The organism is Lentzea indica, assembly GCF_012184385.1.
GTDB classification, from domain to species: domain Bacteria; phylum Actinomycetota; class Actinomycetes; order Mycobacteriales; family Pseudonocardiaceae; genus Lentzea; species Lentzea indica.
In genome coordinates, this window is sequence record NZ_VSRL01000040.1 from 1 (window position 1) to 53,085 (window position 53,085).

A 53,085-nucleotide genomic window follows, 5' to 3' on the forward strand; every position below is an offset into this window, starting at 1 on the left:
TGACCCGCTGATCACAAGAGAGCAGGAACGACCATGTCCACCACGCACGAACTGCTGCGCCGGAGCGTCTCGGACCCGCGACGCCGCGTCCTGCTGACCCGGGGCCACGTTCACGATCATGCCGCGATCGCCTGTGGTGCACGATCACCGCAGATCAGCGGCTAGTGCAGAGTCCTTGCTGCCCCGCAGGTCCTGCAGCACCACGATTACCGGCTGCTGCGGACCCCTCGGCCTGCGCCGCGGCTGCTGTCAACGGTGGCGCAGCGATCGCAGGTGTGATCAACACAGCGACGAGGATCAACGAGTTGGCCGAGCGCTGACTCAGGGGCATCCGCTCCACATCCGGTGCGGTGTCAGAGGAACCCGAGCGCGACGGCTCGTTTGGGCCTACTCGGCCTGTCCGTGCCCGTCCGCGCGGTGTGGGTGTGGAACCATCGGCCATTCTGGGTGGGCCGTTGGATGCCAGTGCTGGATTCGATCAGGCCGGGAACACAACTCTTCACCCCATGTCAAAAGTGTTGTCCAGTCGAACATCGCATTTCTTCCTGCCGAAGCAGTGGGCGTCGATGCGCCGCGCCGAGCATCTGGAGCGCGAAACCGGCAGGCATGTCATCCACCTGGAGAAGGGAGACTTCCAGGGAGAGGAGTTCCGGCCGGCGCCGCACATCCTGGAAGCGTGCGCGAAGGCGTTGCGCGACGGTCACGTGCGGTACGTGCCCGGTCCGGGACTGCCGGAGCTGCGCGACGCCATCGCCGAGGAGGTCACGGGCCGGGGCAGGCCGACCAGGAGAGAAGAGGTCCTGGTCACGATGGGCGCGAAGCACGCGTTGGCGCAGAGCCTGCTCACGCTCGTCGACCAGGGCGACGAGGTGATCTTCTCGAACCCCGGCTACCCGCCGGACGAGTTCTGGATCACCTACGCCGGTGGGGTGGTGAGGTACGCGCCGCTGCTGGAGCCGGACTTCCGGTTCGACCTCGACGCGCTCGCGAGGCTGATGACGGCGAAGACGAAGCTGCTGATCATCAACACGCCGCAGCGGCCGAACGGCATGGTCGTCGGGGAGCTGGAAAAGATCGCCGCTTTGTGCATGGAACGCGACGTGATGGTGATCTCCGATGAGATCTTCAGCCACATGGTGTACCCGCCCGCCGTGCACAGGACGATCGCCGCGGTGGACGGCATGGCGAAACGGGCCGTGCTGGTCGACACGTTCAGCAAGACCTACATCATGACCGGATTCCGGATCGGCTGGTGCGTCGCCAACGCCGACCTGATCAAGACCATGGACATCTTCCAGCAGAACTCGGTCACGAACGTGCCGGCGTTCGTGCAGATGGCCGCGCTCGCCGCGTTGACGGGGCCCCAGGACCATGTGCTCGCCACGCGCGCACGGCTGCGGCCAAGCGGGACAAGGTGGTCGCGGCGCTCAACGCGTTGCCCGGCGTCACGTGCCCGACGCCGGAAGGATCGTTCTACGTGTTCCCCGACATCCGCGGCACCGGCATGACCGCCCAGCAGTTCACCGACCACCTGATCGACCACTACTCGGTGGGCGTCGTGGCGGGAACGGCGTTTGGCAGTCTCGGTGAAGGACACGTGCGGATCACCTACGCGCTGCCGGACGACCTGCTCGGCGCAGGGTTGGAGCGGATCAGCCGGGCAGTGAACGACCTGTGACCTTCGGCGGTAAAACCGTGCTCGTGACCGGTGCGGGCGGCGGCATCGGTGCCGAGTACGTCAGCGCCTTCACCGCGCACGGGGCGGCCGTCGTGGCACTGGACCTGCCGGAGTTCGACGTCACCTCCGAACGGGACTGGCAGCTGGCGGTGACGAAAGCGGGCTCGGTGGACGTGCTGGTCAACAACGCCGCGGTGTACGGCGACATCGGGCGCAAGCGGCCGTTGACCGAACTCACCGTCTCCGACTGGGACCGGGTGCTGACGGTCAACGTGCGCGGCACCTGGCAGGGCATCAAGGCCGTGGTGCCCGCGCTCACCGAGGGCGGCAGCATCGTCAACATCTCGTCGGTGGCGGGCCGGATCGGCGCACCGGGCTTCGCGCATTACGTCGCCTCGAAGAGCGCGATCGAAGGGCTGACGCGCGCGGCGGCGCGGGAGCTCGGTCCGCTGGGGATCCGGGTGAACACCGTCGCACCGGGGTTGGTCAGCACTGACGCCACCCGCGGCTTGAACACCCCCGACTACATCGCGGCGGCAGCGCGGGGCCGGTCGCTGCGACGCGAGATGACACCGCACGACCTGGTGGGCGCGGTGTTGTGGCTGGCCTCGCCAGCCTCGGCGTTCGTCACCGGACAGACCCTGATCGTCGACGGCGGGCAGGTGTTCACGTGACCGTGCGGCCGATCAACCCAACCACACTCGAACCACTCGAGACCGTTGAGTCCACGACGATCGAGCAGCTGGACGTGGCGGCGTCCCGTGCCGAGGCCGCACTCGCGGGAGCGTGGCCGGTCGACGCCAGGCGACGCGCGCGAGTGCTGCTCGACTGGGCGCCCGCGCTCGAGGCACACACCGCCGAGATCGTGCACGCGCTGGTCACCGAGACCGGCAAGCCGATCACGGAGGCACGTGTCGAAGTGCGCGCGTCCGTGGACGCCCTGCGCTACAACGCGGGCCTCGCCGCACACCTCGGCGGCCACGCGGGCACGCTGCCGGACGGGACGGTGTCGCACCTGGTGCGCGAACCCGTCGGGGTGACGACCTTCATCGTGCCGTGGAACTGGCCCGTGCTCCTGCTGTTGCGTGACCTCGCTCCCGCGTTCGCCGCCGGGGTGACCGCGTTGGTCAAGCCCGCGCCGCAGACGACACTCGTCACCGACTTGGTGCTGTCGCTGGGTTTCCAGGCCGGATTGCCCACTGACGTCGCCCACCTGATCGTCGGGCACGCCGACGTGGGACAGGTCGCGGTCGAGCATCCGCTCGTGCGTGCCGTGGCGTTCACCGGCTCCTCGACGACCGGAGCGGAGATCCTGCGGGCGTGCGCGACGGGCTTCAAGCGGCCGCTGCTGGAGATGGGCGGCAAGGGCGCGGTGGTCATCTGCGCGGATGCCGATGTCGACCTCGCCGTGAGCGCGGCGGTCCAGGCCGCGGTGGTCACGTCGGGCCAGATGTGCATGGCGTGCACCAGAATTCTCGTCGACCGATCGCTGTACCAGCCGGTGCTGGCGAAGGTGCGGGCGGAACTGGAGACCTTGCGGGTCGGCGACCCCGCCGACCCGCGCACCCGGCTCGGGCCACTCATCTCCCCGGCCGAGGGCGAACGCGTCGAGCGATATCTCGGCAGGTCGTGTCGTCTGCCCGGATTCGCCGGCTATTTCATGCGCCCGGTAGTGGTGACCGATGTGGATGTCGGCTCGCCGATCGTGCAGGAGGAGTTGTTCGGCCCGGTCGTGACCGTCGAGCCGTTCATCGACGAGGCGGACGCGGTGCGGCTGGCGAACGCGACGCCGTTCGGTCTGGCGACCGGTGTCTGGACCCGCGACATCGGCCGCGCGTGGCGACTGGCACGGGCGATCCAGGCGGGCACGGTCTGGGTGAACGGCTACAACCACTCCTATCCCGAGGTGCCCAGCGGTGGGTTCAAGTCGTCCGGACTGGGGCGCACCCGTGGCGTGGCCGGGGTGGAGCAGTTCACCGAGCTGAAGCACGTGCACTTCTCCGTGGGGCCACAGGCCAACCGACAGGGAATGGGGTACACACCCGTACCCCTCCTTCGCGATGATCGTCCAGAATGGACAGAACTGGTGGCATGGCGGCCGAGAGGACTAGCATTGCCATCGGAATGGTCGTGCTGTTCCGGACTCACGTCTCGAGGGTGGTGCACGAACGTCCGATAACGAACCTCCGCCAGGTCCGCTGATCGGCCGCGATCACGAGATCGGCCGGTTGCGCGGTCTGCTGGCCGCGCTGAAGACAGGCCGCGGAAGTGTCGTGTGGATCGAAGGCGAGCCCGGCGTGGGGAAGTCCGCGCTGATCGCCGCGGTGCTCACGGAGGCCGCCGAGGCCGGCTGCCGGACAGCCCTCGCGGTCGGCGACCAGCTCGTCCAGGGTCTTCCGGTGCGTGCGCTGCTCGACGGTCTCGACCGTGCCGGCGACGTGGCGGAGCTGGACCCGGACGCCGGTGCCGGGACGGCGGTGGGCGGCGATCCGGTTCCCGTCGCGGTGGAGCGGTTGCTGTCGCTGGTGGATCGCTGGTGTGCGCGGGCACCGGTCGTGCTGGCTTTCGACGACCTGCAGTGGGCTGACGAGGCGAGCCTCCTCGCCTGGCGTCAACTCGGCGAGATCGCGGATCAAAACCAGCTGTTGCTCGTCAGCGCCTGCCGGCCGGTGCCGGTGCGGCCGGTGATCGCACGTCTGCGCAGAACCACGTTGCAGCGTCGTGCCGCGCACCTGCCTTTGGGACCGCTCGACCCCACCGCGGTCGTTGCCCTGACCGCGCTGCTGACCGGAGGCCAGCCGGGGCCGAGACTGCGCGCGGTCGCGACGCAGGCCGGCGGAAATCCGCTGTACGTTCGCGAGCTGGTCGACGCCGTGCTGCGGGACGGGCTGCTGCGGATCGCCCGTGGAAGCGCGGAACTGGTGCCCGACGGCGAGTTCGCCGGGGTGTCACCGGCCGGCGCGATCACCGCCCGGATGGACTTTCTCACCCCTGAGGCGACGAACACCCTCCGGATTGCCGCGGTGCTCGGTCACGACTTCTCCGTGTCGGACCTCGCCACCGTCACCGGACGACAGGCCAGTGAGCTGTTGCCGGTGGTGGACGAAGCGATAGCGGCGGGCGTACTGGCCGAGGACGACGACCGGCTGGTCTTCCGTCACGGTCTGATCCGCACCGCCCTGTACGAGGCCGCGCCCGTCAGCGCTCGGCTGGCGATGCACCGGCAGGCGGCGCAGGCGCTCGCGGAGGCGGGGCTGCCCGTCGACCGCGTGGCGGGCCACCTGCTGTTGTCACCGGAGTCCTTCGACGGGTGGGTCCTGGACTGGCTGGTCGATCACGCGGTCGAACTCGCCCACCGCGTGCCGCAGGCCGCCGCGGAGCTGTTGCACGTCGCCGTCGAAAGGTGCGGCGGTGAACCCCGGCAGGCCAAGTTGCTGCACGGGCTGGCCACCACGCTGCTGTTGCTGAACCAGTTGCACGACGCCGAACGGGTCGCCAGGCAAGCTCTTGCGCAGGCCGCGGAACCCGAGGCGATGGCGGAAATCGCGTGGGTTCTCGGCCGGACACTCGCCCGGCTGCGCCGCCACACCGAAGCGTTGCTGGCCTGCGAGCAGGTCGCGGCACAACCCCGGATACCGGCGGTGTGGCGGGCCAGGCTGGATGCGTGCCGCGCCTACGCGCTGGCGATCTCGGAACATGGCGTGGCGGCGAAAGCGGCGGCCGAGCGAGCCCTGACGGAGGGCCAGCGACTGGCCGACGGGACGACCATCGGGTACGCCGCGCTGTCGTTGTACATGCTGCTCGACTACGCGAGCGGCCTCGTGTGTGTGGAGCACGCACTCGCCGACATCGGTGAGGCGCCGGAGACGATGGATCTGCGCGTGCCGCTCTTGGTGAACCGCAGCACGTGTCTCGACGAACTTGGCCGTCACGACGAAGCCGAGGTGGTCTTGGGAGAAGCGCTGGCGCTGGCTCAGCGACGGGTCACCTGGCGGTTGGCGACCGTGCGTTGTGCGGCTGGCTGGCAGTCTCTCGACATCGGCCGCTGGGACGACGCGAAGGCGGAGTTCGAGTCGCTGGCCGAGGAACTCGACGAGTACGTGCGCTGGGTGCTTATCGGTGGCTTGGCGTTCATCGCCTGCCACCGCGACGAGAAGGCTCTCACGGTGGAACTGCTGGCCGCCGCGGACCGCATGCCCCAGCCGACCGGCTACCTGCTCGGAGTCACCAGCCACCTGCGGATGGCACGTGCGGTCGACGCCGAACAACGCCGCGACATCGCGCAGGCCGCGAAGATCTTCAGCGGGACGGTCGGCATCGACGACGGTGTCCGTTACTACGACAGGCATCTCTGGTTGCCCGATGTCGTCCGGCTCGCCCTCGCGAGCGGCGATGCCGATCTCGCACACGCTGCGGTAGCGGCCGCCGAGGCCGATGTCGCCGCGGAGCCGCTGCCGAAGCGGCACCTGGCCGCCCGCCGGGCCAGAGCCGTGCTCGACGGCGACATCGCGCGCCTGATCGAGGTGGCCGACGACTACCGCGTCGCGGGACGACCGCTCGAGCTGGGCCAGGCGTGCGAGGAGGCAGCGGTCCTGCTGGCCAGGGCGGGAGAGCGGGCATTGGCTCGTGCCCGGTTGACCGACGCGGTGTCGGCCTACCTCGAACTCGGTGCCGCGTGGGATGTTCGCCGTGCCGACGGTCGGCTGAGACAGCAGGGAGTGCGGCGCGGCCGCGGGCGATCCGGCGTCGCCCCGCAACCGGGTGGGAGGCGTTGACCCCGACCGAGGAACGAGTCGCCGAGCTCGTGACCGAGGGACTTTCCAACCCGGACATCGCCGCCGAGATGTTCCTGTCCCGGCGCACCGTGCAGACCCACGTGTCCAATGCGCTCGCGAAACTCGGTGTCGCGTCGAGAACCGAGATCGCCCGCGAAGCGGCTCGGCGCAACCCTCGATGAGGCTCGTCCGGGGCGCGAACTGAGACGGCGCGCAACGCAATAACTCGGCGAGGTGGCGGATACGAACATCCTCGGCGTTCACGAAGCTCCAGGTCTACCGACAGCGTGGTCGGCCATCGGTTGGTGTGGCCGTCGAGGAGCGTGGATGTCCGGTTCGTGGTCCCGCGGGCACGAGCGCGTACGGGACGAGGCGTTCATCCGCACGCTCTACCAGGAACACGGCCGCTGGCTCATGGCCTATGCGGCACGCGCTACCGGCGACCGCTGGCTGGCAGAGGACCTGGTGCAGGAGACGTTCCTGCGCGCCTGGCGACATCCGGAGTCGTTCACCGGGAACACCGAGCCACATGGCTGGCTGTACACCGTCCTGCGCAACCTGATCTTCGACCGCGCCCGCTCGCGTGCAGTGCGTCCGGCGGAGATCCCAACGGCCAGTGACTCGCCCTTCACCACGCCGGTGCAGCCGAGCCACGCACAGACCTCAGTGGACTCGATAGTGGTGTACCAAGCGGTGAGCCGGCTGTCCGAAGACCACCGCCGGGTGCTCTACGAGCTCTATTTCCAAGGAAGAACCAGCGCCGAGGCAGCTGCCGTGCTCGGTGTTCCGGAGGGAACGGTCAAGTCCCGAACCCACTCCGCACTGCGTGTTCTCCGCAGGTTGGTCGTCGAGGGGCGGACGGATTGACGGAGCCCCATCCGCTCGCCCGCGTTCGGTGACCGATCAGCGCACGCGACGACCGCTCAGCGCGGAGACCAATCCGGCCGCCGGGTGTCCCCGTTGTTCTGTCCATTCGCAACGCCGAAACCCGGAGCAGGAGAAAGTGGAGCAGGACAACAGAATCACTGTCGGCATCGCTGATGACGAGACCTTGATCCGAGCCGGAGTGCGGGACGTGTTGCAACGCACCGAGGATGTCGTGGTGGTCGGGGAGGCTCGGGACGGCGCTGCTGCCGTTGAACTCGCCAGAAGGTGTCGGCCGCGGGTGCTGCTACTGGACGCGGACGTGCTGGGATTGGACGTGCTTGCGGTCATCCGCCTCGTGCGTCGCGACGTCCCCGTCACCGAGATCATCATGCTGGGCACGTCGGCGACGAGCGACCTGACCGTTCCAGCTTTGCGCGCCGGCGCGGCGGGCTTCCTGCGGAAGAGCTCGCTGCCGGATGATTTCGTCTGCGCGGTGCGGAGTGTCGCCGCCGGTCGTGTAACGCTGTGCCCGGCCGCCACGCGCGATCTGATCGATCAACTGCTCGCGACCGGGACGGAACCGCCGCAACGCGCGTGCGACCGGGTAGGCACGCTCACCGAACGCGAACGTGAAGTGTTGATCCACGTCGCCCATGGCATGTCCAACGCCGCTATCGCCCGCGCCCTTTGGCTGAGCCAGAGCTCCGTCAAGGCCCACGTCAGCCGTATTCTCATCAAACTTCGCTGCGACAGCCGTCTCCTTGCCGCGCTGATGGCATACGACGCCGGACTGATCAATCGCCCGTGAGGCTCGTCCGCGCCTTCCGCGGCAATGGTGCCCGCCAGGGCGTCCAGGCTCATCACGGGCCAGGACATCGGTGGGATTGATGTTCTTCCGGTGTCCGATCTGGATGGTGGTGCGCTGCACAGGCCGAATGCGGGAGGCCGAGTGAGGCAGTCAGCGAGCGCGGTCGACTTCGCGCCGGCGTCCGACACCGGGCCTGGCGGCAGCGTCGAGGTGTTCGGTGCCGAGGCGCAGGCGAAGGCCCGCGCGGAGTTCATCCAGGCGGCAGGTAGCAAGATTTCGGTGCTCGCGGAGTACGACTACGTCAAGGGCGGCGTAGTGGTGCGTGTCCAAGCAGCTGACCCGGGACGTGACCAAGGAGTACGAGACCGCGCTCACTGAGGTCCTCGGCTGACAACGCCGTTCGCGCAACGGCCTGCCGAACGACAAGAAGTCCTGCCCACCGGCGAACCGATGAGCAGGCCTTCACCATCCACGAGGTAGCGACAGCACTTGGTCGCCGTGCAGGACCACCTGCGGTGCCTTCGACTCGGCGGCATGGCCACCTTGGCTGCGCAGCATCACGAGGAACATGTCGGACAGTTCGCGGTAGACCTGTACGTCGCCGTCGTCCGGTTGTGGAATGCCGCTGAGGTTCTGAGCGAGTTGGATCTTCTCGGCGTCACTTCGCATCGGGATCACCCGCTGATTGCCGATAGAGGTTCGCGAGCAGTGACGTCACGACGTCGACAGGGTGGATGTGGAGTGTGTCTGCGCGCGCCGAGGCCACAAGTACGACACGGTCACCTGAACGAAGTCCGAGCAATTTCCGGTTTGCCGCTGGAACGAAGACGTTGCCGCGTGAGTCGATACGGAATCTGCCCGCACGGGAGCGGTACAACTGGGCGCCGTGACGAGCTTGATGGACGTCGTGGCGGTCGCCAGGCCGCCAGCCCAACGCGGTGAACAGGGCGTGATCGCCGACCCGGCCAGAGTGATCGAGTCTTGAGACGGCCATCTGCAGGCGGCAGTGCTCGGTGCTTAGCCTGAGGGGTGCCAGAACTCTGCACTCACCAGCTGAACTGCGGTGATGGGTGTGTGCTGTCGCCTGACGGCATGATCGTGAATGTGGCGCTGCGACTGTTGTACTTCGTCTTCGTTCGGCTTGTCGGTTGGCTGGTTCTGCTCGGCCGGTCGTCGGCGGTCAAAGACGTGGAGTTGCTCGTTCTGCGGCACGAGGTCGCCGTGTTGCGCCGTACCCATGGTCGCCCGCGGTTGGATTGGGCTGATCGTGCGGTGCTGACCGCGTTGGTGCGGCGCCTACCGAACTGGTTGCGGGATCATCGCTTGGTGACGCCGGGCACCGTGCTGCGGTGGCATCGGCGCCTAGTGGCGAAGAAGTGGACCTACCCGAACCGGACCGGACGCCGTCCGGTCGACGGCACCGTCGTGGCGTTGATCGAGCGGATGGCGCGGGAGAATGCCGGCTGGGGTTACCGCCGTATCCAAGGTGAGTTGCTTAAGCTCGGCCACCGGGTAGCCGCGTCGACCGTCCGTCGTGTGCGCAGGCGTCTGCGGATACCGCCCTCGCCGACTCGGGACACCGACACGTCGTGGCAGCGGTTTCTGCGTGCTCAAGCGGTGAGCATGCTGGCGTGCGACTTCTTCCACGTCGACTGCGCGGTCACTTTGAAGCGGGTGTACGTGTTCTTCGTGATTGAGGTCGGCACCCGCTATGTCCACATCCTCGGCACCACGACGAACCCCGACGGGCTGTGGACTACCCAGCAGGCTCGCAACTTCCTTATGAGGCTCGATGATCGGGCCAGCGACTTTCGATTCCTGGTTCGTGACCGGGCTGGCCAGTTCGCGGCGTCGTTCGATGCCGTTCTCGCTGACGCCGGGATCGACGTCGTGAAGATCCCGCCGCGGTGTCCGCGAGCCAACTGCTATGCCGAACGGTTCGTCGGCACCGTCAGACGAGAGCTCACTGACCGGCTGCTCGTCATCAACGAGCATCACCTGAAGTCGGTACTGAACCGCTATCTGTCCCAGTACAACCACTGTCGGCCACACAGAGCGCGCCACCACACGCCACCGCGATCAGACCACCCGATCCCAGAGCCGGGCTGCAAGTCCATACGGCGCCGGCCAGTCCTAGGCGGCTTGATCAACGGGTACGAACCTGCAGCAGCCTGAAGCGCACGTCAGACCGTTGGGCGTAGTTTTGGCACCCCACAGGTTCTCGCAGGCCGTCATGGCGGTGATGCTTCAGACGCCCGCGCTCTCAGCCACCTTCGAACGCCGGCGGCCCGGCGTCCACCAGTTGAGGTCGCCGAGCACCGCCATCGTGGCCGGGACGAGCAGGCAGCGGACGACCGTCGCGTCCACGGCGATCGCGACCGCTAGGCCGACGCCGAACATCTTGATCGTCGGGTCGTTGTTGGGCACGAACGCGAGGAAGACCCCGATCATGATCGCCGCCGCCGCGGTGATCACCCGGCCGGTGCCGATCAGTCCCTCGCGGACCGAGCGCAGGTTGTCCCCCGTCGAGTTCCAGCGTCGTTGGACGTCGCTCAGCAGGAACACCTCGTAGTCCATCGACAGGCCGAACAACAGCGCGAAGAGCATGAGCGGCACGAAGCTCGGAATCGGCACCGGACCGGAGAGGCCGATCCACGTCACACCCCATCCCCAGGTGAACACCGCCGTCAGCGCACCGTAGGCCGCGCCGATGGAGAGGAGGTCCATCACCGCCGCCTTGATGGCCAGCAGCGGCGCCCGGAAGGACAGCAGCAGCACCGCGACCGACAACAGCAGTACGACACCGATGACGAGCGGCAGCTTGTCGGTGACCCGTTCGGCGAGGTCCGCCCTGGCGGCCGTGTTACCGCCGACGTGCACGGTCATGCCCGGCACGGACTGGCTCCGCAGGCGATGGACGAGGTCCGCCGTCGCCGGGTCGCCGCCCGAGGTCGAGGCGATCACCTGGACCGTGACGACCCGCCCGTCCTCCTCCGACGGGGTAGCCGGCCCGACGGCGGCCACTCCCGGCTGGACTCGCACCATCGCCACGAGCGGGGACACGCGGGGATCGCCGGCATCGGCGACCGGCTCCGGCAACCGGCCGAGCACGGTGAGCGGCGTACCGGCGCCGGGACCGAACGCCGCCGAGACGGCGTCGTTCGCCTGACGGACGGCGGTGACCTCCGGCGAGGATCCGGCGTCGAGCTGACCGAGTCGCAGATCGGCGGCCGGTGCGGCGAGCAGTGCCAGCAGCACGACCGCGAACCCGCCTGCCAGCCAGGGCTTTCGCGTCACGCGGTCAGCCTGGCGTGCCCAGAAGCCGCCGGAGCTGTCCAAACCGTCGACGGAGCGCTACACCCAGCGCTCACGCCGGGTGATCGCGCTGGCCCGGCACCACGCGCGGTTCAGCGAGCGGATCGGCACCGAGCACCTGCTGCTCGGTTTGCTCGACGAGTCGGGCGGGCTGGCGGCCAAGACCATCGCGAAGCTCGAGTCCGGCGACGGCAGCACGCGCATCGCCGTGCTGAACCGGCTCGACAACGTGCCCAAGCAGCGGCCGGAGAAGCAGCCCTACTCGACGCACTGCAAGAAGTCCCTCGAACTGGCCGTCCGCGAGGCACTGCGGATGGGGCACATGTTCATCGGCACCGAGCACATCCTGCTCGGCGTGCTGCTCGAAGAAGACGGGACCGCGGCCGACGTGCTGCACAACACCGGTGTCACGCACGCGGCCGCGGCCGCTCACATCGAGAAAGTGGTCAACGGACCGCAGCAAGTGCTTCCGGGAGCGTGAAAGCACCGGCGTACAGGGCCTTGCCGATGATCGTGCCTTCGACGCCGTCGCGTGACAGCTTCGACAGCGCGACGAGGTCGTCCACACTGGACACGCCGCCGGACGCGATCACCGGGGCGTCGGTGCGGGCGCAGACCTCGCTCAGGAGCTCCAGGTTCGGGCCCTTCAACGTGCCGTCCTTGGACACGTCCGTCACGACGTAGCGCGAGCAGCCGTCGCGGTCGAGCCGGTCGAGGACCTCCCAGAGGTCGCCGCCGTCCGACGTCCAGCCGCGGCCCTTGACCCGGTGGCCCAGCTCCGTGATGCGGACGTCCAGGCCCACCGCGATCTTCTCGCCGTGGGCGGCGATGGCCTTCGCGCACCACTCCGGGTCTTCCAGGGCGGCCGTGCCCAGGTTCACGCGGGCGCAGCCGGTGGCCAGGGCGGCCTCCAGCGACGCGTCGTCGCGAATGCCACCGGACAGCTCGACCTTGACGTCCAGCTCGCCGATGACGCGGGCCAGCAGCTCGCGGTTCGAGCCGCGGCCGAACGCCGCGTCGAGGTCGACGAGATGGATCCACTCCGCTCCGTCGCGCTGCCACTGCAACGCCGCGTCCAGCGGCTCGCCGTAGTTCGTCTCGGTACCGGCTTCGCCCTGCACGAGCCGGACGGCACGACCGTCGGCCACGTCAACAGCGGGGAGGAGTGTGAACGTCACCCGCTCAGCCTAGCGTCCCCCAGCACGAGCGCGGCCACGCGCTCCTGGGCGTCGGTGGCCCGCGGGAACTTCGACGGAACCGGCGTGCCGGGACCCGTCGCGGCAGGTCCGACGCCCGTCCACGGACCGAAGACCATGATTCCGGCGAAGGCGGGGTGCTGCTGCGCCAGTGCCATGTACAGGTACTGGGTGCTTTCGAGGTCCGCGTCCGTCCTGTCCGCGCACCCCGACTGCGGCGCGGCTTCCGGCAGCAGGAAGAGCTCCTTGCCCGCGGCGCGCTCTTCGAGCTTGGTCATGCGGGCCTCGAGGTCGTCGTAGCCGATGCAGTACTCGTCGAAGCCGACCCAGTCGACGGCGGCGGGCACTGTGAAGCTGTCGTCGATCTTGATGCCGGCCTCGATCAGCATGACCTTCTTGTCCGGGAACGTGTTCTTGATCTGCTGGGCCGAGAACTCGACGTCCGCGAAGCTCGCGCCGCGGTGGAACGGCTCGTCCTGCAGCACGAACCCGGCGACGCGGTCGAGGTACGGGCGCACCTTGTCGGCGAGAACCTGCCAGCGCGCGGCGGCGTTCGGGTACAGCGGGCACCCGGCCGCGTCGCAGTCGAAGAACTCGTTGCCCGTGTGGACGACGCAGCCCGCCGGTGCGCAGTCGTTCAGCACCTCGGGACGGTAGGCGTCGACGTCGCTGATCTGGACCCAGTTGAGGTTGCTGCGGCCACGGACCTCCGGCAGGTGGTTGCCGCCGGCCTTGGTGAGCCGCGCCCCGAAGTAGCCGTAGTAGCGCAGGTTCGATCCCGGCCGCTTGCGCAGGTCGTCCGAGTTCAGCTGCTCGATGCGAAGATCGTCGACGAGGCTGACGGTCCTGTCGTTGTCGGAGTAGCGGCCGAGGTAGACCCACAGCCTCTCCGTCGGCACCGGCGTGCCCAGCGTGATCGCCTTGTGCTTGCCGTTGACCGTCAGGTCGAGCTGGGCACCGGAGAGCGCGAGCTTGACGTCGAACGAGCCGTCGTACTTGGCCGTGGCGAACGCCGGCAGCGTGACGGCGGGCTTGCCCGGCTGGAAGATCTGCACGCCTCCGTTGGCGCGCACCAGGAAGCCGAGATCGATGTCCTCATTGGACACATAGCCCCAGCTGTTCGCCGAGCGGGCGAGGGCGATCGACGACCAGTCGCCGGACGTGCGATTGCCCGCGACCGGGGTCAACGTCGCCGAGATCGACGACCCGGTGGACGGCGCGTCGAGCCGCACGGCCGTCGTGCCGAGGTGCATCGACAGCTTGCCGCGGTGGTTCGGGTGGTTGACCTGCGCGAACCACGGACGTGGCACGTCACCGGTGTTCCACTTGCCGGACACCCGGCTGTACGTGACAGCGCCGGTGCCCTGACGCTGCTTGAGGTTGTCGTTCAGGCCGTACGCCGGATCGGCGTCGACGGCGTTGTCGAAGTTGTCGTGGAACGGTGCCGGTGCGGCGAGTGCGCCCCCAGGCACGGCGACGGAGGCAGCCACGATCGCGGCTACCGTCAGCAGTCGTGTGATCACGACAACGTAGTCAACCAGTTCCGCAGCAGGTGCGCTCCGGCATCGCCGGACTTCTCCGGGTGGAACTGGGTCGCCCACAGCGGCCCGTTCTCGACGGCGGCCACGAACTCGTCGCCGGCGTGGTCGGCCCACGTGACCAGCGGCGGCTTGATGTGCTCAGCGGGCTCCAGCTCCCACTTGCGCACGCCGTAGGAGTGCACGAAGTAGAACCGGGTGTCCTTGTCGAGGCCGGCGAAGAGCCGTGAACCCTCGGGCGCGCGGACCGTGTTCCAGCCCATGTGCGGGACGATCGGGGCTTCGAGACGCTCGACCGTGCCGGGCCACTCGCCGCAGCCCTCGGTCAGCACGCCGTGCTCGATGCCGCGTTCGAACAGGATCTGCATGCCCACGCAGATGCCCAGGACCGGCCGCCCACCCGCGAGGCGCTCGCCGATGATGCGGGCACCGCGCACCGAGTTCAGACCCTCCATGCAGGCCGCGTACGCACCGACACCGGGCACGACGAGCCCGTCGGCGTCGCGCGCGGCCTTCGCGTCCGAGGTCACCTCGACATGGGCGCCGACCCGCTGAAGCGCGCGCTCGGCCGAGCGCAGGTTGCCGGAGCCATAGTCAAGTACGACGACACGTGCCACGTTGACCAGGCTAGTCGGTCGGGGCGGCACCCTGCGTCACCGGGATGACCGGCAACACAGCGTTGATCGGTTTCCTGCGCACGAGCTGACGCCTGAGCATGACCATGAGCGTGACCAGCAGCACGATGAGCAGAGCGCCGATGAGGTAGTACACGACGGCCGGGATGTTGAGCAAGACCGTCACCAACGCCGTCAGCACGATCAACGGAAGGAACAGCGCCAGCGGCCACTTCTGCGCGTGTGGCGGCTCGAGCGTCTGCAGCACGATGTCCGCACGGCCCTCTTCGGTGAGCTCGGCGACCTGTGCGACCTCCGGCAGTCCCGCCGCGCGGAAGAAGTCCGGGATCGCCCTGGCGCCGTTCAGGAAGTCGCGAATGCGTTCGAGTGCGGCCTTGCGACCGGCCGCCGGGTGCAGCGCGGTGAGCTTGTCGATGGCGTCGAGCTGCCACTTCTCCTTCTCGCGCAGGTTGATCAGGCCCGCGGTCGAGCGGTCGAAGAGCTGCCCGGCCGGACCTGACTGCTTCGCCTGCGCGGACAGCCGCAGCACCGCCTCGGGCGACCCCCACATGGAGGCGCGGCCGAGCGTCGTGGTGAACAGGTAGAGCAGGGCGGCGTCGTCGTTCCACACGGCCAGCGCGGCACCGCCCGCGATCTTGCGCACCCTGTTCGCCATGTACGCGGCCTCGCTGAGCTTGGTGGCCGGCGGAGGCAGCAGCACCGTGCCGGACTGCACCGGGACGAGCGCCGCGGGGCCCACGTTGCCGCTGTGCATGGCCTTCTGCAGCTCGGCAGCGTTCAACGGGGTCCAGATCAGCATTCTCACGTGCAACATCATTCCTCGTCGGCCGCGCGGGCCGAGGAGGACATGCCAAAAACCTTCCGGGCGGGGAGGCGGCCGCGCGACCCTGCCTCGCGCGGCCGCACCACCCCTAAACGGCGCGAGAAGGCGCGCCGGTCCAGTCATCCCCCATGACTGCGAACATTTCTTCACCCCCTGAAGAAACTCCGCACAGCGCTCCCCAGCCCGACGACGTCGAGGTCGTGCGCCGCATCATGATCTTCGGCAGTGCCGTAGTTGCGGAGCTCTGCGTGTCGTTTGACACCTATAGAACGAACACGGTGCGGGATTTGTTGCAGTGTCTCGGACACAAGATGAGATGAAGTTCCCTCGAGGTACGGCTCCACCACCATGACGTCGGCGTGGTCCGTCTGCTGCACCGCCTTGCGCAGTCCGTCCGAGTCGAACGGTCGGATCGTCGCCGCGTACAACACTGTGACGTCGGCGTTCTCCGAGTCGACCGCCTTGAGCACGCGGTCGAGCATCGGCCCGACAGCGAGCACCACACCGCGTTTTCCATGACGCAGCGCGGTGAATCCCTCACCCACCGGATACGCCTGCGTGTTCTCGTGCAGCGAAAGCCTGACGTAGACCCGATTGTCCTCCTTCAACGCTTGCCGCAGCAGAGGCGTGACCTCGTCCGGATGTCCAGGCACGTGCACAGTCCAGCCGGGAAGCGTGTCGAACAACGCCACGTCGCCTGGTGACTGGTGCGTGCGACCCCACACAGGGTCGTCATAGGACGCACCGATGCTCACGAACACCGCGCCCACGTCCTGATGCCCGATGTCGAGTTTGATCTGCTCGTACGGCCGTTCGACGAGGAACGGCGCGTAGCTGTGCACCACCGGACGCAGCCCCGCCAACGCCAGGCCGCTCGCCACGCCCACCATGGTCTGCTCGCGGATCCCGACGTCCACGACGCGTTCGTTCTCCTGAGGGAAGTTGCTGCTGGAGATCACCGCGGTGACCACCGTGACCCGCGGGTCGTTCTCGATCCCCTCGTTGACCGTCTGGATGAAGGCTTCACGCATCGTCGTCATCAGTAGCTCTTCTCGATCTTGGCGACAACCGCGTACGGACGGTCGTGCGGCGCGGTCAGTGCGGTGAAGATGGCCTCGTGGTCGCGGCCGTCGATCTCGGCGGTCTGCCAGCCCTCGACGGCGAAGCGCCGCGCGATGCCACCGGGCCAGCCGTACATGGCTGACTCGTTGTCGATCACGATCGCGGTCAGGTTCGCGACCTTCAGCCGTGCCGCCACCGCGATCGCCTCGTGGTTGCTGCCCTCGTCCAGCTCCCCGTCGCCGACCAGCACGAACGTGCGCCCGCTGCTCTTGCCGATCCGCTGCCCGATCGCGGTCCCCACCGCGATCGGCAGTCCGTGGCCGAGCGAGCCGCTGCTGATCTCGACGCCGCGCACCAGCATCCGGTCGGGGTGCTGGCCCAGCGGGCTGTCCCACGACGTCCAGTCGTCCAAAATGGACTCTTCGATGAACCCCTTCTCCGCGAGGACCGCGTAGTAGGCCATCGGCCCGTGCCCTTTGGAGAGCAGGAACCGGTCACGGTCTGGATCGTCTGCGGTGGCCGGCGTGACGTTGAGAACGCGGTCGTAGAGGACCCAGAGCACGTCGATCGTGGAGGCAGCGGCCCACTCGTGCTTCTCGTCCCCGGTCATCCTCGCGAAGAGCTCTGGTATCCGTTGCATGGCACCAACTGTTCAACCTCGACCATGCTGGAGGTCAAGCGGTTACCATGATCCGGTGAGCAAGTTGCCGGAAATGCTGACCATCGGCCAGGTCGCCGAACGCAGCGGCGTCCCCCACACGGCCCTGCGCTTCTACGAGGACCGGGGCCTGATCGCCTCCGTTCGCACCGCGGGCAACCAGCGGCGCTACCAACGTTCGGTGCTGCGCCGCCTGGCCTTCATCCGCACCGCGCAACGCGTGGGCCTCACCCTGGAGGACGTCCACGACGCCCTCGCCCAACTGCCCGACAACCGCACGCCCACGAAGTCGGACTGGGAACGCCTCTCCCGCTCGTGGAAAACGGAGCTCGACGCCCGCATCGACGCCCTGTTCCGCCTGCGTGACCGGCTGACCGGCTGCATCGGGTGCGGCTGCCTGTCGTTGCGCAGCTGCGCCCTGCAGAACATCGACGACGAGCAGGCGTCGAACGGGCCAGGCGCTCCCCGCCTCAAGCCGGTCATGGAGGGCGGAACGCTCTGACCCGAGCTAACCCGCCAGGAACTCCCGCACCGCCTCCAGATACCCGTCGGGCTCGTCGACGTGCACCATGTGCCCCGCCTCCTCCAGCACGACGGCGCGGGCCCGTGGGATCAGCTCCAGCGTGGGCTCGACCAGGCCGACCGGAAACGTCATGTCCTGCCGCCCGTGCAACAGGAGCACGGGGATGCCGAGCTCGGCGATCCGCTGTGCGGCATCGGGAAACCGCGGTGACACCAAGGTCCCTGTCTGGAGCTGCCGTACCCACTCGGCGCCGAACCGGATCTCTCCCAGCCTCCGCAGATAGCCGGGCATCGCGGCGGCGCGGTGGACGTTGGCGGGTGCGGCCGCCAACGCTTCTGCCCGAACGCACGCCTCCAGCGACAGGTCCTCGCGCTGCCACGGGTCTTCCTGACGTGCCAGGACCTCGTCCCGCTCCACCCAGCCGGCGAAGGCGTCCGGCGGTAGCGGCAACACGCTGCTGCCCGACACGATCAGGCTGCGCACGCGCGACGGATGACTGATCGCGAACCGCTGCGCCACCATGCCGCCGTACGAGTGTCCCAGCACGTCCGCACGCTCGACGCCGAACGCGTCCAGCACGCGCAGCAGGTCTCGCACCACGCCGTCCGGGTGGTACTCCTCGCCGGGCACGCGCCCCGACCGGCCGCATCCGCGCAGGTCCGGCATCAGCAGCCGGCAGTCCAGCCGCTCGAGCGGGTCGCGCAGGTAGCTGTGGTCCCAGTCGGGGCCGCCGTGGATCACGAGCAGCGTCCGATCGGTGGTTCCCGCCTGCCAGGCCACGAAGATCTCTGGTTCGCCCGGCACGACTCGTTCACGCAACACTCGACGACCGCCGTTCCTGTCGAAGCTTCAGGACGCACCAGAGCAGCAGCACCAGGGCGATGCCGCTGAACACGTAGTCGCCCGCCTCGGTGCCGCCCAGCTCGGGTTTCACCGGGAACGAGCACCACACGTACGTCAGCACGGCACCGGCGGCCAGCGCGAACCGGTGACGCTGGTCCCACCCCTCCCGCCGCGACCAGCGTGTCACCAGCACCACTCCGAGCGCCACGACCACGCACCAGATCGCCACACCGACCCACTCGAACCAGTCGGCGCCGATCAGCGTGACCGAGCCCCAGTACGCGCTGGTCCCCGCCAGCGACAGGAAGCACACCAGCAGTGCCGGAGGCGGCGAGCCGGGCAGCTCACCGGAAGGCCTTATCCGGAACGCCAGCACGACCAGCAGCACGATGACCACGCCCGCGTACGCAAACTGCCACCACTGGGCCATGAAGTGTTCCTCGGAGTAGTTGCCGTAGAACACGAACACCGATCCTGCCAGGAACAGCAGGCCGACCACGACCAGCCCGCGCGCCCGCAGCCACGGGCCGCGTCGTGACAGCGTCTCGACGATGGCGATCGGGACGCAGATGCTCCAGATCGTGTGCAGCGCCAGGATCGACTGCACCACCTCGACGCTCGTGCCGAGGAACGGGACGTACGACGGCCCGGTCAGGTAGTCGTGGCCCGCGTAGGAGTGGTTCCAGATCAGCTGGTCGACCGGGCCCTCCTCGATCAGCGCGTAGGCCGCCGCGAGCAAGAACATCGACGGCCAGCCGCCTGCGCGCCTGCCCAGCTCGCGGACCAGGAGCGCGCCGCTGCCGTACAGCGGGGCGAGGAGCAGCCCGAGGCCCAGTCCCGTGATCGGGATGTTGCCCAGGAGGAACTCGCCGACGAACGGCGCGAGAAAGAACAACCCCAGTACCGGCCACACAGGAACCATCGAACCGCAAAACCACTGGACCCGTTGTGGTTTCCTGAAGGGCAAATGGAAGAAGAACGAATGATCCGCCTCTCGAAGCGGATGTCCAAGGCGCTCCGGCACCAGCCGGGGCGAGTCGGCCTCGCCCTCGACCCGGCCGGCTGGGTACCGGTGGCCGACCTCCTGAACGCCCTCGGCATCTCCGAGACCGACCTGCACGAGGTCGTGGGCAGGAACGACAAGAAGCGCTTCACGATCGACGGCGACCGCATCCGCGCGAACCAGGGCCACAGCGTCGAGGTGGAACTCGGCCTGCCGACCGCGGTCCCGCCGGACGCGCTGTTCCACGGCACTGTCGCGCAGTTCCTCGACGACATCATGCGCGACGGCCTGCGCCCCATGTCGCGCCACGACGTGCACCTCTCCCCCGACCGCGAGACCGCGCGCAGGGTGGGCGCTCGACGCGGCCGGCCGTTGATCCTCACCGTCGACGCGAAGGCGATGCACGAGGACGGCCACGAGTTCCGGCTCAGCGCCAACGGTGTGTGGCTCACCCAGCACGTCCCGGCCCGCTACCTGGGCACCGCGTGAAGCGCAAGGTCGAGGCCGGCTACGACGCCATCGCGGAGCGGTACCTCACGTGGTCCGCGCAGATCGCCGACGACCCGCGCCTGCACTACCTCGCGGAGTTCGACAGCCGGCTGTCCGATCGGGCGAAGGTCCTCGAACTCGGCTGTGGCGCGGGCGTTCCCTGCAGCAAGAAGCTGGCCGAACGCCACGACGTCCTCGGCGTCGACCTGTCACAGCAGCAGCTCGACCTCGCCCGAGTCAACGTGCCGGACGCGCGGTTCGTGAAAGCCGACATGACAAAGCTCGACTTCCCGGACGGCACGTTCGACGGCGTTGCCGCGTTCTACTCGATCCTGCACGTGCCGCGCGCCGAACAGCCCGCGCTCATCGCGAAGATCGCCCGCTGGCTCAAGCCCGGTGGACTGTTCCTGGCCTCGCTCGGCACCGGCACGCCGGACGTCACCGAGACCTGGCTCGGCGTGGAGATGTTCTTCGGCAGCAACACCCCGGGCAAGAACCGGGAACTGCTCGAAGAACACATGGAGATCGTCGTCGACGACCTGGTGACCATGCACGAACCGGACCCTGCCACGTTCCACTGGGTGCTCACCCGCAGGTGAGGTCGGCAGGCGGCTCGGTACCGACGTACCGCCGCCACTCGTCTGCAGTCAGGTCGCGGCCCGCGGAGGCGCAGGCCGCACGCACCCAGTTGTCCGGTGCGAAGTTCCACGAGTACAGCTTGCGGGCGGACACGGCCGTGACGAGGTTCTTGTTGCCGGTGAAGGCCATGCCGATCCGTCCGAACCGGCTTCGCTGGTCGGCCAGCCGCACCTCGCCGACGAGCTCACCCGTCGCCAGGTCGGTCAGCACCAGCACGCGGTCGACGCGCAGCTGTGCCACCAGGGCGGAATCGGGACTGGCTGCGACTCCGGCCAGGTAGCTGGGATCGCGCGGCACCGTCCGGCGCAGCGAGGTGCCGCGGGCGTCCCACACCTCGATGGACTCGTCGCGCTGGACGAGGAGGCTGTCGCCGGCGAACGTCACCGAATCCGCCCTGACCGGCACGTCTCGCACCTCGCCCGACGCGGTGTCGACGACCGCGACGGAATCCGTGCACACGACGGCGACGAGTGCCGCGTCCGGGCTCACCGCGGCGACGTGGCTCTGCGTCGGCGTGTGCTCGCCGCGTATCTCGCGTCCCAAGGGGATGTCACGCACGGAATCGTCCTTCAGCACCTGGACGTCACCGTTCTCGTCCACCACGACGAGCCGGTCGTCCGCTGTCGTTCCCATCCCGATCAGGACGTCCGCGGTCGCCTTCGAGCGCCACTCCCCGACCTGACGCAGGCCGCTGGGATCCCAGATCTCGACCCTGCCCTCCGGCGTCACGCGGAACAGCTTGTCGCCGCTCGCGTTCCAGGCCAGCGGGCCGACCGCCCCGTCGGGACTGACCGTCGCCACCTGGGAGCCGACGGCCAGTTCGTCCAGCACGGACACCGCGACCCGCCCGTTCGACGACGCGAGCCACGGTGCCGCGCACGCGCTGCACACCACCGGAACCCGCGTCGGCAACTCAGAACCGATGCGGGTGTCGCGCGTGAGGTCCCACAGCACCAACCGATCGCGGCTGGCGGACACCAGGTGGTCGTTGTCGCCGAGGAACTCGACGAACGGCGTCTCGGCGTTGCCTTCGAGCCGCGCCCGTTCGCCCGCCGCCGGGCCTTTCACGTCGTGGACGAAGATCGTTCCGGCGGCCGCGACGGCCGTGCGCGTGCCGTCGCCGGTGATGGCCACTGCCACCGGATCGGGCGGGCCAGCTGGCAGCACGGCCTCGTGCGAGTCGTAGTCGAAGGCAGGCTCGGTCGTGCGCCACAGCCGGGTGCCGCCCTCGGTCGAATAGCCGAAGTGCTCGCCGTTGGCCGACAACCCCACCCAGAAGCCGTTGGCGGGCAACATGTAGCCCTTCGCCGACGACGTGACGTCGAGCGTGGCGGGTGACCGGCGGACCCAGTCGGTGTAGCCGATCTCGACGAGCGTCTCGTCGTCGGGCAGCCTCAAGCCGAGCAGGCCGAGAGTCGTGTCTTCCCGCTCGGTCACTCGACCTGATCGTCCATCGTGGACGAGGATTCTCGCTGCTGCCTCCGAGCCCGCGTACACGGCGGTGAACCGGCCCGAAGGCGACACCGCGACGTGCCCGGCCTGGGCGGAATCCTTGCCGATGTCCTGCACAGCACCGGTTTTGGCGTCCCAGCGCAGCCTTCTGTCCTCGGCGTACGCGGCGACCACGCCACCGTCCGCGCTCGTGGCCACCGACGACACCGGGCGCTCGCCGACCTTCTGCTCCGTGCGGCCACCAGCGAGATCCAGCCGCACGACACGTCCGTCCTTGGTTCCCGCGACCGCGATCTTGCCGTCGGCGGAGGCAGCCAGCGCGGACACCTCACCACCGACCTCCAGGTAGCGGTCGAGCTGCGGGCTCGCCGTCACCGCCTTGAACAGCGCGGCCCGCGTCTGCCCGTTCGGCTCGGTCCGGTAAGCCTGCGCCGCGAGCAGCTGGCTCAACGCGAGATCGGTGCCCAGGTTCGCGACTGCGGCCGAGGCGAGACCTCGAGCTGTGGCGGTGCGGGCCTGCGCGACCGCGTCGTTGCGTTGCCCCACCGCGATGAACGCCGCGACCAGCACGCTCACGGTCAGCACCGCCAGCGCTGTCACCGCGCCGCGCGCCAGCCGCACCGTCCGGCGATGCTGGCGGACGTGCTCACCGACGAGGTCGTCCTTCGGCACGCCTCGCACGGCACTCGCGATGTCGGCGACGCACTCACGCAGCCGCGGGTTCGAGTCGTCGACGTGCTCCGCGTCCCGCAGCCACCGCAGGTCGACCCAGCGCGGTTCCTCGCCCAGCGCCTTGCGGACCACGGCAGGGACCGACTGGGAGTACTCGCCGGAGGTCAGCACGACCAGGATCTGCTGGGCGGACCTGTGCTCCAGCCACCACTCGAGCTCGCGGGCGACCCACTTCGACGCGGCGGACTCCGGTGAGGCCATCAGGATCAGCCAGCGCGATCGGCCCAGGGCCGCCTCGATCGACGTCCACAGGCCGGGGTTCGCCGACAGGCTGGCGTCGTCGAGGAAGACCCGCAACGCGCGCAACCGGTACCAGGGCTTGGCGAACCTCTGGACACCGCGCTGCAGCATCGGGGCGAGCGCACCGTCCAGGGCCCGGCTGTACGAGATGAACGCGTCGTACTCAGGCTCGCCCACACCCCGATTCTGACGGTTCGGAGCTAAATGAGCCAGAGCACCGCGCCGCCGACCGCGACGACGAGCAGAACCAGCAGGATGATCGCCATGAACTTGGCGGTCTTCCACGTCGAGTAGACGCCACCGGCCAGAAAACCCGCGAGGGCCAGCAGGCCGATGACGACGACCTCCTTCGGCATCAGAGCACGCCCTTGGTCGACGGGATGCCGCCGACGCGCGGGTCCGGCTCCACGGCCGCACGCAGCGCCCGCGCGATCGCCTTGTACTCGGCCTCCGCGATGTGGTGCGGGTCGCGGCCGTACTCGACGCGCACGTCGACCGACGCGTGCGCGAGGGTCTCGTCCATCGGGATCCAGCAGTCGCCGAAGCGGCGGATGCCCTTCTTGTCCCCCAACGCTTCCCGCAGCGCATCTCGACCTGCCGACGCAGTCCAACGCCGTCGTGCTCCAGGTGCCGGGCCACGTCCGCTGGGGTACTCCGACAATCCGGGTGAACTATGCAAGAACACGTTGACTAGCGGCGACCGCAGGGCCACACTCGCCGCTGAACCAGCGAGAGGGGTTTCGAGTGAAGCTGACTTTCCTGCGCGGCGAGTGCGGCAACGAGCGCACTTGCCCCAACCTCAACGTCACCGACCGCGGCACACTGGTGGTCCAGGGATACGTCGTCACCGACTCCGTTGTGGAGATACCCCTGACGCTCGTTCCGGAAGTTGTTTCACACGAACACCCTGAGGCACATCTGAAGTTGACGGGGCACAGCACCGTCCTGGTTCGCGGACTGCCAGTCACCGACCCGGAAGCACTGCGAATCCTCAACCTGCCGCACGGTGAAGGGGCAGTGGAAGTTCCGCTCAGCGCGTTCCCACCGGAGGTCCAACTCAGTGCTCGATGAGAACGAACTCGGCGCATACATCGATCAGCACTTCACAAGCACACTGTTCCGCATGGAAACTCTCGACCTCTACGACGTGAGCAGCAACGGCGACGACTTCCGCCGCTACCTCGACGGCGAACCCGGTCCCGACATGAGCCGCAAGGGAAAGTGGCTGGACCACATCCGCAACGAGGTCGTCCGCGGGCTGCACACGTATCGCGTGCACGTCGTCCACGGCCCACTGACCGACTACCTGCGCTACGAGTTCGAATGGGACTACGTCCACAACGCGGCGGCCGGCGAACACATCCGCATCCTCGACCTGACCGAACAATCCAGTCCGGAAGGCCTTGTGGCCGATGACTTCTGGTTGATCGGCGAGGATCACGCGGTCGTCATGCACTACGACGACGAAGGCCGGTTTCAGCACGGGAGGATCGTGCCCGAAGGGCAACTCGTCGAGTATCGGCAAGCGCGCGACGCGGCGTGGTCTGCAGCCGTGCCGTTCACGGACTACTGGAGGGAGCATCCGCAATACTGGCGGGACTCGCCAGCCATCTGACGCATAGGAACCCCGTGAAGAACTCGAACCCGCTGTCCGACACGTTGCGTGCGCTGCGCAGCGAATCCGGGCTCTCGGGAGCCGAGGCGGCACGTCGCACCGGACTCAGTCAGTCCAAGGTCAGCCGTGCTGAAACCGGAAGCTTTCTGCCGTCCGAGGACGAGATCCTTGCGTTGTGCCAGGTGTATGGCGCACCTGCAGAAGCCGTTGAAGACCTCGTCCACATGACCCGTGAGTTGCGAGAGGAGACAACGTCCGCCCGAGTTGTGCTGCAGCGGGGCGGATGGTGGATGCAGCAGCGCATCGGCAAGCTCGAAGCGGCCGCGTCGCGCATCCTGTCGTACTCGACCAACACCATGATCGGACTGCTTCAGACGAGGTCGTACGCCGAAGCACTGTTCGGAGGCTCGCTGAGCGACGAGGATCGCGAGCGCACCGTCACCGCACGCCTGCAACGCCAGGAACTGCTGGACTCGGCACGCGAGTTCGTGTGCGTGATGACCGAAGGCGTGCTGCGCTGGAACATGGGCGGAGCAGCTGTCATGGTCGAGCAACTGGATCACCTGATCGATCAGTCTCAGCGACCCAACGTGCGCGTCGGGATCATCCCGTGGACCACTCCGGCATTCGTACCGGCGGGCAATTCATTCACGATGTACGACGCACTTGCCGTCATGCTTGGCACACAGACCGCGACGGCACTCATCACCGACGAAGCCAACATCGCCGAGTACGCGGCTCATTGGGCCGAGATCGAGCCGCTCGTGTCGTGGGGCGACGAGGCCCGCGCCGTCATCGATCGAGTGGCGGCCGACTATCGCGGCCTGCTCTGAACAGCATCGCCCGATCGGGACTTGACGCTATGCAATGTCAGGTTGCATAGTTTGTTCATGGGGAAGCAGACCGATTTCTGGGCAGTGGCGATGACCGCACGCACCTTGCAGGAGGTCCATGAGGTCCTGAGCAGGTTGGAGCCGCCGCCTGACGCCGCACCAGCTACGAAGCGGGACTACCACCTGCGCAGCATCGAGGTGTACGAGCGGATCGCTGATGTTGACCGCGGGCATCACCACGAAGCGCTCTACTGGGTCGGCCGTGAACATCGAAAGGCAACGGAACACCGCATTTCCTGATCACCGAAGTCGGGATCAGGTGCTCACAGCAGCCAGAGCACCGCGCCGCCGACCGCGACGACGAGCAGAACCAGCAGGATGATCGCCATGAACTTGGCGGTCTTCCACGTCGAGTAGACGCCACCGGCCAGAAAACCCGCGAGGGCCAGCAGGCCGATGACGACGACCTCCTTCGGCATCAGAGCACGCCCTTGGTCGACGGGATGCCGCCGACGCGCGGGTCCGGCTCCACGGCCGCACGCAGCGCCCGCGCGATCGCCTTGTACTCGGCCTCCGCGATGTGGTGCGGGTCGCGGCCGTACTCGACGCGCACGTGCAGCGCGATCTGGGCGTGGAAGGCCAGCGACTCGAACACGTGGCGGTTCAGCACGAACGGGTAGTTGCCGCCGATCACGAACGAGTTGAACTGCTCCGGCTCGCCGCGGTGCACGGTGTACGGCCGGCCGGAGACGTCGACCGACGCGTGCGCGAGGGTCTCGTCCATCGGGATCCAGCAGTCGCCGAAGCGGCGGATGCCCTTCTTGTCCCCCAACGCTTCCCGCAGCGCCTGGCCCAGCACGATCGCGATGTCCTCGACCGAGTGGTGGGCGTCGATGTGCGTGTCGCCAGTGGCGCGGACGATCAGGTCGAAGCAGCCGTGCACACCGAACGCGGTGAGCATGTGGTCGTAGAACGGCACGCCGGTGCTGATCTCGACCTGGCCGGTGCCGTCCAGGTCGATCTCCACGTAGACCGACGACTCCTTGGTGGTGCGCTCCACCTTGCCAACACGACTCACCGGCTGACCTCCTTGCTGGCCGCGAGGAAAGCGTCGTTCTCCTCGGGCGTTCCGATGGTCACCCGCAGATGACCCGCGATTCCGACGTCCCTGATGAGCACGCCGTGGTCCAAATAGGACTTCCAGACCTCACGTGCGTCCTCGAACCAGCCGAACAGCACGAAGTTCGCGTCCGAGGGCACGACCCGGAAACCCATGTCCTTCAACGCCGCCACCACGCGGTCGCGTTCGGCGGCGAGCAGAGCGACCGAACCCAGCGTCTCGGCGGCGTGCCGCAGCGAAGCCCGCGCGGCCGCCTGGGTCAACTGCGACAGGTGGTAGGGCAACCGCACCAGCTGCAGCGCGTCGACCACGGCGGGAGCGGCGGCGAGATAACCCAGCCGCCCGCCGGCGAAAGCGAATGCCTTCGACATCGTGCGCGAGACGATCAGCCGCGAGCCGTACTCGTCGAGCAGCTTGATCGCGCTCTCCTGCGAGGAGAACTCCGCGTACGCCTCGTCGACCACGACCATGCCGGTCGACGACGCGATCAGCAGCCGCAGGTCCTCCAGGGGGATCGACTGGCCGGTCGGGTTGTTCGGCGACGTCACGAACACCACGTCCGGCCGCGTCTCCGCGATGATCGCGGCGGCCTTCTCCACGTCGAGCGAGAAGTCGGGACGTCGCGGCGTGGGCGCCCACTCGGTGCGCGTGCCCGCCGCGATGATCGGGTGCATCGAGTACGACGGCTCGAAACCCAGCGCCGTCCGTCCAGGACCACCGAACGCCTGCAGGATCTGCTGAAGGATCTCGTTGGACCCGTTGGCGGCCCAGACGTTCTCCGCCGTCAGCGTCACCGACGTCGCCTCGGTCAGGTACGCCGCGAGGTCCTCGCGCAACGCCACCGCGTCACGATCCGGGTACCGGTGCAGCTCACCGGCGATCTCCGCCACGGCCGCGACGACGTCCGCCGCAAGGGCATCAGTCGGCGCGTACGGGTTCTCGTTGGTGTTCAAGCGATACGGCACGTCGAGCTGCGGCGCGCCATAAGGCGTGCGGCCACGCAGGTCCTCGCGCAGAGGCAGATCGGACAGCTCCACCCGCGCGCCGACAACAGGCTTCATGCTGTGTTGCCGCCCTTCTGGGGAAACCTCGCCGTGACAGCCTGCCCGTGCGCGGGCAGGTCTTCCGCGTTGGCCAGCGCGACCACCTTGTCCGCGACCTCGCGCAGTGCGTCCTCCGAGTAGTCGATCACGTGGATGCCGCGCAGGAACGTCTGCACTGACAGCCCGGACGAGTGCCGGGCGCAGCCACCGGTCGGCAGCACGTGGTTCGAGCCCGCGCAGTAGTCGCCGAGCGACACCGGCGAGTGCGCACCCACGAAAATCGCGCCGGCGGAACGGATCCGCGCCGCCACGGCACGCGCGTCAACCGTCTGGATCTCCAGGTGCTCGGCGGCATAAGCGTTGACGACGCGAACACCTTCGTCCACAGAGGACACGAGCACGGTGCCGGACTGGCTGCCGCCCAACGCCGTGCGGATCCGCTCGACGTGCTTGGTCGCGGCGATCTGACGCTCCAGCTCGACGTCCACCGCGTCCGCCAGCTCGACGGAGTCCGTCACCAGCACCGACGCCGCGAGCGGGTCGTGCTCGGCCTGGGAGATCAGGTCGGCGGCGACGTGCACGGCGTCGGCCGACGAGTCCGCCAGGATCGCGATCTCGGTCGGACCGGCCTCGGCGTCGATGCCGATCAGGCCGCGCAGCACCCTCTTGGCCGCCGCCACGTAGATGTTGCCGGGACCGGTGACGATGTCGACCGAAGCCAGCTCGGCGCCATCGGTGTCCACGCCACCGTGCGCCATCAGCGCCTGGGCCTGCGCGCCACCCGCTGCCCACACCTCGTCGACGCCGAGCAGTGCGGCGGCGGCGAGGATCGTCGGGTGCGGCAGGCCGCCGAACTCGGCCTGCGGCGGCGAGCACACCACCAGCGACTCGACGCCGGCGATCTGCGCGGGCACGACGTTCATCACGACCGTGGACGGGTAGACCGCGAGACCGCCGGGCGCGTAGAGACCGACGCGCTCGACCGGCACCCACTTCTCCGTCACGGTGCCACCAGGCACGACCTGCGTCGTCGTCTCCGTGCGGCGCTGGTCGGCGTGCACGCGCCGGATCCGCGCGATCACCTCTTCCAGCGCCTCGCGCAGGGCCGGGTCCAACGAGGACAAAGCAGACGAAATCTCCGACGCGGGCACGCGCACAGAAGCAGGACGAACGCCGTCGAACTTCTCCGTGTACTCGAGCACAGCCTCGACGCCACGAGCCGCCACCGCGTCCACGATCGGACGCACCTGATGCAGCACCGCGTCCACGTCCATCTCGGCGCGCGGCAGTACGGCGCGCAGCTGAGCGGGAGTCGTGGTGCGACCTCGCAGGTCGGTGCGGCTGAGCATGCCTTACAGCGTAGTTCCTGCCGAATTCTGTCAACGGTCAGCCCGCTATCGGCGCTACCTCAGCCTGTGACTGCGCGGCCACGCTCGGTTGAGCACCACTCCGTCGCAAACCCCTGCTGATGATGGAGGAGGAACGATGTTCAGTAAGCGCCGCGGCAAGATCGCCGCAGTGCTCGCCGTCTGTCTGCCCGTGCTGGTCGCGGGCATGGCGACGCCGAGCACAGCCGACTCCGGACGCTATCTGCTGGAAGTCACCGCGAACACGTCGGCCGAACGCACCCAGGTCGCCCAGATCGGCGTCGACGTGCTCGGTGCGACCAAGCTCACCACGGTCTCGGTGGTCGCGGACAAGGCCCAGTACAAGGCCCTGCAGGCGACCGGTCTGCCGATCAAGTACGTCGGCGACTTCGAGCAGCAGCTCAAGAGCCTGGGCAAGGTCGAGTTCGCCGACCCGCAGCCCGGCCAGGTCGGCACGCAGGACTTCCCGTCCGGCTACACCGGCTACCACAACTTCGCGGAGATGACCGCCGAGCTGCAGCAGACGGTCCGCGACCACCCGACCCTCACCAGCATGCGCAGCATCGGCAAGAGCTTCCAGAACCGGGACATCTGGGCGCTCAAGCTCAGCGACAACGTGGCCTCAGACGAGAGTGAGCCGGAGGTGCTGTTCGTCTGCGGCCAGCACGCCCGTGAGCACCTGACCGTCGAGCAGTGCCTGCAGATCATCAAGCGCTACACCGACAACTACGCCACCCCGGCGATCAAGAACCTGGTCGACAGCCGCGAGGTCTGGATCGTCCCGATGATGAACCCGGACGGCGCCGAGTACGACATCGCCACCGGCTCGTTCCGCGGCTGGCGCAAGAACCGCCAGGGCAACGGCACCGACCTCAACCGCAACTGGGGCTACAAGTGGGGCTGCTGCGGCGGCTCCAGCGGCAGCTCGACGTCGGACACCTACCGCGGCACCGCGGCGTTCTCCGCGCCGGAGACCACCCGCATCCGCGACTTCGTGAACTCGCGCGTGGTCGGTGGCACCCAGCAGATCAAGACGTTCATCGACTTCCACTCGTTCTCGGAGCTCGTGCTGTGGCCGTACGGCTACACCAAGGCGGACACGGACACCGGTCTCAACGCGGACGAGGCGCGCGCGTTCCAGACGCTCGGCCGGCAGATGGCCGCCACCAACGGCTACACGCCGGAGCAGGCGAGCGACCTGTACATCACCGACGGCACCAGCGACGACTGGATGTGGGGCCAGCACAAGATCTGGGCGTACACCTACGAGCTGTACCCGAGCAGCGGCGGCCTCAACGGCTTCTACCCGCGCGACACGGTCATCGCGGCGCAGACCGCACGCAACGACCGCGCCGTCGACCTGTTCCTGAGCTACTCGGACTGCGTGAAGCGGGTCATCAACCAGACCTGCTGATCCGTTCCAGCGCCTGATCGATCTCCTCCGGCGTGACGAAGTAGTGCGGGGAGGCCCGCACTACTTCGTCCAGGCCGCGCCTGGTCATGTCGATCAACGTCGAACCGCGCTGCGACACCGTGACGGCGACCTTCTCCGCCCATAGCCGGTCTTTCAGCTCCATCGCCGGCACCCGATCCGACGTGAAAGTGACGATGCCCGACTGCCGCACACCGAGGTCCTGCACGGTGATGCCCGGTATGGCCTTGAGGCCTTCGCGCAAACGCTTGGCACGGTCCGCGACCTCTTTTTCGATCACGTCCAGACCCTTGTCCAGCGCGTACTTCGCGGCGGCGATCAGACCCAGCCGGTCCGCGACGTTGAACTCCCACAGCTCGAACACCCGCGCGTCGTCGCGCGGCTCGTACCGGTCGGGCGCCGTCCACGCGGCGCCGTCGTGGTCCATCAGCCTGGGCCACAGCCTCTTCCGCACCTCGTTCCTGACGACCAGCGCTCCCGTGCCGCGTGGTCCGCGCAGCCACTTCCGGCCGGTGCAGACGAGCATGTCGTAGTCGTGGTCGCGCAGGTCGATCTGGCCGGTGGACTGGCACGCGTCGAGCAGCACCAGCGCGCCGACCTCGCGGGCCTTGGCGGTGACCTCGTTGACGGGGTTGATCAAACCGCCGTTCGTGGGCACGTGCACCAGTGAGATCAGCTTGACCCGCTCGTCCAGGTCCAGAGCGTCGACGTCCAGCTGTCCGTGCCGATCGGACGGCATCACCTCGATCGTCGCGCCGGTCTCCTCCACGCGGCGCAGCATCGGCACGGCGTTGCCCCCGTACTCGACCTCGGTGACCAGAATCCGGTCGCCTTCGGTGAGCGGGACGGCGTCGAACACGGTGAGCCACGAGCGTGTCGCGCTGTCGGTGAAGGCGACCTCGTCCGGGCGGCAGCCGAAGAGCTCGGCGAGCACGCCGTAGCCCGCTTCGAGGTCCTCACGGCGTTCCGCGGCTGCTCGGTAGCCGCCGATCTCGGTCTCCCGGCGGAGGTGACCGATCACCTCGTCGACGACCGGGGCGGGCGGGATCGACGAACCGGCGCTGTCCAGGAAGATCAGGTCGCTCACCGCTCCACTGTGCCACTCTCGAAGGCGCGCGTGAGTTCGAGTGCCGGATTCCGTTGGCTGCAATCGACACCGTGACCCACGGGCTGACCCGCCGGGCGTTGAACAAGACGCGGTCCGTTGTGGACGACACATTGCTGCACGAGGTCACGAAGATCGAGTTCTGGGCCGACAACCCCGACGCGATGGTGCGCGTGCTGCGGAAATAGGCTCGGCCACATGGTGGAGATCCCCTACGGCAAGCGCATGCGGCCGCGGTACTGGCGGTTCCTGATCATCACGGCGATCGGTGTCGCGCTGGTGGCGTTCGCGCTGGACATCCCGTGGCTGCTCATCACGCTGATCGTGCTGGGCGTGCTGAACACGATCGTGTGCGTGGGCGCGATCTACATCCTCCACCGCCAGCCGCACACCATCTCCGGCGACGAGCTCCGGTTGCGGCAGCTGGGGTTCTTCGACTGGCGCATCCCGACCTCGGACCTCGGCACCGCACAGGTCGCCGAACGCACCCACAAGGGTCAGCGCAGCGTCGAGGTGATCGGTGACGCGCTCGTCATCCAGTCGCTGACCAGGACGAACGTGTCCGTGCCCTTCCACGAGCCGCAGCTGGTGAACCTCGGCAAGACGGGCGTGCAGCGTGTCGAGCGAGTCGACTTCTGGGCGGACGACCCCGCCCGAGCCGTCCGCGAGATCAACGCCAGGACTACTTAGGTTCCCACTTGTCGAGGTTCCACCACGGGCCCCATGCCAGCGCGCCGTAGGAGTTCGGGTCGACCACGGCCTGGTAGCCGTTCCACGAGTCGCGCATCACGTACGTGTGCTCGGGGAAGACCAGCACCACCATCGACGGCGCGGCGACGAACGCCTGCTGGAAGAGCTTGTACGCCACCGCCCGCTGCGCCGGGTCGATGAGCTTGCGGCCGTTCTCCAGCGCCGCGTCGGCGGCAGGACTGCCCTGGCCGCGCAGGTCGTAGAGCATCAGGTCCGGGTCGAACGGCGACCCCTCGCCGTAGAGCAGTGCGTCCTGGCCCATGCGCGGGCGGATCGCCTCCCACGACAGGCCGGCGAGCTGCACGTCCACGCCGACGGCCTTGGCGTCGGCGGCGAAGGCCGTGGCCAGGTCGGCTCGCAGGTCGTCGCCGAGCGGGTACATCAGCGTGAAGCGGGCCGCCACGCCTTCGCGGACCCGGATGCCGTCCGTGCCGGGAACCCAGCCCGCCGCGTCGAGCAGCCGCGCGGCCTCGGTCTTGTCGAAGCGGAACTTCGCGGTCGGGTCGAACTCCTCCGCCAACGCGTCCGGCACCGGCGTGTAGGCGATGGTGCCCTTGCCTTCCAGCAGGCTGTCGATCATGCCCTGGCGGTTCGCTGCGTAGTTCAGCGCGAGGCGGATGGCGGCGTTGCCGGTGACCGGGTTCACCGCGGGCAGCCGCACGGCCCGGTAGTCGGCGCTGCGGTGGTACTGCACGAGCAGGCCCGACTTGCCGGTGAACTGCGCCGCGATCTTCTGCGGCAGCACCGTGCCGTCGAACTCGCCGTCCTGCATGCGGCGTGCGCGCTGGTTGTCGTCGGTGACGAACACGACGGTCACCTTCTTGACCTTGGGCGCGCCGTCGAAGTAGCTCTCGTTGGCGTCCAGCAGCAGCCGGTCGCCCTTCTTCCACTCGGTGACCTTGTACGGGCCGGTGCCGACCGGCTGACCGTCCGGGTTCGCCTGCTCGCTGGGCAGGACGCCGAGCACGAGCAGGTGCGGGAACGCGGCGTGCTGCTGGGTGAGGGTGAAGCGGACGGTCGACGGGTCGACCTGCTCGACGCCCTTGAGCGTGCTGAACCGGTCCTTGACCGGGTTTTTCAGCGCCGCGGTGTAGGTGGCGACCACGTCCTCCGCGCCGAACGTGCTGCCGTCGGTGAACTTCACGTCGCCGCGCAGCTTCACCGTCCAGCTCAGCCCGTCCGCGGCCGGTTCCGGAAGTTCGGCAGCCAGCTGCGGCTTGAGCGAGCCGTCCTGGCGGTGCTCGACGAGCCCGTCGTAGATCTTCGACACGCCCTGCGCGCCGTAGCCGAGCAGCGGGTTCAGCGTGGCCGGCTCGTCGCGGTCGGCGAGCACGATCGACGTGCCGTTCGAGCCACCGTCCGGGCGGGGTGTGGCGGTCTCGGTGCAGCCCGCGACGGCCAGCAACAGGACGAGCAGCAGTGGGTAACGCACAAAGCCGGACCCTACAGTGATCCCCATGCGGATCGCTGTGAGTCAGATCAGCTCGACGACCGACCCCAGGTCCAACCTGGAACTCGTCCGCGACGCGGTGCGCAGGGCCGACGGAGCACGGGTCGTCCTGCTGCCCGAGGCGACGATGTGCCGCTTCGGTGTGCCGCTGGGACCCGTTGCCGAACCGCTGGACGGACCGTGGGCGTCTGCGGTGCACGAGATCGCCGCGTCTCACGACGTCGTGGTGGTGGCGGGCATGTTCACGCCGTCCGGTGACCGCGTGACGAACACGATGCTGGTGACCGGGCCTGACATCCACGTGGGCTACGACAAGATCCACCTGTTCGACGCGTTCGGGTTCCAGGAGTCGCGCACCGTCGCGCCTGGCTCATCGCCGATGACTTTCAAGGTGGACGGCGTGACCTTGGGAGTCGCCACCTGCTACGACATCCGCTTTCCTGAGCTGTTCCGCGCGTTGGCGGACAAGGGCGCTTCCGCCGTGCTGGTCGGGGCGTCGTGGGGTGCCGGCCCCGGCAAGAAAGAGCAGTGGGAGCTCCTGGTACGGGCACGCGCACTGGACTGCACGTCATGGGTGGTGGCGTGCGGGCAGGCCTATCCCGGCGACCTGGGCTCATCGGCGCCGACCGGGATCGGGTTCTCGACGATCGCCGATCCGTTCGGGAACGTGGCCGTGCAGCTGGACGAGAAGCCTGCCGTCTCGGTCGTCGAGATCGACACCGAGGGTGCGGTGGAACAAGCGCGGAGTGTCCTCCCTGTGCTCGCGAACCGACGGCTACGTTGAGATCCATGCGCATCATTTCGGCTGTAGTGGCCGCTTTGCTGTTGTTCTCCGGCGTTGCCTCCGCGACGCCCTCGCGCGGCGTGACCGCTCGCGAGATCGCCAAATGGTCCGTCGACGACCGCGACTACGTCATCCGCGAGATCACCGTCGCCGCCGGGGGCAGCACGGGCTGGCACCATCACGACGGCACGCTCTACGCCGTGGTGAAGAAGGGTGTTCTGACCCGGACCATGTCCGACTGCACCACGACTTTCGTGCATCACCGCGGTGACACGCTGATCGAGGAACCCCACCACGTGCACGTGGGCCGCAACCTCGGCACCGAGCCGATGGTGCTCCAGGTGCTGTACGTGAACCCGGCCGGCACGCCGCTGTCGCGTGACGAGCCGAATCCCGGTTGCTCGTTCGAATGAGCTTGACCTCCAGTTAGGTCGAGCTCACAGGATCGGGGCATGACTCTTCCCGCGTTGCCCTCGTTCGTCCACGACCGCACGGACCTGGACGGCTTCAAGTCGATCTTCGCGAGGAGGGCAGGGCCCCGCCCTCCTCGGGGGCAGACCGGCCAACACTGTCAGCCTATTCGCGAAATCGGGCTGTCAAGCCGCCGCCGGTCGATCTGTGGACAACTCGGCTCGCGGTTCGAGTTGTCCACAGATCGCCGAGTGGTGGCTTGACACCGCGCTTCCGCAACTAACGTCAGGTCATACGGGATCGGGTGGTCAGCCCCCAGTGGAGGGCGGGGCCCTGCCCTCGGCGCGGCGTCGGTCGGCTCGGTCACCGCTGCCTGGCGCCGGGTGCAGAACTTCCCCGGCGTCCAGCACGTCAGCGTGGAGCGGTACCAGCCGCTAGCGAAGGTCCAGGCCGAGGTCGAGTGACGGGCTGGAGTGCGTGAGACCGCCCACCGCGAGGTAGTCCACGCCGGTCTCGGCGTACCGGCGGGCCAGGTCCAGCGTGAGCCCGCCGGACGCCTCCAGCTTCACGTTCTCCGGCCGCCGCTTGACGGCCTCGGCGCACTGCTCGGGCGTGAAGTTGTCCAGCAGCACCAGTTCCGCGCCTTCGGCGATCGCCTCGTCGAGCTGCTGCAGGCTGTCGACCTCGACCTCCATCAGCAGTTCGGGCGCGTGCGCGCGGGCCGCACGGATCGCGGCGCTCACCGAACCCGCGGCGGCGACGTGGTTGTCCTTGATGAGGATCGCGTCGCCGAGGCCCATCCGGTGGTTCACGCCGCCACCGCACCTGACCGCGTACTTCTGCAGAAGCCTCAGTCCCGGCAACGTCTTGCGTGAGTCACGGACCGCGGCGCCGGTGCCCTCGATCGCGTCGACCCAGCGCGCGGTCTGGGTGGCGATGCCGGACAGGTGGCAGACCAGGTTCAAAGCCGTGCGTTCTACCGTGAGCAGACCACGGGTCGGGCCGGTCAGCACCAGCGCGGGCTCACCGGGCACGGCCTTGTCGCCGTCCTGCGCCTCGGTGAGCACCTCGACCTCGGGCAGATAACGCTGGAAGGCCGCGCGTGCAATGGAAACGCCGCACAGCACACCGGCCGCCCGCGGGGTGATCTCCGCGGTTGCGACGGCCTTCTCCGGCACGGTCGCCAGTGTGGTGGCGTCCAGGCCGTAGCGGAGGTCTTCCTCCAGGGCGAGCTGGATGACCCGGTTCGCGTCGTCCCAGTCGATGGTCATGCGACACCTTCTGCGAGAACGGGATCGGCCAGCACAGGCTGGCCGGTCGGAGTGAGCCGGACGAGCTGGCTGCGTTGCCACGCCTCGGAGCGCGAAGTGTGGTCGGTGCGGACGTGGCAGCCGCGCGACTCGGTGCGTTCCTGCGCGGCGGCGATCAGGGCGCGGGCGGCCAAGGTCAGGGCAGCGTCCTCGACCAGTTCGCGCGACTCGAGCTGCTTGTCCACAGTGGACACGTCGAGCACAGAGCCGACGACGTCGAGGCCTTCCGCGTCACGGCCGATCGCGGCGTAACGGGACATCACGCGCTGGAGCAGGTCGCGGTCCGCGACCGGAGCCGTGGGAAGAACCGGATCCACGGCGCGAGCGGGTGCGATCAACCCGACAGCCAGATCGGCAGCCACGGCCTCGGCGGCACGGGTGCCGCAGACCAGGCCTTCGAGCAGGCTGTTGGAGGCCAGGCGGTTCGCGCCGTGCAGGCCCGTGCGGGCCACCTCACCGATGGCGTACAGGCCGGTCACGCCGGTGCGGCCGTCGACGGTGGAAACCACGCCACCGCAGGCGAAATGTGCCGCCGGGGCAACGGGAATCGGGTCCACAGCCGGATCGATCCCCACAGAAACGCAGGCCGAATACACGGTCGGGAAGCGAGAAGCCATGTCGTGCAACGCGGTCGCGTCCAGGAAGACGTGGTCGTCGACGCCGCCGGGCTCCGCTGCCATGTGCCGGGTGATCGCGGCCGCCACGACGTCGCGCGGGGCGAGATCTTCCAGCGGGTGCACGCCCTTCATCACGCGGGCGCCGGTCGCGTCGATCAGCACGGCACCCTCGCCGCGCACGGCTTCCGTGACGAGCGGGCACCTGCCTCGGGCACCGCGCCCGGTGTAGAGGACGGTCGGGTGGAACTGGATGAACTCGACGTCCGCGGCCAGCGCCCCGGCCCTGAGTGCCAGCGCCAGGCCGTCACCCGTTGCGACAGAGGGGTTCGAGGTCGCCTGGTACATCTGACCGATGCCACCGGTCGCGAGCAGCACGGCGGGAGCCGTGAGCACGCCGGGCACGCCGTTGCCGTCGAGCACCAGCAGGCCGCCGACTGCACCGAGTGGCGTCTTGACCGCGTCGACCGCAACGTGGTTCTCCAGCAGGGGAACCCGTCCGTCCACAGTGGCCTTGAGCAGCGCTCGTTCGACCTCGGCGCCGGTCGCGTCGCCGCCGGCGTGCACGACGCGGAACGCGCTGTGGCCGCCCTCGCGGGTCCGTTCCAGCAGGCCGTCGGGCTTCGCGTCGAACACGGCGCCGCGCTCGCGCAGCCTCGCGACGGCCTGGGGGCCGTCCGTGATGATCGTGGTGACCGCGACGTCGTCGCAGAGGCCCGCGCCTGCCGTCAGCGTGTCCTCGATGTGCCGCGCGACCGAGTCGCCGGGGTCGTGCTGGTCCTCCATGACCACCGCGACGCCGCCCTGCGCCCAGCGGGTGTTGCCGTCGTCGCCCGCGGCCTTGGTGACGACGAGGACGCGAAGTCCCAGCTCACGGGCCCGCAGCGCGGCCGTGAGGCCCGCTACGCCCGTACCGACCACGATCAGGTCGGCCCGCGCCTCCCAGCGCGCGGCCATCACTCACCGCCGCCGGGCTTGCCGATCTCGATCATCCGCTGCACGGCGCCCTGCGCGCGCTTCGCGGTCTCCAGGTCCACGTGCACCTCGTCCAGACCCTCGCGCACGCAACGCAGCAGCGCGGCCGGCGTGATCATCTTCATGTAGGTGCAGGACGCGCGGTCGTTGACGGCGCGGAAGTCGATCTCCGGGGCGGCCTTGCGCAGCTGGTGCAGCATGCCGACCTCGGTCGCGACGAGCACCTTGCGCGCGTTCGTACTGCGGGCGGCGGTGATCATGTCGCCGGTCGAGAGGATCTTGACCTTCTCCGCCGGCACGATGCCCTCGCCGCTCAGGTAGAGCGCCGACGTCGCGCAGCCGCACTCCGGGTGGATGAACAGGTCGGCGTCCGGGTTCGCGGCGGCGCGTTCGGCCAGCTCCGGGCCGTTGATGCCGGCGTGGACGTGGCACTCGCCGGCCCAGATGTGCAGGTTCTCGCGGCCGGTCTCGCGCTTGACGTGCGCGCCCAGGAACTGGTCCGGGCAGAAGAGCACCTCGCGGTCGGCGGGGATCGAACGCACCACGTCGACGGCGTTCGAGGACGTGCAGCAGATGTCCGTCTCCGCCTTCACCTCGGCGGTCGTGTTCACATAGGACACGACGACCGCGCCGGGGTGCTCCGCCTTCCACTCACGCAGCTGCGCGCCGGTGATGGAGTCGGCGAGCGAGCAGCCAGCGCGCTCGTCCGGGATCAGCACCGTCTTCTCCGGCGCGAGGATCTTCGCCGTCTCGGCCATGAAGTGCACGCCGCAGAAGATGATGGTCTGCGCGTCCGACTGCGCGGCGATCCTGCTCAGGGCGAGGGAGTCGCCGGTGTGGTGGGCGATGTCCTGGATCTCGGGCAGCTGGTAGTTGTGCGCCAGGATGACGGCGTCCCGCTCCTTCGCAAGCCGCAACACCTCGTCCCGCCACGCGGCGTCCGGCTCCACTCCACCGAATACACCTGACGCGGTTCGCTCCACAACTGCGGTAGCGACCATGACTGCCTCCTCGGTCCAGGTTTTCGCCTGGTGGTCGAAAACGTCGCCGATAGTATCAGCCGAGTGGCGGGCGTGGGACATGAAGTTCTGGCAGCTGTGCTGCGGGTGAGAGGTGCGTCACTCCAGGTCATGCTGTGGGAGCGCGCACGGGATCCACACGCTCACCGCTGGTCGCTGCCGGGTGGCGAGCTGCGGGTGGACGAGGACGTGGAGACCTCCATCCGCCGTCAGCTCGCGGAAAAAGTCGATGTGCGACAACTGTCACACGTCGAGCAGCTGGCTGTTTTCAGCGCGCCCGACCGCGTCCCCGGCCCTCGCGTCGTGGCGACGGCGTTCCTCGGACTGGTCCCTTCGGACGTCGATCCGGAGAGGCCGTCTGACACCGAGTGGCACTGCGTGGACACACTCCCCCCGATGGCGTTCGACCACGCCTCGATCGTGCATCGAGCACGGCACAGGCTGGGCTCGAAGCTGTCGTACACCAACGTCGGCTTCGCCTTGGCGCCACCGGAGTTCACGATCTCCTTGTTGCGCGACCACTACTCGGCCGCGCTGGGCTACCGGGTGTCCGCGACGAACCTCCAGCGGGTGCTGTCGCGCCGGCTGTTGCTGGAGCCGACAGGTGGCACCGCTCCCCCAGGCCCGTCAGGAGGCCGCCCGGCCGCCCTGTTCCGGTTCAGCGCCAAGGGAATCAAGGTCACCGATCCGTTCGCCGTGCTGAGGCCACCGGGATCCGGCCGTCCGGCGGGCGGGAGTGGTACCCCGTAACGTGGACGCGTGGCCGAGACGCTCCCGCTCTTCCCCCTGGGCACAGTGCTGTTGCCCGGGGCGTCTTTGCCGCTGCACATCTTCGAGCCCCGCTACCGCCAGCTGGTCGTGGACCTGATGACCGGCTCGCTGTTCGGCCGCACCTTCGGCGTCGTGTGCATCAAGGAGGGCTGGGAGGTGGGCTCCGACAACGTCCACTCCCTGCAGGACGTCGGCTGCTCGGCCGACCTCCTCGACGCCCGCCCGCTGCCGGAGGGCCGCTTCGACATCGTCACGCGCGGAGTGCGCCGCTTCCGGCTGCTGGACGTCGACTCGACGACCGCGCCCTACCTGCTGGCGCACGTCGACTACATCGAGGACGCCCCCGTGCCCGAGGCGGCACAGGAGGTCGTGCCGATCCTGGAACGCGGGGCGCGCGCGGCCCACGAACGGTACTGCGGCGCGGCCTGGCACCGTGAGGACTGGTCACCACCCGGCGATGACGTCTCACTGGGTTCGCTGTCATACCTGCTCGCGGCCGACTGCCTGCTGCCGGTGGAGGATCGGCAGCGGTTGCTGGAGGAGAGATCGCCGGCGCGGCGGTTGCGGCTCGTTCGGCGGATGCTGCACCGGGAGACCGGGATTCTCAGCGCTTTGAAGGCGGTGCCGGTGCCTTTGACCGAGTTCGGGCACGTGCCGAACCCGAACTAGCTCGCCGTTGCGCTTTTGAGCGTGGGCGTGGCGGGTTCGGGACGCTCCGCTTGGGAGTTGTGGATCGGGTCCGCGAACCTGGGTTTTCGGCGTTGGGGAGCAGGTCCACTGGGCCGGGACTAAGACTGGCCGAACCGCAAGTAGACCCGCCCGCCGGGCAGGCCGTCCGAGCCGGGAGCAAGTCGGGCCGAGCCGGGAGAAGGCTGGTCTTGCTGGGACATCTGCAAGCACCGCCGGCCTGGCCATTGCCCGCGACCCACCGCCGCGAACGCCCGCCCAGCCACTCGCTGATACCAGCAACCCGCCGCCCCGCCATCGCCAAATACCTCACCCCCACCTGCTCCTCACGGACCGTTGAGCCGCACAAGCCAGCGCCATCAAGCCCAGCCCACCCACGCCGATCGTCGGATCGTTGGATTGTGGCCTTGTGGGATTGTTGAACAATCCTTACTCTGAGGGCCACATCACACTCAATCACTCCTCCACCACGCTGCGAGGTGTCCCATGAGCACGACCACGACCGAGGACACAGGCCGAGGTGCCTGGTTCCGCAGTCTCGGCCAGAAGGGCAAGCGCGCGTTCATAGGCGCGTTCGGCGGTTATGGCCTGGACTCGTACGACTACTGGGTCCTGCCGCTGAGCCTGGTCGCGATCACCGGCTACTTCGGCCTCACCAAGGCGGAAGCCGGCCTGCTGGGCACGAGCACCCTGCTGATGAGCGCCATCGGCGGCGCGGTGGCGGGAATCATGGCCGACCGGTTCGGCCGTTCCAAAACGCTGATAATCACGGTCGCGGCGTACGCGTTCTTCACCGTCCTGTGCGGCTTCGCGACGAGCTACGAGACGCTGCTGGTCTTCCGCGCCCTGCAGGGACTGGGTTTCGGCGGCGAGTGGGCGGCCGGCGCGATCCTCGTGGCCGAGTACTGCAAGCCGAAGTACCGCGGCCGCACGGTGGCGTTCATCCAGAGCGCGTGGGCGGTCGGCTGGGGGCTCGCGGTCATCATCAACACCCTGGTCGCCTCGCTGGCGGACCCGGCGTGGTCGTGGCGGATCATGTTCTGGACGGGCGCGCTGCCCGCGATCCTCATCTTCTACGTGCGCCGCAACGTAGACGACGCACCCGAGGCGAAGGCGCAGACCAACCAGAAGGGCACGTTCCCGAAGATCTTCCAGGGTCCGATGCTCAAGACGACGCTCTTCGCGGCGCTGCTCGCCACCGGTGTCCAGGGCGGCTACTACACGCTCGCGCAGTGGCTGCCGTTGTTCCTGCAGACCGGTCGCGGGTTGACGATCATCGGCACCGGCGGCTACCTCGCGTTCCTCATCACCGGAGCGTGGATCGGGTACGTCAGCGGCGGCTATCTCACGGACTACCTGGGGCGCAAGAAGACCTTCGTGCTGTTCGCGATCGCGAGCGCGCTGCTGATCGTGGCGTACACGCAGATTCCCAACGGTGCCAACACTTTGGTGATGTTCCTCGGTTTCCCGCTCGGGTTCTGCATGAGTGCGATCTTCAGCGGGTTCGGCAGTTACCTCAGCGAGCTCTACCCCACCCACCTGCGGGGAACCGGGCAGGGCTTCACGTACAACCTCGGGCGCGCCTTCGGTGCGGTGTTCCCCGGCGTCGTCGGGTTCATGGCCGACAAACTGGGTATCGGCGGTGCGATGCTGTTCGGGGCGGCGGCGTACGGGATCGCGGTCATCGCGCTGCTCTGGCTGCCGGAGACCGTGAACAAGGAGCTGGAATGACGACAGCGGGCAAGGCACCGGGACAGGCCCAGGCCAACCTCATCGCCATCCCCAAGGACTGGGCGTACGACTTCCTCCTCTTCACGCACCGCAACCCCAAGCCGTGCCCGGTGCTCGACGTGCTGGACGCCGGCGAGACGGTCAGCGCGCTCAAGCAGGACGCGGACGTGCGCACCCACGCGCCGCGCTACCGGATCTGGGAACACGGCGAACTGACAGCAGAACCGGAGAACGCCACGGACCACTGGCGCGACGACCTGGTGACGTTCCTGATCGGCTGCAGCTTCACGTTCGAGACCGCACTGGAAAACGCCGGAGTGCCGCTGCGGCACGTGGACCAGAAGAAGAACGTCTCCATGTTCGTCACGGACATCCAGTGCCGGCCGGCAGGACGGCTGCACGGGCCGATGGTCGTGTCGATGCGGTGGATTCCGGAGTCCCTTGTGGACATCGCGCACAAGGTCACGGCGCTGATGCCGTCGGTGCACGGGGCTCCGGTCGGCGCGGGCGATCCGCGGATGCTCGGCATCAACGACATCCACCAGCCGGACTTCGGTGACGCCGTCACGCCGGAACCCGGTGACGTGCCGGTGTTCTGGGCGTGCGGTGTGACTCCGCAGGCGGTGCTCATGAAGTCCAAGCCGCCGTTCGCGATCACGCACGCGCCGGGTCAGATGTTCGTGACCGACATGCCCGACTTCGCCTACCGAGTGGGGTAGGTCGCTCGAGGGCGGTGCCTCACCCGAGGCGCCGCCCCAGGTCGTCCAGGCCGTTCCACGCCACACAGCAACCGTAGGACAGCGCGGCGGCGAGCGGCCACGCCAGAATTCCCCACGACGTTTCCAGGGCCGGAGCGACCAGCAACGTGTCGTTCGGCTTGATCGTCGAGGGCATCGGGTACGCGCCGGCGGCGAGCGATCCGCCCAGGTACTGCGCGAACCACGCCGCCGCGAACGAGCCCGCCGTCATCCCCAGCATCACGACAGGCCCGCGCCGCTGCCGCAGCAGCCACACCGCGATGCCGGTGATCGCGCCCGCGCCGAGACCGATCAGCACGAACACCATCAGCGCGTCGAGCCGGTGATAGCTCTCCACCCCGATCGGGTAGAACTTGTTGTCCTGCGCCGAGACGATCTTGAGCTGTGCCGGGGCGAGCCACGACCACAGGTACGCGGCGGGCAGCCCGAACGCGAACGTCGTCAGCAGCACCACCAGGCCCGGCAGCAGATCCCGCTTCACCACGACCTTCGGCCGCGGCCGGACGTAGTGGTAGACGTACGGCGGCTCCGGTACGGGTTCGATGCGGACCGGTGCTGCTTTCTCGTCCATTCGCGAGAGGTTACTACCGCATCCATCAGGGGCATGAAGTGATCAGGCCGTGACGGCTGCAGCGCGCCGCCCAGCCGTCCGGGGTCACCTGGACGACCATGCGGCGCGCACACTCCGAGCAGTACCGCGGCGGGTCGATCATGGACAACCGCTGACGGCAGAACGCGTGGTCGCCGTCAGCTTCCTCTTTGCCGCAAAAAGAGCAGTAAGTCATCACAGGGTCTGGCTCAGCGCCTTGATCGGCATGGACAGCTCTTCCAGCATGTCGAGGTCCTGCTGGGCAGGGCGGCCGAGGTTTGTCAGGTAGTTGCCGACGATGATCGCGTTGATGCCGCCGAGCATGCCCTGCTTCGCGCCCAGGTCGCCGAACGTCAGCTCACGGCCGCCGGCGAACCGCAGGATCGTGCGCGGCAGTGCCAGCCGGAACGCGCCGACCGTGCGCAGCGCCTCCGTGCCCTCGACGACCGGGTAGTTCTCGTAGGGCGTGCCGGGGTTCGGGATGAGGAAGTTCAGCGGCACCTCGTCCGGCTCCAGCTCGGCCAGCTGCACGGCGAACTCCGCGCGCTGCGCCAGCGACTCGCCCATGCCGATGATGCCGCCGCAGCAGACCTCCATGCCGGCGTCGCGGATCATCCTCAACGTGTCCCAGCGCTCCTCCCAGGAGTGCGTGGTGACGACGTTCGGGAAGTGCGAGCGAGCCGTCTCGAGGTTGTGGTTGTAGCGGTGCACGCCCATCGCCACGAGCTCGTCGACCTGCTCCTGCGTGAGCATGCCGAGCGAGCAGGCGATCTGGATGTCGTTGCCGTCCTCGCGGATGGCCTTGATGCCGTCGCGCACCTGCGAGAGCAGCCGCTTGTCCGGGCCGCGCACGGCCGCGACGATGCAGAACTCGGTCGCGCCGGTGTCACGGGTCTGCCGTGCCGCGCGGACCAGGCCGGGGATGTCCAGCCACGCCGACCGCACCGGCGACGGGAACTGGCCCGACTGCGAGCAGAAGTGGCAGTCCTCCGGGCAGCCGCCGGTCTTCAGCGAGACGATGCCCTCGACCTCGACCTCCGGGCCGCACCAGCGCTCTCGCACCTCGTGGGCGAGGGCGAGCAGCTCGGGGATCCGGTCTTCCGGAAGCTCGAGCACCTTCAGCACCTGAGCCTCGGTGAGCCCAACGCCTCGTTCGAGCACCTGCTCACGAGCCTCGTTGAGCACGTCGATCTGTTCCGGTGCTGCGGTCACGGTGTCTCCTCCTCTGTGGCCTGGCGAGCCAGTGTGCCTCACTGAATCCTTCATCGTGGAGCGACGTAGGTCACTGGACCGCGAACTGAGCCGCGAACGTCTCCGGGTCGAACTCGCCGCCGAACCACGGTGAAAACGATCTCTTGGCGACCGCCAGGAAATCCACAGAACCGAGCTTCGTCACACCCTGGGGCAGCGCGCCGAGCAGCGGACCGCCCGCCGCCTCCGGCAGGTCTGCCAGGTTCGTGAGCGAAGCGAGGTCCGGGTGCAACGGCCAGCTGCCGACCACGACCCCCAGCGACTCGATGCCACGCCGCTGCAACGCCTCGGCCGTCAGCGCCGTCGCGTTCAACGTGCCGAGCCCGGCCTGGGCCACGACCAGCACGGGCGCGTTCACCGCCCACGCGATGTCGGCCAGGGTGGATCCGCTCTCGTCGAACCGCACCAGCAACCCGCCCGCGCCCTCGACCAGCACCAGGTCGTGGGTGGCGTCGAGCTCGACGACCGCGGAGGCGACGTCCGCGGGGTGCACGGTGGCCATGCCCGCCCTCCGGGCGGCCGTGACAGGCGCCAGCGGATCGGGGTATCTGGCCAGCTCACGGGTCGTCACGTCACCCGCCAGCCGCGCCACCTCCGCCACGTCACCCGGCTCGCCGGGCAGCAGGCCGGTCTGCGCGGGCTTCAGCACCGCGACTCGCCTGCCTTCTGCCCTGGCCAGCGCCGCGATGCCCGCGGTGACGGCGGTCTTGCCGACCTCGGTCCCAGTTCCCGTGATCACCAGCACGCTCACAGGCACTCACCCTAGGCCGTCACCTACGGTGACAGCATGAGTGACGAGCCGATCGTGATGTACGGCGCCGAATGGTGTGGCGACTGCCGCCGCGCCAAGTCGTGGCTGACCCGCAACAACGTGCCGTTCACCTACCTCGACGTCGAGAACGACGACGAGGCGCGGGACAAGGCGATCGAGATCTCCGGCCGCAAGCAGATCCCCGTCGTCGTGCTCCCGAACGGCGAGTTCCTGGTCGAGCCGACCGACACTCAGCTCGCCGCCGCGATCACACCCTGACAGATCGTCGCGACGTCGTCGTCGGTACTGACGAACGGCGGCATCGTGTAGATCAGGTCGCGGAACGGCCGCAGCCACACACCCGCATCCACGGCCGCCTTGGTGGCTCGTGTCATGTCCACGGGCTGATGGAGCTGCACAACGCCGATAGCGCCCAGCACGCGCACGTCCTTCACTCCGGGCAACGCGCGTGCGGGCGCGAGTCCCGCCGACAGCCCGGCCGAGATGCGCGCGACCTCGCGCTTCCAGTCCTGGGACAGCAGCAGGTCGATCGACGCCAGCGACACCGCCGACGCGAGCGGATTCCCCATGAACGTCGGCCCGTGCGCGAGCACCGGCACCTCGCCCTTGCTGATCCCGTCCGCCACCCGTGACGTGCACAGCGTGGCTGCCATCGACAGATAGCCGCCGGTCAGCGACTTGCCGACGCACATCACGTCCGGGCTGACGTTCGCGTGATCAGCGGCGAACAGCTCGCCGGTGCGCCCGAATCCCGTGGCGATCTCATCGAATACAAGCAGTACGTCGTTCGTATACGCGAGCTCACGCAGCACGTGCAGGTAGCGCGGATCGTGAAATCGCATACCGCCGGCACCCTGCACGACCGGCTCGACGATGATCGCGGCGAGTTCGTGCGCGTGTTCCTCGACGAGGTCCGCGAGGTGCTGAACGTATGCAGTATCCAATTCAGCGGGTGGACTGTCTGCAAAAACCTGCACCGGCAGAATTCCACGCCACAGCGAATGCATACCGCCATCGGGATCGCACACCGACATCGGGTTGAACGTGTCCCCGTGGTAGCCGCCGCGCCAGGTCAGCAGCCGGCGCTTCTCCGGCCGGTTCTGCGAACGCCAATACTGCATACACATCTTGATGGCGACCTCGACCGACACCGAGCCCGAGTCGCACAGGAAGACGTGCTGCAGCGGCTCAGGTGTGATCTCGACGAGCTTCGAGCAGAGCCTGATGGCGGGCTCGTGCGTGAGCCCGCCGAACATCACGTGACTCATCCTGCCGAGCTGCTCGGTGACCGCCGCGTCCAGCACCGGGTGCCGGTAGCCGTGGATGGCCGCCCACCACGACGACATGCCGTCGACGAGCTCCCGGCCGTCCGCGAGCGTGAGCCGGACACCCTCCGCCGACTCTACGAGCAACGGCTCCTGGGTGCCCGGCATCGGGCCGTACGGGTGCCAGACGTGCGCCTGGTCGAGCTTCAGCAGGTCGTCCACCCGCCGAACATTACGAGAGGCGCCCTAGGAAAGACGGACCGGCAGCGTGAGCAGACCGCGGATCAGCGTGCTGTCCCGCCACGCCAGCGTCTCCGGTTCGGCCGCGAGCTCGATGCCGGGGAAGCGCTTCAGCAACGCCGTGAGCGCCACGTCGAACTCCAACCGCGCCAGCGGTGCGCCGAGGCAGAAGTGGATGCCGTGACCGAACGCGACGTGGCCCCGTGCGTCGCGGGTGACGTCGAGTTTGTCGGCGTCCGCGTAGCGCTCCGGATCCCGGTTCGCCGCGATCAGCGACACCATCACGAGCTCCTCGGCCGGGATCGTGACGCCGCCCAGCTCCACCGGCTCGGTCGTGTAACGGAAGGTCGCGATGTTCACCGGTCCTTCCAGCCGCAGGAACTCCTCGGCCGACGCCGCGATCAGCTCGGGCCGGTCCTTGAGGATCTGCAGCTGGTCGGTGTTGCGCAGCAACGCCAGCACCGCGTTCCCGATCAGGTTCACGGTCGTCTCGTGGCCGGCGACGAGCAGCAGGAACGCCATCGACACCAGCTCGTTGCGGTCGAGGCGATCACCGGAGTCGTCGGCGTGCACCAGCGCCGAGAAGAAGTCGTCGGTCGGCTCGGCCGCCGCGATCCGGTCGACGTGTTCGAACAGGAACTGCGCCATCGCGGCACCGGCGTGCGCGATCTGCTCCTGCGTGCCGTAGGAGAGCAGCGTGTTCGACCACGCGCGGAACTCGTCGCGGTTGTCGATCGGGATGCCGAGCAGCTCGCAGATCACCGTGATCGGCAGCGGGAACGCGAAGTCCTCCAGCAGGTCGACCTCGGTGCCGTCGGCCATCTTCGCGATCAGGTCGGCGGCGATCTCCTCGACGCGCGGCCGCATCAGCTCGATCCGGCGGGCGGTGAACGCCTTGGTCACGAGCTTGCGCAGGCGGGTGTGACCGGGCGGGTCCATGTTGAGCATGTGCACGGTCAGCGCCTGGTCGAACATGCGCCGGTCGGCGTCGGGGGGTGAGTGCCGTTCGAAGACGTGGCTGCCGGCGAGGATGTTCTTGCTGATCCTCGGGTCCGTGAGCGCGACCTTGGCCTCTTCGTAACGAGTCACGAGCCAGACCTTGAGCCCACGCGGCAGGTGGACTTCCTGCACGGGCCCCTCGGCACGCAACATGTCGTGCACTTCGTGTGGGTTCTGGACGTAGTCGGCGGGTAACTGGGTGATGGTCGTCACCTCACCCAGTTAACCCCGTTAACTCATTGCCCGCCAGTAATTCTCAGCTAACCGAGACATCCCGGTCCGAGCAGCGCCTTCAGGTCGCCCATCAACGACGGCGTCGGCGCCACCCGCAGCGCGTCGTCCAGCTTCAACACGGTGTTACGGGAACCGTTGATGATCAGGTTGAGGTGGACCTCCGTCGTGCCGGGGTGCGCCCGCAGCACGTCCTTGAGCTGCGTGACGATCTCCGGCCGGCACTTGGTGGCCATCATCTTCAGCCGCATCGCCCGCGACCCGATCTCGCTCAGGTCCGGCACCACCAGGTCGTTCGCGATCAGCGAGATGCGGTCGTCCCGCTTGGCCACGCGGGCCTTGACCAGCACGATCGCGTCCTCGACCACCGACATGCCGTGCACCATGAAGCTCTTCGGGAAGAACAGCACCTCGATGCCACCGGCGAGGTCCTCGAGCTGGGCGGAGGCCCACGACTCGCCGTTCTTGTTCACCCGGCGCGTGACCGAGGCGAGGATGCCGCCGATGGTGACCTGGGTGCCGTCAGGAACGTCACCTTCCAGGATCCGCGCGATGGAGGCGTCGGAGTAGGACTCCAGCACGTGCTCGACGCCGTTGAGCGGGTGGCCGGAGACGTAGAGGCCGAGCATCTCCCGTTCGAGGGCGAGCTGGTGCTTGGACTCCCACTGCTCCGGCGGGATCTTGACGTCGAACACGCCCGCGATGTCCTCGTCGGCCGCGTCGCCGCCGCCGAAGAGGTCGAACTGGCCCTTGGCCTCTTCCTTCTTCGTGATCATCACGGCGTCGACCGCGTCGACGTGGACCATGTGCAGGCCCTTGCGCGGGTGGCCGAGCGAGTCGAAGGCGCCGGCCTTGATCAGCGACTCGACGACCTTCTTGTTGCAGGCCGTGGCGTCGATCTTGCGCAGGAAGTCGGAGAAGTCGGCGAACTTCCCCTTCTCCTTGCGCGCCTTGATGATCGAGTCGACGACGTTCGCGCCGACGTTGCGGATCGCGCCGAGGCCGAAGCGGATGTCGGTGCCGACCGGGGCGAACTCGCGCTCGGACTCGTTGACGTCCGGCGGGAGCACCGTGATGCCCATGCGGCGGCACTCGGCGAGGTAGATCGCCGACTTGTCCTTGTTGTCCGAGTTCGTGGTGAGCAGCGCGGCCATGTACTCGGCCGGGTAGTTCGCCTTGAGGTACGCGGTCCAGTACGCGATGACGCCGTAGGTCGCGGAGTGCGCCTTGTTGAACGCGTAGTCGGCGAACGGGACCAGGATGTCCCAGAGGGTCTTGATCGCCTCTTTCGAGTACCCGTTGTCGAGCATGCCCTTCTCGAAGCCCTCGAACTCCTTGTCGAGGATCTCCTTCTTCTTCTTGCCCATCGCGCGGCGGAGCAGGTCCGCTTGGGCCAGCGTGTAGCCCGCGACCTTTCGCGCGATCGCCATGACCTGCTCCTGATAGACGATCAGGCCGTAGGTCGTGTCGAGGATGTCCGCGAGCGACTCCCGCAGCTCCTCGTGGATCGGGGTGATCTCCTGCTGCTTGTTCTTGCGCAGCGCGTAGTTGATGTGCGAGTTCGCGCCCATCGGGCCCGGCCGGTACAGGGCGATGACGGCGGAGACGTCCTCGAAGTTGTCCGGCTTCATCAGCCGCAGCAGGTCGCGCAGCGCCGAACCGTCGAGCTGGAACACGCCCAGCGTGTCGCCACGGCCGAGCAGCTCGTAGGTCTTCTTGTCGTTCAACGGCACCTGCGCGCCGTCGGTGATCTCGATCTTGCCCTTGCCGTTGAGCTCGATGTTGCGCAGCGCGTCGTCGATGGTCGTGAGGTTCGAGAGCCCCAGGAAGTCCATCTTGAGCAGGCCGAGCGTCTCGCAGGTCGGGTAGTCGAACTGCGTGATGATCGAGCCGTCCTGCGGTCGCATCCAGACCGGGATGTGGTCCATCAGCGGTTCCGCGGACATGATGACCGCGCAGGCGTGCACACCCGCGTTGCGGATCAGGCCCTCGAGCCCGCGACCGGTGTCGATGATCTCCTTGACCTGCGGGTCCGTGTCGTAGAGCCCGCGGACCTCGGTGGCCTCGTTGTACCGCTTGTGCGACGAGTCGAAGATGCCGGACAGCGGGATGTCCTTGCCCATGACAGCGGGCGGCATCGCCTTGGAGATGCGGTCGGCCACGGCGTAACCGGGCTGGCCGTAGAGGACCCTGGCCGAGTCCTTGATGGCGGCCTTCGCCTTGATGGTGCCGAACGTGATGACCTGGGCGACGTTGGCCGAGCCCCACTTCTCCGTGACGTACCGGATGACGTCGCCGCGCCGGCGCTCGTCGAAGTCGATGTCGATGTCGGGGGGCGAGACGCGGTCGGGGTTCAGGAACCGCTCGAAGATCAGGCCGTGCGGCAGCGGGTCGAGGTCGGTGATGCCGAGCGCGTACGCGATCAGCGCTCCAGGGGCCGAACCACGGCCGGGACCGACGCGGATGCCGTTGGCCTTGGCCCAGTTGATGAAGTCCGCGACGACGAGGAAGTACGACGGGAACCCCATCTGCAGGATGACGCCGATCTCGAACTCGACCTGCTTGGTGTGCTCCTCGTCGACCCCGTCGGGGAACCGGCGGTGCATGCCGCGCCAGACCTCGTCGCGGAAGTACTGGTCCTCGGTCAGCCCCTCCGGCACCGGGAACCTCGGCATCAGGTTCTTGAAGTCGAACATGCCGGTCGTGTCGACCTTCTCGGCGATCACCAGGGTGTTGCGGCACCCCTCCTGCCACGCGTCGCTCGAGTCGACCGCCCGCATCTCGTCCGGCGACTTCAGGTAGTAGCCGGTGCCGTCGAACTTGAACCTGGTCGGGTCCTGCAGCGTCTTACCGGTCTGGATGCACAGCAGGGCTTCGTGCGTTTCCTTGTCGGTCGGGTACGTGTAGTGCGAGTCGTTCGTGACCACGAACGGGATGTCGAGCTTCTTCTGGATCTCCAGCAACCCACCGCGGACCCGGCTCTCGATCTCGATGCCGTGGTCCATGATCTCCATGTAGAAGTTCTCTTTGCCGTAGATCTCCTGCCACTTGGCGGCGGCTTCGAGCGCCTCCTTCTCGTGGCCGAGCCGCAGCCGCGTCTGCACCTCACCGGACGGGCAGCCGGTGGTCGCCATGAGCCCCGCGGAGTGCTCCGCGATGAGCTCGGCGTCCATCCGAGGCCACTTGCCCAGCTGCCCCTCGGTGGAGGCGAGGCTGGAGAGCTTCATGAGGTTGTGCAGGCCCTCGGCGTTGCGCGCCCAGATCGTCTGGTGGGTGTAGGCACCACTGGCCGAGACGTCGTCGGACTTCTGACCGGGGTCACCCCACAGCACGCGCTTCTTGTTGAACCGGGACTCCGGCGCCATGTACGCCTCGATGCCGATGATCGGCTTGACCCCGGCACCCTGCGCCTGCTTGAAGAAGTCGTAGGCGCCGTACATGTTGCCGTGGTCGGTGATCGCGGCGGCGGGCATGCCCATGCGCTCGCACTCGGCGAACATGTCCTTGAGCTTCGCCGCACCGTCGAGCATCGAGTACTCGGTGTGCACGTGCAGATGCACAAACGAGTCCGACACCATGCCTCCAGGAAGATCGAACGGGCGCGCGGGAAGGGCGCGGATCGGGGATCTCCAACCCTATCTCGCCTCGAAGATCACCTCACGGAGGCTCGGGGGGTTTTGTCGCCGTGATCTCCAACCGGCCAGGCGGTGACGCGCGGATCTTGAGCGCGAGGTAGCGTTCAAATCGTGGTGGCCCCCGATCCCGTAGACGCTCGCCTGCTCGCCGTTCTCGCCGAGTCAGGCCGTGCGGCCGTGCACGAGATCGCCCAGCGCCTGGGCATGGACCCACGCGAAGCCGCCATGCGCCTGATCACATTGTCGGGCAGCGGCCTCCCGCTCCTGGTGGGCGTCGAGTGCGACCCGAACGGCCTGCGCCGGGCTCTGGCCAATGCCGCCGCGTACGGCAGCTACACCGGCCCGCCCCCGTCGGGCCCGTACTCCGTGCACCAAAGCGGCCCTCACCACGTCAGCGGCCCGCACCAGGTTCCTTACGGCCCGCAGAACCCGGCCAGTCAGCCGTTTCCCGCCCAGCCCCAGGCCACGTGGGGCCCGCCCCAGTCGGCCGGCTGGGTCAGGGCGGACCAGCCCCAGCCCAGGCCCGTCTCGCGCACCGGCAAGATCGGCTCCGCCCTGGAGGCCGAAAGCCTGGAGGGCGCCCAGCTCTCGATCCAGCTGGTCGAGGTGGTGGACCCGGCGGACTTCCTCTTCACCGCGGCCGGCTACAAGCTCGCCGAGGGCGAACGCGCCGTCGTCGTGCACACCGAGGTGATGAACACCTCGCAGGTTCCGTACACCTCACTGCCCGACATGTACCTCGTCCTGGTCACCAAGACCGGCGAGACCGTGACGAAGGCCCCGGTGTCGCTGTCGTCACGCCCCGCGCACAAGCTGGGCGTCCAGCCGGGCGAAACCGCCGGTGGGCACACGGTGTTCGTGCTGCCGGACACCACCGACGTCATCCAGGTGCGGTGGAGCGTCCGCCCGGAGGTCGACCTCAACACTCTGGTGTGGACGGTCGAGGACTAGGCAGCAAGGCCGCGGTCAGCGAGTCCGACACGAAGGCACCGAACCGGTCGGCCGACCACCCGCGACCGTGCGGCCCGCGGCGCCCCGGCACGTGCCGCCAC

The 53,085-nt window shown here is 68.3% G+C and carries 55 protein-coding genes and 2 pseudogenes; 28 read left to right on the top strand and 29 right to left on the bottom strand.

Annotated elements, in window-relative coordinates; all coding sequences use genetic code 11:
• Nucleotides 1–566 precede the first annotated feature (566 nt).
• The 8 genes and pseudogenes from FXN61_RS14005 to FXN61_RS14040 all read left to right on the top strand — a co-directional run bounded on the left by FXN61_RS14005 (nucleotide 567) and on the right by FXN61_RS14040 (nucleotide 8,506).
• Nucleotides 567–1,678, top strand: a pseudogene (locus FXN61_RS14005) (pyridoxal phosphate-dependent aminotransferase).
• Nucleotides 1,675–2,352 (top strand): SDR family NAD(P)-dependent oxidoreductase, encoded by a 678-nt coding sequence (locus FXN61_RS14015; protein WP_167973973.1) that lies wholly within the window; start codon nucleotides 1,675–1,677, stop codon nucleotides 2,350–2,352. The pseudogene FXN61_RS14005 and the gene FXN61_RS14015 overlap by 4 nt, the downstream one beginning before the upstream one ends.
• Entirely contained in the window at nucleotides 2,349–3,857 is a 1,509-nt protein-coding gene (locus tag FXN61_RS14020) for an aldehyde dehydrogenase family protein (protein WP_167973975.1), read from the top strand. The genes FXN61_RS14015 and FXN61_RS14020 overlap by 4 nt, the downstream gene beginning before the upstream one ends.
• Nucleotides 3,858–3,879: 22 nt before the next feature.
• On the top strand, nucleotides 3,880–6,453 hold the full coding sequence (locus tag FXN61_RS52050) for an ATP-binding protein (RefSeq protein WP_312877717.1): 2,574 nt from the start codon (nucleotides 3,880–3,882) through the stop codon (nucleotides 6,451–6,453).
• Nucleotides 6,450–6,635 carry a response regulator transcription factor gene (locus tag FXN61_RS52055; protein ID WP_281360445.1) on the top strand — a complete coding sequence of 62 codons (186 nt, stop codon included), beginning with the start codon at nucleotides 6,450–6,452 and terminating at the stop codon, nucleotides 6,633–6,635. Before FXN61_RS52050 ends, FXN61_RS52055 begins: the two co-directional genes overlap by 4 nt.
• Nucleotides 6,636–6,780: 145 nt before the next feature.
• Nucleotides 6,781–7,320 carry a sigma-70 family RNA polymerase sigma factor gene (locus tag FXN61_RS14030; protein WP_167973977.1) on the top strand — a complete coding sequence of 180 codons (540 nt, stop codon included), beginning with the start codon at nucleotides 6,781–6,783 and terminating at the stop codon, nucleotides 7,318–7,320.
• Nucleotides 7,321–7,456: 136 nt separating this feature from the next.
• Nucleotides 7,457–8,128, top strand: a complete 672-nt coding sequence (locus tag FXN61_RS14035; protein WP_167973979.1) for a response regulator — start codon at nucleotides 7,457–7,459, stop codon at nucleotides 8,126–8,128.
• A gap of 141 nt (nucleotides 8,129–8,269) precedes the next feature.
• Nucleotides 8,270–8,506, top strand: a complete 237-nt coding sequence (locus FXN61_RS14040) for a hypothetical protein (protein ID WP_167973981.1) — start codon at nucleotides 8,270–8,272, stop codon at nucleotides 8,504–8,506.
• A gap of 84 nt (nucleotides 8,507–8,590) precedes the next feature.
• On the opposite strand, the gene FXN61_RS14045 is transcribed toward FXN61_RS14040, so the two are convergent.
• The gene (locus FXN61_RS14045) at nucleotides 8,591–8,797 is read right to left on the bottom strand and encodes a hypothetical protein (RefSeq protein ID WP_167973983.1); all 207 of its coding nucleotides are present in this window, start codon (nucleotides 8,795–8,797) and stop codon (nucleotides 8,591–8,593) included.
• Nucleotides 8,798–9,559: 762 nt separating this feature from the next.
• Here FXN61_RS14045 and FXN61_RS50685 point away from each other — a divergent pair.
• A complete protein-coding gene (locus FXN61_RS50685) occupies nucleotides 9,560–10,303 on the top strand; it encodes an integrase core domain-containing protein (protein WP_246291465.1) in 744 nt (247 codons plus the stop codon).
• A 72-nt stretch (nucleotides 10,304–10,375) separates the two neighbouring features.
• Here FXN61_RS50685 and FXN61_RS14055 read toward each other — a convergent pair whose 3' ends face one another.
• Nucleotides 10,376–11,425, bottom strand: a complete 1,050-nt coding sequence (locus FXN61_RS14055) for an MMPL family transporter (protein WP_223165425.1) — start codon at nucleotides 11,423–11,425, stop codon at nucleotides 10,376–10,378.
• A 34-nt stretch (nucleotides 11,426–11,459) separates the two neighbouring features.
• Between FXN61_RS14055 and FXN61_RS14060 the strand changes: the two genes are divergently transcribed.
• Nucleotides 11,460–11,924 (top strand): Clp protease N-terminal domain-containing protein, encoded by a 465-nt coding sequence (locus FXN61_RS14060; RefSeq protein WP_167974056.1) that lies wholly within the window; start codon nucleotides 11,460–11,462, stop codon nucleotides 11,922–11,924.
• Here the strand turns inward: FXN61_RS14060 and priA are convergent.
• From priA to FXN61_RS14090, 6 genes are all read right to left on the bottom strand, one after another.
• A complete protein-coding gene (gene priA / locus FXN61_RS14065) occupies nucleotides 11,890–12,621 on the bottom strand; it encodes a bifunctional 1-(5-phosphoribosyl)-5-((5-phosphoribosylamino)methylideneamino)imidazole-4-carboxamide isomerase/phosphoribosylanthranilate isomerase PriA (RefSeq protein ID WP_167973985.1) in 732 nt (243 codons plus the stop codon). The two genes, FXN61_RS14060 and priA, sit on opposite strands and share 35 nt — an antisense overlap.
• Nucleotides 12,618–14,162: a hypothetical protein gene (locus FXN61_RS14070; protein ID WP_167973987.1), complete on the bottom strand. Its 1,545-nt coding sequence runs from the start codon at nucleotides 14,160–14,162 to the stop codon at nucleotides 12,618–12,620. The genes priA and FXN61_RS14070 overlap by 4 nt, the downstream gene beginning before the upstream one ends.
• A complete protein-coding gene (hisH, locus tag FXN61_RS14075) occupies nucleotides 14,159–14,794 on the bottom strand; it encodes an imidazole glycerol phosphate synthase subunit HisH (RefSeq protein WP_167973989.1) in 636 nt (211 codons plus the stop codon). The genes FXN61_RS14070 and hisH overlap by 4 nt, the downstream gene beginning before the upstream one ends.
• Before the next feature lie 10 nt (nucleotides 14,795–14,804).
• A complete protein-coding gene (locus tag FXN61_RS14080; protein ID WP_167973992.1) occupies nucleotides 14,805–15,617 on the bottom strand; it encodes a hypothetical protein in 813 nt (270 codons plus the stop codon).
• A 164-nt stretch (nucleotides 15,618–15,781) separates the two neighbouring features.
• Nucleotides 15,782–16,675 carry a transketolase family protein gene (locus FXN61_RS14085; RefSeq protein ID WP_167973994.1) on the bottom strand — a complete coding sequence of 298 codons (894 nt, stop codon included), beginning with the start codon at nucleotides 16,673–16,675 and terminating at the stop codon, nucleotides 15,782–15,784.
• Entirely contained in the window at nucleotides 16,675–17,337 is a 663-nt protein-coding gene (locus tag FXN61_RS14090; RefSeq protein ID WP_223165426.1) for a thiamine pyrophosphate-binding protein, read from the bottom strand. The genes FXN61_RS14085 and FXN61_RS14090 overlap by 1 nt, the downstream gene beginning before the upstream one ends.
• Before the next feature lie 73 nt (nucleotides 17,338–17,410).
• On the opposite strand from FXN61_RS14090, the gene soxR reads away from it, so the two are divergent.
• Nucleotides 17,411–17,857 (top strand): redox-sensitive transcriptional activator SoxR, encoded by a 447-nt coding sequence (gene soxR / locus FXN61_RS14095; protein WP_246291478.1) that lies wholly within the window; start codon nucleotides 17,411–17,413, stop codon nucleotides 17,855–17,857.
• Nucleotides 17,858–17,863: 6 nt separating this feature from the next.
• On the opposite strand, the gene FXN61_RS14100 is transcribed toward soxR, so the two are convergent.
• Nucleotides 17,864–18,682, bottom strand: coding sequence for an alpha/beta fold hydrolase (locus FXN61_RS14100; protein ID WP_223165427.1), 819 nt, complete (start codon nucleotides 18,680–18,682; stop codon nucleotides 17,864–17,866).
• A 7-nt stretch (nucleotides 18,683–18,689) separates the two neighbouring features.
• Nucleotides 18,690–19,634 (bottom strand): DUF998 domain-containing protein, encoded by a 945-nt coding sequence (locus FXN61_RS14105; RefSeq protein ID WP_167974000.1) that lies wholly within the window; start codon nucleotides 19,632–19,634, stop codon nucleotides 18,690–18,692.
• Nucleotides 19,635–19,688: 54 nt separating this feature from the next.
• Here FXN61_RS14105 and FXN61_RS14110 point away from each other — a divergent pair, with 54 nt between their 5' ends.
• Both FXN61_RS14110 and FXN61_RS14115 read left to right on the top strand, forming a co-directional pair.
• Complete coding sequence (locus FXN61_RS14110; RefSeq protein ID WP_167974002.1) at nucleotides 19,689–20,213, top strand: RNA 2'-phosphotransferase; 525 nt, start codon at nucleotides 19,689–19,691, stop codon at nucleotides 20,211–20,213.
• Nucleotides 20,210–20,812, top strand: coding sequence for a class I SAM-dependent methyltransferase (locus FXN61_RS14115; RefSeq protein WP_167974004.1), 603 nt, complete (start codon nucleotides 20,210–20,212; stop codon nucleotides 20,810–20,812). Before FXN61_RS14110 ends, FXN61_RS14115 begins: the two co-directional genes overlap by 4 nt.
• Here the strand turns inward: FXN61_RS14115 and FXN61_RS14120 are convergent.
• The 3 genes and pseudogenes from FXN61_RS14120 to FXN61_RS14130 all read right to left on the bottom strand — a co-directional run.
• A complete protein-coding gene (locus FXN61_RS14120) occupies nucleotides 20,799–23,453 on the bottom strand; it encodes a TIR domain-containing protein (protein ID WP_167974006.1) in 2,655 nt (884 codons plus the stop codon). The genes FXN61_RS14115 and FXN61_RS14120 overlap by 14 nt on opposite strands.
• 23 nt (nucleotides 23,454–23,476) lie before the next feature.
• Complete coding sequence (locus FXN61_RS14125) at nucleotides 23,477–23,632, bottom strand: CG2302 family histidine operon protein (RefSeq protein ID WP_167974008.1); 156 nt, start codon at nucleotides 23,630–23,632, stop codon at nucleotides 23,477–23,479.
• Nucleotides 23,632–23,883: pseudogene (locus FXN61_RS14130) on the bottom strand (imidazoleglycerol-phosphate dehydratase); the annotation flags it as partial. The pseudogene FXN61_RS14130 and the gene FXN61_RS14125, both read right to left, overlap by 1 nt.
• A 137-nt stretch (nucleotides 23,884–24,020) precedes the next feature.
• On the opposite strand from FXN61_RS14130, the gene FXN61_RS14135 reads away from it, so the two are divergent.
• The 4 genes from FXN61_RS14135 to FXN61_RS14150 are packed head-to-tail and all read left to right on the top strand — an operon-like array spanning nucleotide 24,021 to nucleotide 26,024.
• Nucleotides 24,021–24,347, top strand: a complete 327-nt coding sequence (locus tag FXN61_RS14135) for a hypothetical protein (protein WP_167973967.1) — start codon at nucleotides 24,021–24,023, stop codon at nucleotides 24,345–24,347.
• Between the two features lie 52 nt (nucleotides 24,348–24,399).
• Nucleotides 24,400–24,891: a DUF6879 family protein gene (locus FXN61_RS14140; RefSeq protein ID WP_246291467.1), complete on the top strand. Its 492-nt coding sequence runs from the start codon at nucleotides 24,400–24,402 to the stop codon at nucleotides 24,889–24,891.
• A gap of 14 nt (nucleotides 24,892–24,905) precedes the next feature.
• Nucleotides 24,906–25,724 (top strand): helix-turn-helix domain-containing protein, encoded by an 819-nt coding sequence (locus tag FXN61_RS14145; RefSeq protein WP_167974012.1) that lies wholly within the window; start codon nucleotides 24,906–24,908, stop codon nucleotides 25,722–25,724.
• A gap of 57 nt (nucleotides 25,725–25,781) precedes the next feature.
• Nucleotides 25,782–26,024, top strand: a complete 243-nt coding sequence (locus FXN61_RS14150) for an AMED_5909 family protein (RefSeq protein ID WP_246291468.1) — start codon at nucleotides 25,782–25,784, stop codon at nucleotides 26,022–26,024.
• A 23-nt stretch (nucleotides 26,025–26,047) separates the two neighbouring features.
• On the opposite strand, the gene FXN61_RS14155 is transcribed toward FXN61_RS14150, so the two are convergent.
• The 4 genes from FXN61_RS14155 to hisD are packed head-to-tail and all read right to left on the bottom strand — an operon-like array spanning nucleotide 26,048 to nucleotide 29,236.
• Nucleotides 26,048–26,203, bottom strand: coding sequence for a CG2302 family histidine operon protein (locus tag FXN61_RS14155; protein ID WP_167974014.1), 156 nt, complete (start codon nucleotides 26,201–26,203; stop codon nucleotides 26,048–26,050).
• The gene (gene hisB, locus FXN61_RS14160) at nucleotides 26,203–26,802 is read right to left on the bottom strand and encodes an imidazoleglycerol-phosphate dehydratase HisB (RefSeq protein ID WP_030471230.1); all 600 of its coding nucleotides are present in this window, start codon (nucleotides 26,800–26,802) and stop codon (nucleotides 26,203–26,205) included. The genes FXN61_RS14155 and hisB overlap by 1 nt, the downstream gene beginning before the upstream one ends.
• The gene (locus FXN61_RS52060; protein ID WP_167974016.1) at nucleotides 26,799–27,905 is read right to left on the bottom strand and encodes a histidinol-phosphate transaminase; all 1,107 of its coding nucleotides are present in this window, start codon (nucleotides 27,903–27,905) and stop codon (nucleotides 26,799–26,801) included. The genes hisB and FXN61_RS52060 overlap by 4 nt, the downstream gene beginning before the upstream one ends.
• Nucleotides 27,902–29,236: a histidinol dehydrogenase gene (gene hisD / locus FXN61_RS14170; protein ID WP_167974018.1), complete on the bottom strand. Its 1,335-nt coding sequence runs from the start codon at nucleotides 29,234–29,236 to the stop codon at nucleotides 27,902–27,904. The genes FXN61_RS52060 and hisD overlap by 4 nt, the downstream gene beginning before the upstream one ends.
• Before the next feature lie 136 nt (nucleotides 29,237–29,372).
• Here hisD and FXN61_RS14175 point away from each other — a divergent pair, with 136 nt between their 5' ends.
• Nucleotides 29,373–30,668 (top strand): M14 family metallopeptidase, encoded by a 1,296-nt coding sequence (locus FXN61_RS14175; protein WP_167974020.1) that lies wholly within the window; start codon nucleotides 29,373–29,375, stop codon nucleotides 30,666–30,668.
• Here FXN61_RS14175 and FXN61_RS14180 read toward each other — a convergent pair.
• Complete coding sequence (locus FXN61_RS14180; RefSeq protein WP_312877714.1) at nucleotides 30,652–31,773, bottom strand: aminotransferase class V-fold PLP-dependent enzyme; 1,122 nt, start codon at nucleotides 31,771–31,773, stop codon at nucleotides 30,652–30,654. The genes FXN61_RS14175 and FXN61_RS14180 overlap by 17 nt on opposite strands.
• A 71-nt stretch (nucleotides 31,774–31,844) precedes the next feature.
• On the opposite strand from FXN61_RS14180, the gene FXN61_RS54260 reads away from it, so the two are divergent.
• Nucleotides 31,845–31,979, top strand: coding sequence for a hypothetical protein (locus tag FXN61_RS54260; RefSeq protein ID WP_281360449.1), 135 nt, complete (start codon nucleotides 31,845–31,847; stop codon nucleotides 31,977–31,979).
• A 10-nt stretch (nucleotides 31,980–31,989) separates the two neighbouring features.
• Nucleotides 31,990–32,481 (top strand): DUF3267 domain-containing protein, encoded by a 492-nt coding sequence (locus tag FXN61_RS14185; RefSeq protein WP_167974024.1) that lies wholly within the window; start codon nucleotides 31,990–31,992, stop codon nucleotides 32,479–32,481.
• Here the strand turns inward: FXN61_RS14185 and FXN61_RS14190 are convergent.
• Nucleotides 32,474–33,973 (bottom strand): ABC transporter substrate-binding protein, encoded by a 1,500-nt coding sequence (locus FXN61_RS14190; RefSeq protein WP_312877715.1) that lies wholly within the window; start codon nucleotides 33,971–33,973, stop codon nucleotides 32,474–32,476. The two genes, FXN61_RS14185 and FXN61_RS14190, sit on opposite strands and share 8 nt — an antisense overlap.
• Before the next feature lie 25 nt (nucleotides 33,974–33,998).
• Between FXN61_RS14190 and FXN61_RS14195 the strand changes: the two genes are divergently transcribed.
• Both FXN61_RS14195 and FXN61_RS14200 read left to right on the top strand, forming a co-directional pair.
• Nucleotides 33,999–34,775, top strand: coding sequence for a carbon-nitrogen hydrolase family protein (locus FXN61_RS14195; RefSeq protein WP_167974028.1), 777 nt, complete (start codon nucleotides 33,999–34,001; stop codon nucleotides 34,773–34,775).
• Nucleotides 34,776–34,780: 5 nt separating this feature from the next.
• Nucleotides 34,781–35,188 (top strand): cupin domain-containing protein, encoded by a 408-nt coding sequence (locus FXN61_RS14200; RefSeq protein WP_167974030.1) that lies wholly within the window; start codon nucleotides 34,781–34,783, stop codon nucleotides 35,186–35,188.
• 432 nt (nucleotides 35,189–35,620) lie between these two features.
• Here the strand turns inward: FXN61_RS14200 and nadC are convergent, their stop codons facing one another.
• Genes nadC through nadA form a run of 3 tightly spaced genes read right to left on the bottom strand, consistent with a single transcriptional unit; the run spans nucleotide 35,621 to nucleotide 39,086 of the window.
• A complete protein-coding gene (gene nadC / locus FXN61_RS14205; protein ID WP_167974032.1) occupies nucleotides 35,621–36,457 on the bottom strand; it encodes a carboxylating nicotinate-nucleotide diphosphorylase in 837 nt (278 codons plus the stop codon).
• The gene (locus FXN61_RS14210) at nucleotides 36,454–38,067 is read right to left on the bottom strand and encodes an L-aspartate oxidase (protein ID WP_167974034.1); all 1,614 of its coding nucleotides are present in this window, start codon (nucleotides 38,065–38,067) and stop codon (nucleotides 36,454–36,456) included. Before FXN61_RS14210 ends, nadC begins: the two co-directional genes overlap by 4 nt.
• Complete coding sequence (nadA, locus tag FXN61_RS14215) at nucleotides 38,067–39,086, bottom strand: quinolinate synthase NadA (protein WP_167974036.1); 1,020 nt, start codon at nucleotides 39,084–39,086, stop codon at nucleotides 38,067–38,069. Before nadA ends, FXN61_RS14210 begins: the two co-directional genes overlap by 1 nt.
• A 99-nt stretch (nucleotides 39,087–39,185) precedes the next feature.
• Here nadA and FXN61_RS14220 point away from each other — a divergent pair, with 99 nt between their 5' ends.
• From FXN61_RS14220 to FXN61_RS14235, 4 genes are all read left to right on the top strand, one after another.
• Nucleotides 39,186–39,854, top strand: coding sequence for an NUDIX hydrolase (locus FXN61_RS14220; RefSeq protein ID WP_167974062.1), 669 nt, complete (start codon nucleotides 39,186–39,188; stop codon nucleotides 39,852–39,854).
• Between the two features lie 9 nt (nucleotides 39,855–39,863).
• Entirely contained in the window at nucleotides 39,864–40,544 is a 681-nt protein-coding gene (locus FXN61_RS14225; protein WP_167974038.1) for an LON peptidase substrate-binding domain-containing protein, read from the top strand.
• A gap of 504 nt (nucleotides 40,545–41,048) precedes the next feature.
• Nucleotides 41,049–42,293, top strand: coding sequence for an MFS transporter (locus tag FXN61_RS14230; protein WP_167974040.1), 1,245 nt, complete (start codon nucleotides 41,049–41,051; stop codon nucleotides 42,291–42,293).
• Nucleotides 42,290–43,012, top strand: a complete 723-nt coding sequence (locus tag FXN61_RS14235; RefSeq protein WP_188135034.1) for a putative hydro-lyase — start codon at nucleotides 42,290–42,292, stop codon at nucleotides 43,010–43,012. Before FXN61_RS14230 ends, FXN61_RS14235 begins: the two co-directional genes overlap by 4 nt.
• A gap of 19 nt (nucleotides 43,013–43,031) precedes the next feature.
• Here FXN61_RS14235 and FXN61_RS14240 read toward each other — a convergent pair whose 3' ends face one another.
• The 4 genes from FXN61_RS14240 to bioD all read right to left on the bottom strand — a co-directional run bounded on the left by FXN61_RS14240 (nucleotide 43,032) and on the right by bioD (nucleotide 45,642).
• Nucleotides 43,032–43,622 (bottom strand): DUF2567 domain-containing protein, encoded by a 591-nt coding sequence (locus FXN61_RS14240; RefSeq protein ID WP_167974041.1) that lies wholly within the window; start codon nucleotides 43,620–43,622, stop codon nucleotides 43,032–43,034.
• Between the two features lie 25 nt (nucleotides 43,623–43,647).
• The gene (gene bsaP / locus FXN61_RS56945; protein WP_246291484.1) at nucleotides 43,648–43,836 is read right to left on the bottom strand and encodes a biotin synthase auxiliary protein BsaP; all 189 of its coding nucleotides are present in this window, start codon (nucleotides 43,834–43,836) and stop codon (nucleotides 43,648–43,650) included.
• Nucleotides 43,836–44,852 carry a biotin synthase BioB gene (gene bioB / locus FXN61_RS14245; protein ID WP_167974043.1) on the bottom strand — a complete coding sequence of 339 codons (1,017 nt, stop codon included), beginning with the start codon at nucleotides 44,850–44,852 and terminating at the stop codon, nucleotides 43,836–43,838. The genes bsaP and bioB overlap by 1 nt, the downstream gene beginning before the upstream one ends.
• Nucleotides 44,853–44,922: 70 nt before the next feature.
• On the bottom strand, nucleotides 44,923–45,642 hold the full coding sequence (gene bioD / locus FXN61_RS14250) for a dethiobiotin synthase (RefSeq protein ID WP_167974044.1): 720 nt from the start codon (nucleotides 45,640–45,642) through the stop codon (nucleotides 44,923–44,925).
• A 36-nt stretch (nucleotides 45,643–45,678) separates the two neighbouring features.
• Here bioD and FXN61_RS14255 point away from each other — a divergent pair, with 36 nt between their 5' ends.
• Nucleotides 45,679–45,921 carry a glutaredoxin family protein gene (locus FXN61_RS14255; RefSeq protein WP_167974046.1) on the top strand — a complete coding sequence of 81 codons (243 nt, stop codon included), beginning with the start codon at nucleotides 45,679–45,681 and terminating at the stop codon, nucleotides 45,919–45,921.
• Here the strand turns inward: FXN61_RS14255 and FXN61_RS14260 are convergent.
• From FXN61_RS14260 to dnaE, 3 genes are all read right to left on the bottom strand, one after another.
• Nucleotides 45,894–47,096: an adenosylmethionine--8-amino-7-oxononanoate transaminase gene (locus tag FXN61_RS14260; protein WP_246291486.1), complete on the bottom strand. Its 1,203-nt coding sequence runs from the start codon at nucleotides 47,094–47,096 to the stop codon at nucleotides 45,894–45,896. The genes FXN61_RS14255 and FXN61_RS14260 overlap by 28 nt on opposite strands.
• Before the next feature lie 78 nt (nucleotides 47,097–47,174).
• Nucleotides 47,175–48,380 carry a cytochrome P450 family protein gene (locus FXN61_RS14265; RefSeq protein WP_312877716.1) on the bottom strand — a complete coding sequence of 402 codons (1,206 nt, stop codon included), beginning with the start codon at nucleotides 48,378–48,380 and terminating at the stop codon, nucleotides 47,175–47,177.
• A gap of 47 nt (nucleotides 48,381–48,427) precedes the next feature.
• Nucleotides 48,428–51,976 carry a DNA polymerase III subunit alpha gene (gene dnaE / locus FXN61_RS14270; RefSeq protein ID WP_188135036.1) on the bottom strand — a complete coding sequence of 1,183 codons (3,549 nt, stop codon included), beginning with the start codon at nucleotides 51,974–51,976 and terminating at the stop codon, nucleotides 48,428–48,430.
• 168 nt (nucleotides 51,977–52,144) lie between these two features.
• On the opposite strand from dnaE, the gene FXN61_RS14275 reads away from it, so the two are divergent.
• Entirely contained in the window at nucleotides 52,145–52,984 is an 840-nt protein-coding gene (locus FXN61_RS14275) for an Lrp/AsnC family transcriptional regulator (protein ID WP_167974050.1), read from the top strand.
• Nucleotides 52,985–53,085: the final 101 nt, after the last annotated feature.

Bases quoted from the DNA above. Each gene is read 5' to 3' on its own strand.
- FXN61_RS14030 (WP_167973977.1), top strand. From the start codon at position 6,781: ATGTCCGGTTCGTGGTCCCGCGGGCACGAGCGCGTACGGGACGAGGCG.
- FXN61_RS14045 (WP_167973983.1), bottom strand. From the start codon at position 8,797: ATGCGAAGTGACGCCGAGAAGATCCAACTCGCTCAGAACCTCAGCGGC.
- FXN61_RS14085 (WP_167973994.1), bottom strand. From the start codon at position 16,675: ATGACGACGATGCGTGAAGCCTTCATCCAGACGGTCAACGAGGGGATC.
- FXN61_RS14090 (WP_223165426.1), bottom strand. From the start codon at position 17,337: ATGCAACGGATACCAGAGCTCTTCGCGAGGATGACCGGGGACGAGAAG.
- soxR (WP_246291478.1), top strand. From the start codon at position 17,411: ATGCTGACCATCGGCCAGGTCGCCGAACGCAGCGGCGTCCCCCACACG.
- FXN61_RS14110 (WP_167974002.1), top strand. From the start codon at position 19,689: ATGGAAGAAGAACGAATGATCCGCCTCTCGAAGCGGATGTCCAAGGCG.
- FXN61_RS14125 (WP_167974008.1), bottom strand. From the start codon at position 23,632: ATGCCGAAGGAGGTCGTCGTCATCGGCCTGCTGGCCCTCGCGGGTTTT.
- FXN61_RS14140 (WP_246291467.1), top strand. From the start codon at position 24,400: ATGGAAACTCTCGACCTCTACGACGTGAGCAGCAACGGCGACGACTTC.
- FXN61_RS14150 (WP_246291468.1), top strand. From the start codon at position 25,782: ATGGGGAAGCAGACCGATTTCTGGGCAGTGGCGATGACCGCACGCACC.
- FXN61_RS14155 (WP_167974014.1), bottom strand. From the start codon at position 26,203: ATGCCGAAGGAGGTCGTCGTCATCGGCCTGCTGGCCCTCGCGGGTTTT.
- FXN61_RS52060 (WP_167974016.1), bottom strand. From the start codon at position 27,905: ATGAAGCCTGTTGTCGGCGCGCGGGTGGAGCTGTCCGATCTGCCTCTG.
- hisD (WP_167974018.1), bottom strand. From the start codon at position 29,236: ATGCTCAGCCGCACCGACCTGCGAGGTCGCACCACGACTCCCGCTCAG.
- FXN61_RS14175 (WP_167974020.1), top strand. From the start codon at position 29,373: ATGTTCAGTAAGCGCCGCGGCAAGATCGCCGCAGTGCTCGCCGTCTGT.
- FXN61_RS14185 (WP_167974024.1), top strand. From the start codon at position 31,990: ATGGTGGAGATCCCCTACGGCAAGCGCATGCGGCCGCGGTACTGGCGG.
- FXN61_RS14195 (WP_167974028.1), top strand. From the start codon at position 33,999: ATGCGGATCGCTGTGAGTCAGATCAGCTCGACGACCGACCCCAGGTCC.
- FXN61_RS14200 (WP_167974030.1), top strand. From the start codon at position 34,781: ATGCGCATCATTTCGGCTGTAGTGGCCGCTTTGCTGTTGTTCTCCGGC.
- nadC (WP_167974032.1), bottom strand. From the start codon at position 36,457: ATGACCATCGACTGGGACGACGCGAACCGGGTCATCCAGCTCGCCCTG.
- FXN61_RS14210 (WP_167974034.1), bottom strand. From the start codon at position 38,067: ATGGCCGCGCGCTGGGAGGCGCGGGCCGACCTGATCGTGGTCGGTACG.
- nadA (WP_167974036.1), bottom strand. From the start codon at position 39,086: ATGGTCGCTACCGCAGTTGTGGAGCGAACCGCGTCAGGTGTATTCGGT.
- FXN61_RS14230 (WP_167974040.1), top strand. From the start codon at position 41,049: ATGAGCACGACCACGACCGAGGACACAGGCCGAGGTGCCTGGTTCCGC.
- FXN61_RS14235 (WP_188135034.1), top strand. From the start codon at position 42,290: ATGACGACAGCGGGCAAGGCACCGGGACAGGCCCAGGCCAACCTCATC.
- FXN61_RS14240 (WP_167974041.1), bottom strand. From the start codon at position 43,622: ATGGACGAGAAAGCAGCACCGGTCCGCATCGAACCCGTACCGGAGCCG.
- bsaP (WP_246291484.1), bottom strand. From the start codon at position 43,836: ATGACTTACTGCTCTTTTTGCGGCAAAGAGGAAGCTGACGGCGACCAC.
- FXN61_RS14255 (WP_167974046.1), top strand. From the start codon at position 45,679: ATGAGTGACGAGCCGATCGTGATGTACGGCGCCGAATGGTGTGGCGAC.
- FXN61_RS14260 (WP_246291486.1), bottom strand. From the start codon at position 47,096: ATGCCGGGCACCCAGGAGCCGTTGCTCGTAGAGTCGGCGGAGGGTGTC.
- dnaE (WP_188135036.1), bottom strand. From the start codon at position 51,976: ATGGTGTCGGACTCGTTTGTGCATCTGCACGTGCACACCGAGTACTCG.